This window comes from Rhodobacter sp. 24-YEA-8 (assembly GCF_900105075.1).
Lineage (GTDB): Bacteria > Pseudomonadota > Alphaproteobacteria > Rhodobacterales > Rhodobacteraceae > Pseudogemmobacter.
The window spans coordinates 1-57,258 of the sequence record NZ_FNSK01000002.1; the positions used below are offsets into that span (position 1 = coordinate 1).

At 63.6% G+C, this 57,258-nt stretch carries 50 protein-coding genes; 22 read left to right on the forward strand and 28 right to left on the reverse strand.

What is annotated here, in order from left to right:
• The 7 genes from BLW25_RS16525 to BLW25_RS16555 form a co-directional block, all read right to left on the reverse strand.
• Window positions 1-847 (reverse strand): iron-containing alcohol dehydrogenase (locus tag BLW25_RS16525; protein WP_143040538.1); only part of this gene is annotated, 847 nt, incomplete at its 3' end.
• Window positions 847-2,136, reverse strand: a complete 1,290-nt coding sequence (locus tag BLW25_RS16530) for a glutamine synthetase family protein (protein ID WP_092902208.1) — start codon at window positions 2,134-2,136, stop codon at window positions 847-849. The genes BLW25_RS16525 and BLW25_RS16530, both read right to left, overlap by 1 nt.
• Window positions 2,137-2,181: 45 nt before the next feature.
• Window positions 2,182-2,889 (reverse strand): ABC transporter ATP-binding protein, encoded by a 708-nt coding sequence (locus tag BLW25_RS16535; protein WP_092902210.1) that lies wholly within the window; start codon window positions 2,887-2,889, stop codon window positions 2,182-2,184.
• The gene (locus BLW25_RS16540) at window positions 2,879-3,649 is read right to left on the reverse strand and encodes an ABC transporter ATP-binding protein (RefSeq protein WP_092902211.1); all 771 of its coding nucleotides are present in this window, start codon (window positions 3,647-3,649) and stop codon (window positions 2,879-2,881) included. Before BLW25_RS16540 ends, BLW25_RS16535 begins: the two co-directional genes overlap by 11 nt.
• 10 nt (window positions 3,650-3,659) lie before the next feature.
• Window positions 3,660-4,640, reverse strand: a complete 981-nt coding sequence (locus tag BLW25_RS16545) for a branched-chain amino acid ABC transporter permease (RefSeq protein WP_092902213.1) — start codon at window positions 4,638-4,640, stop codon at window positions 3,660-3,662.
• Between the two features lie 10 nt (window positions 4,641-4,650).
• Window positions 4,651-5,514 (reverse strand): branched-chain amino acid ABC transporter permease, encoded by an 864-nt coding sequence (locus BLW25_RS16550; RefSeq protein ID WP_092902215.1) that lies wholly within the window; start codon window positions 5,512-5,514, stop codon window positions 4,651-4,653.
• Between the two features lie 101 nt (window positions 5,515-5,615).
• Window positions 5,616-6,839, reverse strand: a complete 1,224-nt coding sequence (locus BLW25_RS16555) for an ABC transporter substrate-binding protein (RefSeq protein WP_092902217.1) — start codon at window positions 6,837-6,839, stop codon at window positions 5,616-5,618.
• Window positions 6,840-7,043: 204 nt separating this feature from the next.
• On the opposite strand from BLW25_RS16555, the gene BLW25_RS16560 reads away from it, so the two are divergent.
• The 6 genes from BLW25_RS16560 to BLW25_RS16585 all read left to right on the forward strand — a co-directional run bounded on the left by BLW25_RS16560 (window position 7,044) and on the right by BLW25_RS16585 (window position 15,175).
• On the forward strand, window positions 7,044-8,606 hold the full coding sequence (locus BLW25_RS16560; RefSeq protein ID WP_092902219.1) for a D-aminopeptidase: 1,563 nt from the start codon (window positions 7,044-7,046) through the stop codon (window positions 8,604-8,606).
• A 50-nt stretch (window positions 8,607-8,656) separates the two neighbouring features.
• Window positions 8,657-9,565, forward strand: coding sequence for a proline iminopeptidase-family hydrolase (locus BLW25_RS16565; RefSeq protein ID WP_092902221.1), 909 nt, complete (start codon window positions 8,657-8,659; stop codon window positions 9,563-9,565).
• 78 nt (window positions 9,566-9,643) lie between these two features.
• Window positions 9,644-11,323, forward strand: coding sequence for an ABC transporter substrate-binding protein (locus BLW25_RS16570; RefSeq protein WP_216279398.1), 1,680 nt, complete (start codon window positions 9,644-9,646; stop codon window positions 11,321-11,323).
• Between the two features lie 9 nt (window positions 11,324-11,332).
• Window positions 11,333-12,373, forward strand: coding sequence for an ABC transporter permease (locus tag BLW25_RS16575; RefSeq protein WP_092902223.1), 1,041 nt, complete (start codon window positions 11,333-11,335; stop codon window positions 12,371-12,373).
• Window position 12,374: 1 nt separating this feature from the next.
• Window positions 12,375-13,346 carry an ABC transporter permease gene (locus BLW25_RS16580; RefSeq protein WP_092902225.1) on the forward strand — a complete coding sequence of 324 codons (972 nt, stop codon included), beginning with the start codon at window positions 12,375-12,377 and terminating at the stop codon, window positions 13,344-13,346.
• Window positions 13,343-15,175, forward strand: coding sequence for an ABC transporter ATP-binding protein (locus BLW25_RS16585; RefSeq protein WP_092902227.1), 1,833 nt, complete (start codon window positions 13,343-13,345; stop codon window positions 15,173-15,175). The genes BLW25_RS16580 and BLW25_RS16585 overlap by 4 nt, the downstream gene beginning before the upstream one ends.
• Before the next feature lie 92 nt (window positions 15,176-15,267).
• Here the strand turns inward: BLW25_RS16585 and BLW25_RS16590 are convergent, their stop codons facing one another.
• Window positions 15,268-16,764, reverse strand: a complete 1,497-nt coding sequence (locus BLW25_RS16590; protein WP_092902229.1) for a leucyl aminopeptidase — start codon at window positions 16,762-16,764, stop codon at window positions 15,268-15,270.
• Window positions 16,765-17,019: 255 nt separating this feature from the next.
• On the opposite strand from BLW25_RS16590, the gene BLW25_RS16595 reads away from it, so the two are divergent.
• The 5 genes from BLW25_RS16595 to BLW25_RS16615 are packed head-to-tail and all read left to right on the forward strand — an operon-like array spanning window position 17,020 to window position 20,241.
• Window positions 17,020-17,529 (forward strand): PPC domain-containing DNA-binding protein, encoded by a 510-nt coding sequence (locus tag BLW25_RS16595; RefSeq protein ID WP_171909613.1) that lies wholly within the window; start codon window positions 17,020-17,022, stop codon window positions 17,527-17,529.
• On the forward strand, window positions 17,526-18,107 hold the full coding sequence (locus BLW25_RS16600; RefSeq protein ID WP_092902233.1) for an ECF transporter S component: 582 nt from the start codon (window positions 17,526-17,528) through the stop codon (window positions 18,105-18,107). Before BLW25_RS16595 ends, BLW25_RS16600 begins: the two co-directional genes overlap by 4 nt.
• A 12-nt stretch (window positions 18,108-18,119) precedes the next feature.
• On the forward strand, window positions 18,120-18,872 hold the full coding sequence (locus tag BLW25_RS16605; protein ID WP_092902235.1) for an energy-coupling factor transporter transmembrane component T: 753 nt from the start codon (window positions 18,120-18,122) through the stop codon (window positions 18,870-18,872).
• 41 nt (window positions 18,873-18,913) lie between these two features.
• A complete protein-coding gene (locus BLW25_RS16610; protein WP_171909614.1) occupies window positions 18,914-19,585 on the forward strand; it encodes an energy-coupling factor ABC transporter ATP-binding protein in 672 nt (223 codons plus the stop codon).
• Window positions 19,582-20,241 (forward strand): ABC transporter ATP-binding protein, encoded by a 660-nt coding sequence (locus tag BLW25_RS16615; RefSeq protein WP_092902239.1) that lies wholly within the window; start codon window positions 19,582-19,584, stop codon window positions 20,239-20,241. The genes BLW25_RS16610 and BLW25_RS16615 overlap by 4 nt, the downstream gene beginning before the upstream one ends.
• Here BLW25_RS16615 and BLW25_RS16620 read toward each other — a convergent pair.
• Window positions 20,234-21,871 carry a phosphoethanolamine transferase gene (locus BLW25_RS16620; protein WP_092902241.1) on the reverse strand — a complete coding sequence of 546 codons (1,638 nt, stop codon included), beginning with the start codon at window positions 21,869-21,871 and terminating at the stop codon, window positions 20,234-20,236. The two genes, BLW25_RS16615 and BLW25_RS16620, sit on opposite strands and share 8 nt — an antisense overlap.
• A gap of 197 nt (window positions 21,872-22,068) precedes the next feature.
• Here BLW25_RS16620 and BLW25_RS16625 point away from each other — a divergent pair, with 197 nt between their 5' ends.
• Window positions 22,069-22,722 carry a response regulator transcription factor gene (locus BLW25_RS16625; RefSeq protein WP_092903058.1) on the forward strand — a complete coding sequence of 218 codons (654 nt, stop codon included), beginning with the start codon at window positions 22,069-22,071 and terminating at the stop codon, window positions 22,720-22,722.
• Window positions 22,719-23,999, forward strand: a complete 1,281-nt coding sequence (locus BLW25_RS16630) for a sensor histidine kinase (RefSeq protein WP_092902243.1) — start codon at window positions 22,719-22,721, stop codon at window positions 23,997-23,999. The genes BLW25_RS16625 and BLW25_RS16630 overlap by 4 nt, the downstream gene beginning before the upstream one ends.
• Here the strand turns inward: BLW25_RS16630 and BLW25_RS16635 are convergent.
• From BLW25_RS16635 to BLW25_RS16650, 4 genes are all read right to left on the reverse strand, one after another.
• On the reverse strand, window positions 23,984-25,024 hold the full coding sequence (locus BLW25_RS16635; protein WP_092902245.1) for an alpha/beta hydrolase: 1,041 nt from the start codon (window positions 25,022-25,024) through the stop codon (window positions 23,984-23,986). The genes BLW25_RS16630 and BLW25_RS16635 overlap by 16 nt on opposite strands.
• Before the next feature lie 113 nt (window positions 25,025-25,137).
• Window positions 25,138-26,511: an efflux transporter outer membrane subunit gene (locus BLW25_RS16640; protein WP_092902247.1), complete on the reverse strand. Its 1,374-nt coding sequence runs from the start codon at window positions 26,509-26,511 to the stop codon at window positions 25,138-25,140.
• An 81-nt stretch (window positions 26,512-26,592) separates the two neighbouring features.
• Window positions 26,593-29,751 carry a multidrug efflux RND transporter permease subunit gene (locus BLW25_RS16645; protein WP_092902249.1) on the reverse strand — a complete coding sequence of 1,053 codons (3,159 nt, stop codon included), beginning with the start codon at window positions 29,749-29,751 and terminating at the stop codon, window positions 26,593-26,595.
• 3 nt (window positions 29,752-29,754) lie between these two features.
• On the reverse strand, window positions 29,755-30,957 hold the full coding sequence (locus tag BLW25_RS16650; RefSeq protein WP_092902250.1) for an efflux RND transporter periplasmic adaptor subunit: 1,203 nt from the start codon (window positions 30,955-30,957) through the stop codon (window positions 29,755-29,757).
• Window positions 30,958-31,098: 141 nt separating this feature from the next.
• Here BLW25_RS16650 and BLW25_RS16655 point away from each other — a divergent pair, with 141 nt between their 5' ends.
• Window positions 31,099-31,689: a TetR family transcriptional regulator gene (locus BLW25_RS16655; protein ID WP_092902252.1), complete on the forward strand. Its 591-nt coding sequence runs from the start codon at window positions 31,099-31,101 to the stop codon at window positions 31,687-31,689.
• Here BLW25_RS16655 and BLW25_RS16660 read toward each other — a convergent pair whose 3' ends face one another.
• The 4 genes from BLW25_RS16660 to BLW25_RS16675 all read right to left on the reverse strand — a co-directional run bounded on the left by BLW25_RS16660 (window position 31,690) and on the right by BLW25_RS16675 (window position 35,966).
• Window positions 31,690-32,790, reverse strand: coding sequence for a sn-glycerol-3-phosphate import ATP-binding protein UgpC (locus BLW25_RS16660; protein ID WP_092902254.1), 1,101 nt, complete (start codon window positions 32,788-32,790; stop codon window positions 31,690-31,692).
• Window positions 32,790-33,632: an ABC transporter permease subunit gene (locus BLW25_RS16665; protein WP_092903060.1), complete on the reverse strand. Its 843-nt coding sequence runs from the start codon at window positions 33,630-33,632 to the stop codon at window positions 32,790-32,792. Before BLW25_RS16665 ends, BLW25_RS16660 begins: the two co-directional genes overlap by 1 nt.
• Window positions 33,633-33,636: 4 nt before the next feature.
• A complete protein-coding gene (locus BLW25_RS16670; RefSeq protein WP_092902256.1) occupies window positions 33,637-34,599 on the reverse strand; it encodes a carbohydrate ABC transporter permease in 963 nt (320 codons plus the stop codon).
• A gap of 71 nt (window positions 34,600-34,670) precedes the next feature.
• Complete coding sequence (locus BLW25_RS16675) at window positions 34,671-35,966, reverse strand: extracellular solute-binding protein (protein ID WP_092902258.1); 1,296 nt, start codon at window positions 35,964-35,966, stop codon at window positions 34,671-34,673.
• Window positions 35,967-36,157: 191 nt separating this feature from the next.
• On the opposite strand from BLW25_RS16675, the gene BLW25_RS16680 reads away from it, so the two are divergent.
• From BLW25_RS16680 to BLW25_RS16690, 3 genes are all read left to right on the forward strand, one after another.
• Window positions 36,158-37,048 (forward strand): DMT family transporter, encoded by an 891-nt coding sequence (locus tag BLW25_RS16680; protein ID WP_092902260.1) that lies wholly within the window; start codon window positions 36,158-36,160, stop codon window positions 37,046-37,048.
• Between the two features lie 63 nt (window positions 37,049-37,111).
• A complete protein-coding gene (locus BLW25_RS16685; RefSeq protein WP_092902262.1) occupies window positions 37,112-37,831 on the forward strand; it encodes a L,D-transpeptidase in 720 nt (239 codons plus the stop codon).
• 111 nt (window positions 37,832-37,942) lie between these two features.
• Entirely contained in the window at window positions 37,943-38,518 is a 576-nt protein-coding gene (locus tag BLW25_RS16690; RefSeq protein ID WP_092902264.1) for a L,D-transpeptidase, read from the forward strand.
• A gap of 26 nt (window positions 38,519-38,544) precedes the next feature.
• Here the strand turns inward: BLW25_RS16690 and BLW25_RS16695 are convergent, their stop codons facing one another.
• The 3 genes from BLW25_RS16695 to BLW25_RS16705 form a co-directional block, all read right to left on the reverse strand.
• Window positions 38,545-39,900 (reverse strand): ATP-binding protein, encoded by a 1,356-nt coding sequence (locus BLW25_RS16695; protein ID WP_092903062.1) that lies wholly within the window; start codon window positions 39,898-39,900, stop codon window positions 38,545-38,547.
• Window positions 39,900-40,568, reverse strand: coding sequence for a response regulator (locus tag BLW25_RS16700; RefSeq protein ID WP_092902266.1), 669 nt, complete (start codon window positions 40,566-40,568; stop codon window positions 39,900-39,902). The genes BLW25_RS16695 and BLW25_RS16700 overlap by 1 nt, the downstream gene beginning before the upstream one ends.
• Before the next feature lie 129 nt (window positions 40,569-40,697).
• Window positions 40,698-42,650: a potassium transporter Kup gene (locus BLW25_RS16705; RefSeq protein ID WP_216279399.1), complete on the reverse strand. Its 1,953-nt coding sequence runs from the start codon at window positions 42,648-42,650 to the stop codon at window positions 40,698-40,700.
• A 157-nt stretch (window positions 42,651-42,807) separates the two neighbouring features.
• On the opposite strand from BLW25_RS16705, the gene BLW25_RS16710 reads away from it, so the two are divergent.
• The 5 genes from BLW25_RS16710 (at window position 42,808) to BLW25_RS16730 (ending at window position 47,683) form a co-directional block, all read left to right on the forward strand.
• Window positions 42,808-44,325, forward strand: a complete 1,518-nt coding sequence (locus BLW25_RS16710) for a sensor histidine kinase (RefSeq protein ID WP_092902270.1) — start codon at window positions 42,808-42,810, stop codon at window positions 44,323-44,325.
• Window positions 44,322-45,026: a response regulator transcription factor gene (locus BLW25_RS16715; protein ID WP_092902272.1), complete on the forward strand. Its 705-nt coding sequence runs from the start codon at window positions 44,322-44,324 to the stop codon at window positions 45,024-45,026. Before BLW25_RS16710 ends, BLW25_RS16715 begins: the two co-directional genes overlap by 4 nt.
• 121 nt (window positions 45,027-45,147) lie before the next feature.
• Window positions 45,148-45,444 (forward strand): ribbon-helix-helix domain-containing protein, encoded by a 297-nt coding sequence (locus BLW25_RS16720; RefSeq protein ID WP_092902274.1) that lies wholly within the window; start codon window positions 45,148-45,150, stop codon window positions 45,442-45,444.
• Window positions 45,445-45,558: 114 nt separating this feature from the next.
• Complete coding sequence (gene dld, locus BLW25_RS16725; protein ID WP_092902276.1) at window positions 45,559-47,268, forward strand: D-lactate dehydrogenase; 1,710 nt, start codon at window positions 45,559-45,561, stop codon at window positions 47,266-47,268.
• A 37-nt stretch (window positions 47,269-47,305) separates the two neighbouring features.
• Window positions 47,306-47,683: a c-type cytochrome gene (locus tag BLW25_RS16730; protein ID WP_249496878.1), complete on the forward strand. Its 378-nt coding sequence runs from the start codon at window positions 47,306-47,308 to the stop codon at window positions 47,681-47,683.
• Window positions 47,684-47,719: 36 nt separating this feature from the next.
• Here the strand turns inward: BLW25_RS16730 and BLW25_RS16735 are convergent, their stop codons facing one another.
• The 8 genes from BLW25_RS16735 to BLW25_RS16770 all read right to left on the reverse strand — a co-directional run bounded on the left by BLW25_RS16735 (window position 47,720) and on the right by BLW25_RS16770 (window position 57,073).
• On the reverse strand, window positions 47,720-49,291 hold the full coding sequence (locus BLW25_RS16735) for a GMC family oxidoreductase (RefSeq protein WP_092902278.1): 1,572 nt from the start codon (window positions 49,289-49,291) through the stop codon (window positions 47,720-47,722).
• 13 nt (window positions 49,292-49,304) lie between these two features.
• Window positions 49,305-49,844 (reverse strand): Twin-arginine translocation pathway signal, encoded by a 540-nt coding sequence (locus BLW25_RS16740; protein WP_092902280.1) that lies wholly within the window; start codon window positions 49,842-49,844, stop codon window positions 49,305-49,307.
• Between the two features lie 76 nt (window positions 49,845-49,920).
• Window positions 49,921-50,316, reverse strand: coding sequence for a VOC family protein (locus BLW25_RS16745; protein ID WP_092902282.1), 396 nt, complete (start codon window positions 50,314-50,316; stop codon window positions 49,921-49,923).
• Window positions 50,317-50,477: 161 nt separating this feature from the next.
• Window positions 50,478-51,635 carry a YncE family protein gene (locus tag BLW25_RS16750; protein ID WP_092902284.1) on the reverse strand — a complete coding sequence of 386 codons (1,158 nt, stop codon included), beginning with the start codon at window positions 51,633-51,635 and terminating at the stop codon, window positions 50,478-50,480.
• Between the two features lie 61 nt (window positions 51,636-51,696).
• A complete protein-coding gene (locus BLW25_RS16755; protein ID WP_171909616.1) occupies window positions 51,697-54,165 on the reverse strand; it encodes a TonB-dependent siderophore receptor in 2,469 nt (822 codons plus the stop codon).
• Between the two features lie 176 nt (window positions 54,166-54,341).
• Window positions 54,342-55,298, reverse strand: coding sequence for a FecR family protein (locus BLW25_RS16760; protein ID WP_092902288.1), 957 nt, complete (start codon window positions 55,296-55,298; stop codon window positions 54,342-54,344).
• 68 nt (window positions 55,299-55,366) lie between these two features.
• Window positions 55,367-55,882: an RNA polymerase sigma factor gene (locus tag BLW25_RS16765; protein ID WP_092902290.1), complete on the reverse strand. Its 516-nt coding sequence runs from the start codon at window positions 55,880-55,882 to the stop codon at window positions 55,367-55,369.
• Between the two features lie 120 nt (window positions 55,883-56,002).
• A complete protein-coding gene (locus BLW25_RS16770; protein WP_092902292.1) occupies window positions 56,003-57,073 on the reverse strand; it encodes a LacI family DNA-binding transcriptional regulator in 1,071 nt (356 codons plus the stop codon).
• Window positions 57,074-57,258 lie beyond the last annotated feature (185 nt).

Below are 57,258 nucleotides of genomic sequence, written 5' to 3' on the forward strand. Positions count from 1 at the left end.
GGATGTCATGGATCGCGCCGAGCGGATGCGCCAGAGAATGCACCGCGCCGAGACCCTTCTGGAACGCCACGCCCCCCATCATCGCGGCAGCAAACATCATCGTCCGCGCCTCGAGATCCTGGCCGTTCTTCACCGCGCGCGGCAGGGCGTCGCGGATGATCCTCAGGCCTTCCAGCGCAATACCATCCGCCATCGGATGAAAGCTCTCGACGCAAAAGGTCTCGAAACAATGGGTGAAAGCGTCCATGCCCGTTGCCGCCGTCAGCGCGGGCGGCAGGCCGAGCGCCAGTTCCGGGTCGCCGATCACCAGGACCGGCAGCATTTTCGGGTGGAAGATGATCTTCTTGGTATGGTCGGTCGTGTTGGTGAGAACCGCTGCCCGCCCGACCTCGGACCCTGTCCCGGCGGTGGTCGGCACCGCGATGATCGGATGGATGCGGTCGGCATCGGCGCGGGTCCACCAGTCGCCGATATCTTCGAGATCCCAGACCGGAATGGTCTGCCCCTCCATCAGCGCAACCAGCTTGCCGACATCCATCGCCGAACCGCCGCCGATCACGATCACCCCGTCATGCGCGCCTTTGCGGAAGGCTTCGATCCCGGCGGTGAGGTTCAGATCGGTCGGGTTGCCCTGCACATCGGAAAACAGCGCTGGCGTAAGGCCGGCCGCTGTCAGCGCCGCCAGCGCGGCAGTGATAAAGGGCAGATGCGCAAGGCCCTTATCGGTGACAACCAGCGGACGCCGGATGCCGGCCGCGATGGTATGGGCGCCAATACCGGCGATCTTGCCGGCTCCGGCATGGATGGTGGTCGGGTAGCTCCAGCGGGCGGTCAGGGGGTAAGTCATCAGATCATCTCGAAGTAACGGTTCAGTTCCCAGTCCGAGACCCAGGCGCGTTGTGCCGCGACCTCTGCCTCGCGTGAGGTGGCGAAATGGTCGGTAAAGGCGTCGCCAAACCAGGCGCGCGCCATATCCGATCCACGCAATCGGGCGGCGGCTTCGGCGAGAGAGGCCGGAAAGCGGCGTTCGGGCGGCAGGTCTGCCTCATAGCCATTGCCTTTGACCGCCGGGCCGGGGTCGAGGCCCTCGCGGATGCCCTGAAGGCCCGAGGCAAGGGCTGCGGCCAGCACCAGATAGGGGTTTGCATCCGCTGCCGGAGGCCGCATCTCGACCCGGATCGACTTCGCGCTGTCGCCGACGACGCGCAGGCTGCAGGTGCGGTTGTCAAAGCCCCAGGTCGCACCGGTCGGCGCCCAGAACCCGGGCGCAAGACGGGTGAAAGAATTGATCGTGGGGGCATAAAGCGCGAGGAGTTCGGGCATGTATTTCAGCTGGCCCGCGATGAAATGGCGCGCGGTCTGCGACAGGCCACCTTCGCCGTCAGGGTCATAGAAGGCCGACTGCTCCCCTTGCCACAGGGACAGATGCGTATGGCCACCGCAGCCGGGCAAGCCGTTCAGCGGTTTCGCCATATAGCACAGGCTCAGCCCGTTCTGATTGCCCCAGGCCCTTGAGAAAGCCTTGAAAATCGCGGCCCGATCGGCGCCTTCCAGCGGTTCTGACGGGGTGAAGGCGAATTCCATCGCGCCTTCACCGGCCTCGGGATGGATCGCCTCCAGCGGCGTTTCCAGCTGACGCGCCAGCGCCATCAGCCCCGAGAAGAAGCCGTCTTCGACCGCCATCCGCTGCACCGAATAGCCGCCGGTTGTCGGGTTCAGGGGGGTAAGGCCGCGATAGCCCTTGGCCAGAGCCGAGGCGGGTGTCTCGCGGAAAACGTAGAACTCATATTCAAACCCGGCCAGGGCGGTGAACGCCATGGCGCGGGTCTCGTCCAGCACCCGCCCTGCCAGCCTGCGCGGGCAAAGGGCCGCGCCCGGCCCATCGGCATATTCGACGAGGTGAAAGCGCCGCCCGTCGCCTGGCATCACCCGGCCCGGCCCCGGCACCACCCGGATCGGGTCATCATGATAGCCGGTATGCCAGCCGGTATGCCGGTTCTGATACAGCGCGTCGCGGCTGTCCCAGCCCAGCACCACCGAGCAAAAGGCACCACCCTTTTCCTGCCAGGATTTAAGCTTTGCACTTGTCGCGTATTTGCCCCGGATCAGCCCGTCGAGGTCGACATAGCCGAGCATCGCGAAATCGTCGCCGGGGGGGGAATATCATTCATCGTCTTTTCCTCAGGCGCCGAGATAGGCGCGGGCGACTTCGGGGTCGGTCAGCAGATCGGCGGACCGGCCCTGCAGCGCAATCGCCCCGGTTTCCAGCACATAGCCATGATCGGAAAGCTGCAGCGCGAGGCTCGCATTCTGTTCGACCAGCACGATAGACAGGCCCGAGGCGCGCAGTTCCCGGATCAGCGCCGCGATCTCGTCGATCATCACCGGCGAAAGGCCCAGCGACGGCTCGTCCATCAGAAGAACCTTCGGCCTTGCCATCAGCGCGCGGCCGATTGCGACCATCTGCTGTTGCCCGCCCGAAAGCTTTCCCGCCGGCTGGTTCTGTTTCTCGCGCAGGATGGGAAAGCGGTCGAACACCTCTTCGATCCCCTTTGCGATCCGCGCGCGGTCGCGGTCGAGATAGGCGCCGATACGCAGATTTTCCTTCACCGTCATCAGCTTGAAGAGCTTGCGCCCTTCGGGGACATTGACAATGCCAAGGCCGACGATCTCATGAGCGGGACGCCCGGTGATCACCTGGCCATTGAAACGCACCTCGCCGCGCGACGGTTTTTCCAGCCCCGAAACCGCCTTCAGGATCGAGCTTTTTCCCGCGCCATTCGCCCCGATCAGGGTGATGACGCCGCCTTCTTCCAGCGCCATCGAGACGCCTTTGACCGCCTCGACCTTGCCGTAATGGACCCACAGATCGCGTATCTCAAGCAACATGGGCCTGGCTCCCCAGATAGGCTTCGCGCACCTGCGCATTGGCGCGCACTGCTTCGGGCGTGCCGTCGGCGATCTCATTGCCGAAGTTCAGGACCGTGATGCGGTCGCAGAGCCCCATCACCACCTTCATGTCATGTTCGATCAGCATGATGGTGATGCCGGTCTCGCGGATACGGCGGACGAGATGAATCATCTCGCGGCTCTCATCGCTGTTCATGCCGGCACAAGGCTCGTCGAGAAGCAGCATTTTCGGTTCTGCCGCGAGCGCGATGGCGATGCCGAGCATCTTCTGATGCCCATGTGCCAGGGTCGAGGCCTGTTGATCGACCAGCCCTCCGAGGCCCACGAAATCCAGGATTTCACGCGCGCGGGCGACCGATCCGGCCTCGGCCTCGCGCGTCTTGCGGGTTCTGAGCAGCGATCCCCAATAGGAATGGCGCGCATGAAGGTAATTCCCGGCGACCACGTTTTTCAGCACGGAAAACTGTTTGAACAGAGTGACATGCTGGAAGGTTCTGACCAGCCCCTCTGCCGCGATCTGATGCGGCTTCATACCGCTGATCCTCTGGCCCCGGTATCGGATTTCCCCTGCCGTCACCGGATAGCGCCCGGAACAGGCGTTGAAAAACGTGGTCTTGCCGGCGCCGTTCGGGCCGATCAGCCCGCGGATCTCACCTTCCTCGACCGTCAGATCGAGGCCGGCAATCGCGGTGACACCGCCGAATTTCATCTGAAGGCCGCGCGCCTCTAATTCATGCATGACACGGGCCTCACTTCTGCGAATTGCGGTTGAAGAGCTTGCGGATACGGGCAGGGACCGTTTCAAGCCCGCCCGGGAGCAGCAGGACCGAGGCGATCAGCACCACTCCGAAGAAAATGGTGCGGAAATAGCCGGTGGCGCGCAAAGCCTCATCGACCATGGTCAGTGAGATCGCGCCCGCGACCGGTCCGCCAACTGTGGTCAGCCCACCTACGATCAGATGCACCAGCGCGAATTCCGACTTCCAGATGTCGAAACTTTTGGGGCTGATATAGGTCTGGTAATGCGCGTAAAGCGCGCCGGTCACGCCGACGAGGGTGCAGGCGATGGTGAAACAGACGACTTTCTGGCGGAAGACATTGATGCCGGTATGTTGCGCCAGCAGTTCATTTTCATGGATCGCCCACCAGATCGTGCCGGTGCGCGACGCATTCATGCGGTAGATGATCCAGACCGTCAGCGAGACGAAGAACAGCGCCAGATAGTAATAGGCGATGCGGTTCGCAAAGTCGATTTGCAGGAAGCCAAGGTCAAGGACCGGCGGTTTGATATCGAAGATCCCGTCCCAGCCGCCGAAGAAGCCTTTGAAATAGGCGAAGTTGCGTTTGATCACCTCGCCCACCGCCCAGGAGGCCATGAAGAAATACACTGCCCGGGTCCGCATCAGGGGCACCGCGATCAGCATGGCGAAAAGGGCAGAGACCGCGGCGCCGATCCACAGGCCATACCACATCGAAAGCCCCAGTTTCGTCAGCACCAGAGCCGAGGCATAGGCGCCGATCCCCATGAAACCGGCATGGGCGAAAGAGATCACGCCAAGAGACCAGATCATCCAGAGGCTCGTGGCAAGGGCCACGTTGAAGCTGATCGTGATGCCGACATGGATCATGTAGAGGTCGAAGCCGACCAGCGCCGGTGCGGCGAGGGCCAGGGCGAGGAGCCCGCCCCAGACAAGGCGGTTCGGGCTGGCGATGATGTCAGATTTATCCATGATCGCCCCCTCAGTCCCAGTTCTGGCCAAAGAGACCCGAGGGCCGGAAGACAAGGATCAGGAAGATCACCACGAAGCTCAGGATGATCGCGATATCGCCGGAGATGGTGGTGGTGATCACCGAGTCGATCATCCCGAGGATCAGGCCTCCGACCAGGGCCCCGATCACCGATCCCAGCCCCCCCATGATCACGATCATGAAGGCCTTGATCGTAGCCAGAAAGCCCATGGTCGGCACGATCGACAGAAGCGTGCCCATCATACAGCCGGCAATCGCCGCCATGGCCGAACCGATGCCAAAGGCGATCCAATGGACACGGTCGGTGCGGATCCCCTGCAATGCGGCGGTCTGCGGGTCTTCGGCCACGGCGCGGATGGCAAAGCCGGTGACCGAGTGGCGCAGGAAGGCCCAGAGCGCGATGATCAGCCCGATGGAGACCGCCGAGATCACGATCCGCTCATAGGACAGATAGGCGCCGCCGATCAGCATGCCACCCGAAACAGCGGAAGGGATGCCCTTGGTCGTGGTCCCGAACAGGAGCTGACCCGAACCCGAGATAATCAGAACCAATCCCAGAGAGACCGCGAGCGAGTAGAGAATGTTCTTACCCTGCAAGGGCTTGAACAGCACCACCTGCAAGACCGCGCCAAGGCAGAAGATCAGCCCGGCCGAAAAGGCCACCCCGGCCCAATAGGGCAGGCCCAGCTCTGCATGCCAGTAATACAGGGCAAAGGCGCCCAGCATGAACATCTCGCCATGCGCATATTGGATGATGCGCATCACCCCGAAAATCAGCGTCAACCCGATCGCGATCAGCGCATACATCAGGCCGAGGCTCAGGCCGGTCAGGCCCATTTGCAGAAAGTCGCTCATGCGTGGAATACTCCGGAGGCCGCACAGATTACAGACGACAGACCGCGCCTGCCGCCTTTACCGGCCCGGATCACCCCGGGCCGGCAGCATTGCCTGAATGATCAGTAATCGTCGGGAAGGGCGGGGAAACGCACGTCTTCGACCTGGGCCACAGCTTTGTCGATGGTGGTGGTGTAACAGTCGTAAATGCCCTGGCGCGCCACGCCGAAAGACTTCTCGCCGCCCCATTTCACATGGCCGACATAGGTGTCATCCAGCTGTACCTGCGCCAGCGCCTCGGCCACCGCTTTGGTGTCTTCGGCGGTGCCCGCCATCTCCCAGGCCGCTTTCAGCGAATAGATCCACCAGGAATAGTTGCCTGCCAGCGCGTTGAAGGTCCCGAAGCGGTCCATAAAGCGCTTCTCGATGGCTTTCTGTGTGTCGGTCGAAGGCGAGACATTGGTTACCGGCAGGATGACACCATCGGCATGTTCGCCCGCAACCTCAAGGATCGTCGTGGTTTCGGACGCGGCCGGTGACGAGATCGGGCCGGTATAGCCCAGCTCGCGCGCCGCCTTGACGATCGAGGCGGTGATGCCGGGGGGCGAGGGCGAGGTCACGATGAAATCGGGCCGGTCGGAAATGGTCTTCGCAACGATGGGATAGAAATCGGTGTCTTCCCAATTGTAGAATTCGGCCGATTTCTGGGTGATGCCGTAATAATCCATCAGCCGCTTGTAGGAGGCATGGCAATCGGTGCCATCCTGGTCATTCGGGCCAATGAAAGCGGCCGTCTTCAGCGCGTCCTTGCCGTATTTTTCCTGCATGAAGGGAAGATAGGCAAAGCCCTGTTCATAATCCGACATCTCGGCGCGGAAATGCAGCGGGTAGTCCTTGCCGAAAAGCTCAAGATAGCCCCAGCAGGCGACAATCGACAAAACGCCGGCGGGTTCGGTCACCTGCAACATGCCAACGGTCGAGGCCGCAGCCTGGCTGTAGACATATTTCACCTTGTCCTGCTCGACGAGGCGCAGGGTGGCGGCGCGGCTGTCGGCGACCTCGCCCTTGGTGTCATAGTCGATGACCTCAAGCATATGCGGCTCGCCATTGATCATGACGCCGCCGGCGGCATTGATCACGGCGGCCCCGTCGGTAAAGCCCTGGGCGGTCGAGTGGCCCCAATAGGCAACCGGACCGGAAAGCGGCACCGCACCGCCGATTTTTATGGTCTTATGGGTCTGGCTGAAGGCGCTGCGCGGCAGAATCGCCGGTGCAGCCAGTGCAACGGCGCCGGTGGTCAGCAGGCGGCGGCGATTCATCAGCAGTGGCGGAGAGGTTTTCCTCATGGTGATGTTTCCCTGTTGGATGCGAGTTTTTTTGATTTTGATCCGGCCACTATTCGCGTCTCCTCCGGGTCTGACTATCCAATTTCGGCAATGGCAGATTTCTCCCTGATCGCGGGTGGGCACGTAACCGTCTCTTCGGGCGTCGGGAGGACGGCAGTCATCCCCCTTGAACTCTGCCGGTATCCGGCAATAGATGCGCGGATCATGACCAGCACCTCTCCCCTCCCGCTTGCAAAAGCCCTCGATCTGCTGCCGCGCCGTTTTGCCGGGCCGGGAGGCATTGCGGTTGTGTTGCAGGACGGGCGCGAGGTGGCCGCGCGGGCCTGGGGATATGCCAGCCTGGAACGCCATCAGCCGATGACGCGGGCGACACGCCTGCCGATCTGTTCGATCTCGAAACAGTTTACCTGCGGCGCGATGCTCGCGGAATTCGGGGCGCCCGAGGCGCTCGATGCCTTGCTGCCTGACCTGCTGCCAGCGCTGGAAGGCCCGCGCCCGCTGGTCCGCCAGATGTGTCACAACCAGTCGGGGCTGCGCGATTACTGGGCGATGACGGTGGTCGAGGGCGCGACTGCCGAGCAGGTCTTCCCGGAAACCGAGGCAGTGCCGATGGTCGCCGCGATCCGCCAGGGCCATTTCGCGCCCGGCACAGGCTATTCCTATTGCAACTGCAATTTCCGCCTCTTGCCCGATCTGATCCGCAAGGCGAATGGCCGCGCGCTGATCGATCTTTACCACCAGCATATCTGGGGGCCGGCGGGGATGAAGACCGCGACGCTGACCTCTGACACGAGGCAGCCCGAAGACGGTGTCACCGGCTATGAAGGCACTGATTCGACCGGTTTTTTCCCTGCGGATAACGGAATTTTCTGGGTGGGGGATGCCGGGATCTCGGCTTCGCTTGACGATATGCTGGCCTATGAGGCCTGGATCGACGCCACGCGCGACGACGAAAACGGCATCTATCGCCGCCTTTCGGCGCCGGTCGCGTTCAGCGATGGCAATCCGGCGCTTTACAGCTTTGGCCTTGTGCATGAGACGCTTGGCGGCGTGGCGCTGACCGGTCATGGCGGTGCGCTCCGGGGCTTTCGGGCACAGCGCTTCCATGCGGCTGAGGCGCGGATCTCGGTGGTGGTGATGTTCAACCACGAGGCCTCGGCCCATGATGCGGCGCTCTTTCTGATGCGTGCGGCGCTTGGCCAGGCAGAACCTGCGCCGCTGCCGGTTGAGCCCGGCTGGGAGAGCCAGTGGCTTTGCCCCGAGACCGGGCTGATCGCGCGGCTGGAACCTGCGGATACGGCTGTTAAGCTGCATTTCGCCACCGGACCCGAGACCCTGTACCAGGCCGCGCCAGGCGTTCTTGCCTCGGATGAGGTGCGGCTGGAACGTCGGGGCGACCGGCTGCATATGCGCCGCCTGCGCGACAATATCGACACTCTGCTGGTGCCGCTTGCGCCGTGTGAAACGGCCGATGGTGCCGCGATTGCCGGTCTTTATCATTGCGCCGAGACCGGCAGCGCGCTGCGGCTCGAGGCGCAGGACGGGGCAGTCTTTGCCCTCTTTTCCGGAAGGCTTGGCGCGGGGCGGATGGAGCCGGTTCTGGCCGCCGGCCCCGATACCTGGCTTATCCGCACTAGGCGCGCGATGGATGCGCCGGCGCCGGGCGACTGGACGCTTCAGGTCAGGCGCGACGCTACGGGTCGGGTGACGGGCCTTGGCCTTGGCTGCTGGCTGGCGCGGGGGCTCGATTATGTCCGCCATGACTGAATTTGGCAGGGCTGAAGGGGATTTTCCGGGATAACCGGAGGGGAACTGGCATGTATACAAGCGCAAAAATCACCGAAGGCTTCGCTGCTTTCGGGCCCTGTAAAACCTGGTATCGCATCGCCGGTGACCTTGGGTCAGACCTGCCGCCGCTGATCGTGGCGCATGGCGGACCGGGCTGTACCTGGGATTATGTCGAAAGCTTTGCAGCGATCGCCGAAACCGGGCGCGCGGTCATCCATTATGACCAGATCGGCAATGGCAATTCGACGCGGCTGCCGGAAAAAGGCGCCGATTTCTGGACGGTCGATCTGTTCCTGGATGAACTGAGAAACCTGATCGCCCATCTCGGGCTTTCGCGCTATCACCTGCTTGGCCAGTCCTGGGGCGGGATGCTGGGCGCCGAATTTGGCGTGACGCAGCCCCCTGGCCTTGTGTCGCTGATCCTTGCCGACAGCCCGGCCTCGATGCCCATTTGGATCAGCGAGACCGCCCGGCTGCGTGCGGATCTGCCGGCTGATATCCGGGCGGTTCTTGACCTGCACGAGGCCGCAGGCACCACCGATCACGCCGATTATGCCCGGGCGACAAAAGCCTTCAACGCCCGCCATGTCTGTCGTCTCGACCCCGCGCCTGATGAGGTGCAGCGCACCAATCGCGCGATGGAGGCAGATGCGCATGTCTATAATCTGATGATCGGCCCGAACGAATTCCACATCACCGGCACCCTGAAAGACTGGGATGTCAGCGACCGGGTCCACAGGATCACCGTGCCGGTGCTTCTCATTTCCGGGGCATATGACGAGGCCACCCCGGCGACGATTCAACCCTTCGCCGAGAATATTCCCGATACCCGCTGGCATATCTTCCCGAATGCGAGCCATATGCCGCATGTCGAGGAATTCGACGCCTGTATAACTCTGGTCGCTGCCTTCCTTACCGAATGCGACGCCGCCCGCTGAACCTGTTAAACTCTGGCCTCAAGGCCGGTCCATCACGGCGGCAATGACCGCCATCTCACCCCGAGGGAGTCTCGTACCATGAGTGAATCGCTGTCTCTGATGTCGCGGATGCGCGGACGGATTTTGTGTGGCACGGCGGCGCTGGCGCTTGGCGCTGCGATGCCGGCTTTCGCCGATGAGAGCCATTACGGTGGCACGCTCAAGCTTCTCGGCGTTTCGTCCGAGGGCACCCTTGACCCGATGATCAACTATACCGCGCGCTACTGGCCGCTGTTCATCTGGACCCATGATGGTCTGATGGCGTTCAAAAAGGTCAACGGGCCGGAAAGCGCCGAAGTGGTGCCGGATCTGGCCGAGGACATGCCGGTGCTGTCGAATGACGGCAAGACCTACACGTTCAAGCTGCGCCAGGGGATCAAATTCTCGAATGGCAAAGATCTGACGGTCGAAGACGTCGTGGCCTCGTTCCAGCGTATCTTCAAGGTTTCAAGCCCGACCTCGGGCAGCTTCTATAATGGCATCGTCGGCGCCGATAAATGTCTGGCCGAGGCTGCGACCTGTACGCTGGAAGGCGGCGTGATCGGGGATGCTGCGACCAACACCATCACCATCAATCTCGTCGCCCCGGATGCCGAGTTCCTTTACAAGATCGCCGTGCCGCATGCCTCGATCGTGCCCGCCGACACGATCATGAAAGATGCCGGCAATGAGCCGATCCCCGGCACCGGTTCTTATGCGTTCGAAAGCTATGACCCGAACGCCTCGCTGATCATGGTGCGCAATCCGCATTTCCAGGAATGGAGCAAAGAGGCCCAGCCCAAGGGCTATGTTGACCGGATCGAATATACGTTCGGCGGCACCGAAGAGGCTGCGGTCAACGCGATCCTGAACGGCCAGGCCGATTTCATGTATGAGCCGGTCCCGACCGACCGTCTGGCGGAACTCAGCGTGTCGCATCCCGATCAGCTGCGCGTCTCGCCGCTGGTGGCCTGGTGGTATGCGCCGCTGAACGTCAATATCGCGCCTTTCAACAGCCTCGAAGCCCGTCAGGCGATCAACTACGCCGTTGACCGCGATGCGCTGGTCTCGATCTTCGGCGGCCCGGCACTGGCGACCCCCGTCTGCACCATCCTGCCGCCGGATATGCCCGGCCATGTCGACCGCTGTGACTATACCGCCGATCCGGGCGAATTCTGGTCCGCCCCCGATATGGACAAAGCGCTTGAGCTGGTCGAGGCTTCGGGCACCAAGGGTCAGAAAGTCACCGTGGTGACCGACGATTCCGTGACCTCGCGCGGTGTTGGCACCTATCTGCAGACCGTGCTGACCGACCTTGGCTATGACGCCACCGTGCAGTCGATCTCGGGCGATATCCAGTTCACCTATATCCAGAACACCAATAACAACGTTCAGATCTCGGTGACGCAATGGTATCAGGATTACCCGGCGCCCTCGAACTTCCTGAATGTTCTCTTTGGCTGTGACAGCTTTACGCCGGGTTCGGACAGCTCGGTCAATATGTCGGGGATCTGCGACAAGGGCCTTGATGACCGTATGAAAGCGGCGATGGCGCTTGGTTCGACCGATCACGAGGCCGCTCTGAAGGAGTGGGGCGATATCGACTATGACTTCATGAAGCTCGCTCCGGCGATCCCGATGTTCACCCCGAAAGATGTCGACCTGATCTCGAGCCGCGTTGGCAATTACGAGTTCACCAGCCAGTTCCATTGGCTGGTCGGCACCGCCTGGGTTCAGTGACCTTTCGCGATGTTGCCTGAAACCGACAGTCACGCTCTTTCCCCGGCGGCATCCGCCGGGGAGGAGACGGGCGCAAGGCGCGGTCCCTGGAAGCGGGTCTTCCAGGGGCTGATCGCCAGCCCGACCGCCATGATTTCCGCGGGGCTCCTGATGCTGATCGTGGTCGCGACGCTGCTCGCGCCGGTCTATGCGAAACATGTCTCGGGGACGGATCCGTTCCGTTCGGGGCTTTCGGCCAAGATCAAGATCGACGGCAAGCCCACGCCTGTGATGCAACAATCCACCGAGGGCCTTGGCCTTGGCGTCACGCCCATCGGGCCGACCTGGGGGCCGCAATATATGTTGGGCGCCGATGGTCAGGGCCGCGATGTCGCGGCGAGGATGCTCTACGGTGGCCGCAATTCGCTGCTGATCGCTGGCGCCTCGACACTGATCTGCCTGTTCTTCGCCGCCATTATCGGCATCGCCGCCGGCTATTCGGGCGGCGTGGTTGACGGCGTTCTGTCGAACCTGATCGATATGATCTGGGCCTTTCCGGTCTATCTGCTGGCGATCTCGCTTTCCATCGTGATGATCGGCAAAAGTTTCGCGCTCGGGCCGTTCGAGATATCCTCGGGCAGTCTGATCGTGCCCATTCTGATCATTGGCCTCGTCTATGTGCCCTATGTCGCCCGCCCCATTCGCGGCCGCGTCATGGCGATCAACCAGTCCGAATTCATCATGGCGGCGCGTGGCCTCGGCATCCGCCGCTGGAAGATCCTGCTGCGCCATATCCTCCCCAATGTCTCGACGACGCTGATTGTATTCGCGCCGATGCTGATGGCGCTGAATATCGTGACCGAAAGCTCGCTGTCCTTCCTGTCCGTGGGGGTGCAGCCGCCGAATGCCAGCTGGGGGACGATCCTTCAGGACGGGCAGACGCTGTTGTATTCGCGCCCCTGGGTCTCGCTGGCGCCGGGCTTTGCGATCATGGTCACTGTGCTTCTTCTGAACCTCTTCGGGGATGTGCTCCGGGACGTGCTCGACCCGAAATCGGCAAGGGGGCGCTGAGATGATCGCAGCCATTCTCAAGCGGCTCCTGCGCATGGTCGTGGTGATGTTCGGGATCTCCGTCATCACCTTCCTGATCTTCTTCGCAACCCCCGCCTCGGACCCTGCCGCCCGTATCGCGGGCCGCAATGCCGCGCAGGAAACCATCGAGGCGGTGCGCAAAGACTTCGGCCTCGACCGCCCGCTTTACGTTCAATACGGCCTGATGATGGAGAAGCTCTTCATCACCCGGGACCTGACCTCTTTTGCCAACCGGGGCCAGAAGATCGTGCCGACGGTCATGGCGGCCGCACCTGCAACGCTGTCGCTGGTTTCGGGCGCAGCCATCCTGTGGATGCTCGGCGGTATCCTGACGGGGATCACGGCGGCGGCCTTCCGGGGGCGCTGGCCGGATAAGATCCTGATGGGGATCTCGATGATGGCGGTTGCCATGCCGGTCTTCTGGGTCGGCGAGATGGTCAATCTTGTCACACAAAACCGGCTGCATGACACTTGGGCGTTTTCCTGGGTGCCGGCGCTTGGCTATACGCCGTTCTCGCAGGACCCGGGCCTGTGGTTCCGGTCAATGGTCTTCCCCTGGCTCACGCTCGCCTTCCTGTATATCGGGCTTTATGGCCGGATGCTCAGGACCGGCATCATCGAGACCTATCAGGAGGATTTCATCCGCACTGCCCGCGCCAAGGGGCTCACCGGCCGCAAGGTGCTGCTGAAACATGCGACCCGTTCGGCGATCATCCCGATCGTGATCATGTTCGGCATGGATTTCGGTGTGCTGGTCGGGGGCGCGGCGGTTCTGACCGAGGTGGTCTTCGGCATCAATGGTGTCGGGCGGCTGACCTATCAGGCGCTGAAGGTGCTTGATCTGCCGATGATCATGGCGACCGTGCTTTACGCCTCTTTCTTCGTGGTGGTGGCCAATGCGGTGGTCGACCTCCTTTGCCTGCTGATCGACCCGAGGATGCGCCGCGCATGACCGTGACCAATGAAACCCCCGCGCCGATCCTTTCGATCCGCGACCTTTCGGTCTCATTCCTCGGCGCCCGCAAAAGCTGGAACCGGGTGATCGAGGGTCTTTCCTTCGACATCAGCCCCGGCGAGACCGTGGCGCTGGTCGGCGAATCCGGATCCGGCAAAAGCGTGACCTCGCTTTCGGTCATGGGCCTTCTGGACCCGGCAACCTCGCGCATCGAAGGCGAGATCAGCCTGGCCGGTCATGACGTACTGAAACTGGATGAGGCGGGGATGATCCGCCATATTCGCGGCCAGGCGGCGGCAATGATCTTCCAGGAACCGATGACCTCGCTGCACCCGATCTACCGGGTGGGAGACCAGATCACCGAGGCGCTGACCTCGCATCACCCGATGCCAAAGGCCGAGGCCCGCAAACAGGCGATTGCGCTCCTTGAACGGGTCCGCATCCCCAATGCGGCGCGGCGGATGGATGACTATCCGCATGCGTTTTCCGGCGGTATGCGGCAGCGCGTGATGATCGCGATGGCGCTGGCCTCGCGCCCGAAACTCCTGATCGCGGATGAGCCGACCACAGCGCTGGATGTGACGGTGCAGGGCGAGATCCTTGACCTGCTGAAGGATCTCCAGGCCGAATATGGTATGGCGATGCTGTTCATCACCCATGATATGGGGGTGGTGGCCGAGATGGCAGACCGCACCGTCGTCATGCTGCGCGGCCGTTCGGTCGAACAGGGGCCGACGGCCGAGATCTTCGCCACCCCGCGCGAGCCCTATACAAAGGCGCTGCTCGCATCGGTTCCGGTCCTGGGCAGCATGACGGGTGCGCCCGCGCCCCTGCGCTTTCCACTGGTCGATATGGCCAGTGGTGTCGCCGGTGCGGCGCTGCCTTTGCAAAGCAGCCCTGACATGCGGGCGCCGATCCTCGATGTCCAGGATCTCGTCACCCGGTTTGATGTGCGCGGCGGGTTGTTCAACCGCCGTGTGGCCCAGGTCCATGCGGTGGAAAACGTCTCTTTCCGCATCTTTCCGGGCGAGACGCTGTCGCTTGTGGGGGAATCCGGATGCGGCAAATCGACGACCGGCAAGTCGATCATCCGGCTGAACAACCGCTCCACCGGATCGGTGAAGATGGGCGGGGATGAGCTGTTCGCGCTGCGCCCCGAGGCAATGCGGCTGAAACGGCGCGAGATCCAGATGATCCCACAGGATCCTCTGGCAAGCATGAACCCACGTATGACAGTGGGCGATGCGCTGGTCGAACCCTTCACCGAACATCGGATGGGCACCGCCGCCGAAGGGCGCGCCAAAGCCGCGACCCTTATGGAACAGGTCGGCCTGACCCGCGCCATGCTGGAACGCTATCCGCATGAATTCTCGGGCGGCCAGCGCCAGCGCGTCTGTATCGCCCGGGCGCTGATGCTTGATCCGAAACTGATCATCGCGGATGAATCCGTCTCGGCGCTTGATGTCTCGGTCAAGGCCCAGGTGGTGAACCTGCTGCTTGATATCCAGGACCGTCTTGGCATCGCTTTCCTGTTCATCAGCCATGACATTGCCGTGGTCGAACGGGTCAGCCACCGGATCGCGGTGATGTATATGGGGGAAATCGTCGAAATCGGTCCCCGCGCCGAGATCATGGAACGCCCGCGTCACGCCTATACCCGGCAGCTGATCGGTGCGGTCACGGTGCCGGACCCGGCGCGCCGCCATCTGCGCCGCAACCAGCAGGTCAAAGAGCTGAAGACCCCGATCCGCCCGCTTGGGTTCAAACCACCAGAGCGGCGCTATGAAGAGGTCTCACCGGGCCATCTGGTGATGATCGAGGCCTGAAAAGGCCGCCCGGCAGGCCTTCCTGCTGACGAAAATACTCTCTGGCAAAGGTCCGGAGGGGTGCAGAACCCCTCCGGATATCTGGTTTAAGCTCAGCCAGAAGTGAACCGCGCTGCCGCGCCGGAAGAAATCCATTCCTCCAGCAATTGCACCCCGAACCCGGCCCCGCCGGCGCGGGCATGCAGACGGTCCTCGTCGATCAGCTCTTTGCCGGCGATGTCGAGATGGACATAGGGCACGCCTTCCGCGAAATGCTTCAGGAAGGCAGCTGCGACCGGCGCATCGCCATCCTCAAGATCACGGCCATGCTGGCGCAGATCTGCAATCGGTGAGACGAGGCTCTCATCATAGGCCGGGTCAAGAGGCAGCCGCCAGAACCGCTCGCCCACCGCCTCGCCGGCGGCCAGCAGCGGATCGGCCAATGCGTCATGGGTGGCAAAAAGCCCGGCAAAGACATGGCCAAGCCCGCGCATCACCGAATAGGTCAGCGTCGCGAGGTCGACGATGGCCGTCGGGCTGAACCGGGTCGCGGTGTAATGCAGCACATCGGCCAGCACCATCCGCCCTTCGCAATCGGTGTCAAACACCTCGACCGTGCGGCCCGACATGGTAGTGACCACATCGCCCGGTTTGTAAGACGTGCCCGAGAGCATATTCTCGGCCACGCCCAGCACGCCAACCACATGCACCGCCGCCTTCTGCCGCGCCAGCGCCAGCATCGTGCCGATCACGGCCGCCGCCCCGCCCATATCGCCTTTCATGGAGAACATCTGCGGCCCGGTTTTGATGCAAAGCCCACCCGCATCAAAACACATGCCCTTGCCCACCAGCGCGAGCGGCTGCCCTTCCGCGCCCGCCCATGTCAGCACGATCACCCGTGGCGGGCGGGCTGAACCATTGCCGACCGCCAGCACCGCGCCCATGCCAAGCCGCTCCAGATCGGCCTGTTCCAGCACTTCAACCCCGATCCCGGCCTCGCGCAGCGGGTCGAGGAAATCGGCGAAATTGTCCGGGTTCAGATGGCTCGCCGGGTAATTCACCAGGGTGCGGGCCAGACACACGCCTTCGGCCTGAGCCGTACTGCGGGTCAGCGCAGGGCTGTCCGCGGCCTCGACGGTCAGCGCCAGATCAAAGGGCTTTTCCGTCTTTGCCATCAGTTCAAAGCGGTAATTCCGAAGCCGCATCCCCAGCAGGATCTGCGCCAGAACCCCGGCATCGTCCAGGGTAGCGGGTGCCGTTTCAAACAGCATCAGCGCTGCGGTCTCTGCCTCGGTCTCGAGATGTTTCGCAAGCGCCGAGCCCGCGCGGCTGGCGACCAGCCCCGTAAGCTCCGCGGCCGGCCCGAGATCCAACACCACCACCCGGCGCGCTTTCAGCCCCTGCGGCGCCAGAAGGTCAATGCAGTCCCCGGCCTTGCCGGTAAAGCGCGGCGCCAGCGCCGCCCGGCTGATCGCCCCGCCGGTCGCGGCATCGAGCGCGGCCGCTTTCGGGCCCAGAGCACCCTTGCCATTGCGCAAAAGCACAATCACCCCGTCATATTGCGACGGTTCACTGCTGCCGGGCTGAGCCAGCGCGAGACTGATAGACATAGGCCGATCCTGTTATTTGATCATATCGGCGCGATACTAGCCCCCGGGCGCGGCAATGCAATGGGTCACAACTGCTGCCACAAGCCCCGTCCATAGAATATTCCTGTTGAATTGCAGAATGTTAGAAGAATTGACAGATTTGTTATCTTCGATCAGCATCACAGCCGTAAGGCCGCATACCCGCCTTATCAGGGCAAGGCCCGGAATATCGATATCACGCCGGCCGGACCGCAGCAGGCATCTTCAGGAGCGATTTTGACCAGTCATTCTTCACGGCCGGCATCTGCCGCTGATTTCCCTTACACATCCGGGATCTCGCGGGGCCGCTTTGGCGTGTTCCGCCTGCCGCCCGGGGCCGATCTCATCGCGGCGCTGCATGCCTTTCAGCGCCACAGCGGTGCCCCCGCCATTTCGGTTGTCACCTGCGTCGGCAGTCTGACCCGGGTGCTGATTCGCCATGCGAACACACCCGGCGGCACGCTTTACGAGGGGCATTTCGAGATCACCTCGCTGACCGGGACCATCGCCCCCGAAGGCGAGCATCTGCATCTGACCATAACCGATGGTGAGGGCCGCGCTTATGGCGGCCATCTGCTGGCGGAGTCGGCGGTCTATACCACCGCCGAAATCACCGTCCTTCTGCTTGATGACCTGGTTTTCACCCGCGAACCCTGCGCCCTGTCCGGTTATGACGAACTCGTCATTCACCCCGCGACCGACGGGCCCCATGCGCACCGCCCCAACCCCGAGGAGCAATCCCAATGACATCCGGACTTTTCTCTACCCGCAACCTGGTGCTTGCCGCCATCGGTATCGCGCTGAACATCGCGCTTGGCCAGACGGCCTCGTTTCTGAAGCTGCCGATCTTCCTCGACTCGATCGGGACCGTGCTGGCGGCCGTGCTGGCCGGGCCGGTGATCGGCGGGCTGACGGGGCTTCTGACCAATCTGCTCTGGGGTCTGATCCAGGGGCCGACGGTCGCCTTCTTTGCCCCGGTCGCGCTGGTGATCGGTGTGGTGGCCGGCCTCCTGGCGCGTGCGGGCTTTTTCCGTGAAATCTGGCAGGCGGCACTTTCCGGCGTGGTCATCACCATCGCGCTTGCTTTTGTCGCTGTGCCGATCCGGATCTACCTCTTCGGCGGTGTCACCGGCTCTGGCGCCGATTTCCTGACCGCTTATCTGCTCAAGCTGGGCCAGGATCTGTTCCCCTCGGTGCTGACCACCGTTCTGGGCTGGAATATCGCCGACAAGGTACTGACGGCGGTGCTGGTCTGGGGGATCGTGCGTGGCCTGCCCGGGCGCGCGACTTCGGACTGGCCCTTCCTCGCTCATAGCCGGGCCTGAGCGGCTTTTGTCATGTACAGGCCTGGCCCTGATAATTCCTGGCGGCGCGCCAGCCCTCTGACGCGGCTCGCGGTGCTGGCGGTGGTGGCAGCGATGCTGCCTCTCTGGCCGGCGCCGGTGCTGCTGGGGGCGCTGTGTCTTGCGCTGGCAGGGGGGGCAGGGCTTGGTTTTGGCCGTGTCCTGGGGCTGCGGCTGCTGGTGCTGATGTTGCCGGTCGGGCTCGCGCTTGGCCTCGTGCATGGGTTCCTGATCGCGCGGGGTCCGCCCGGCATATGCGGCCCCTTTGCCTGCTACCCCGAGGGGCTGCGCTATGCGCTGCTGGTCTTTTCGCGGCTCGCGCTTTTGCTGTCGGTAAGCCTGATTTTCGTGATGACCACGCGCCCTTCAGATCTGGCGCGGGCGCTGGACGGGGCAGGGGTCAGGCCCTCGGTCTCCTATCTGCTGACGGCGCCGCTGTCGCTGGTGGAAAGCGTCGGCCAGGAGGCCCGGCAGATCCGCGACAGTCTGCAGATGCGCGGCCTCTCGGCGCGCGGCCCTCTGCGCGAGCGGTTCCGGATGCTGGTTGGCATGGTCAATCCGCTGGTGCGCGGGCTGATCACCGAAGCCCCTGTCCGGGCCGAGGCGCTGGAGATGCGCGGCTTTCGCGCCAGCCCGAAGCGCGGGCTGATCGACCCGGTCGAAGACACAGCGCGCGAGATCTGGCTGCGCCGGGGCCTTTTGGCGCTTGCGCTGCTGCAACTGGGGCTTTTGCTGCTATGGCGTTGATTGCGCAGGATCTCTCTTTCTCTTGGCCGGGAAAACCGCCTTTGTTCAGCGGGGTGTCTTTCACCCTGGCGCCGGGAGAGCGGCTCTCGATCCTCGCCGGGAACGGCATGGGCAAGACCACGCTGGCGCGCGGCCTTGCGGGGTTCCTTAAAACAGAGGGCAGGCTCGACTGGCAGGGCGAGGCGCTGCATTCGATGTCGCGTGCGGACCATGCGCGGCTCGTGCAGGTCGTGGGGCAGCGGCCGCATCTGCAGCTCAGCGGGCGCGGCTACAGCCTGCGTGAAGAAGTGGCATTCGGGCCGGAAAATCTTGGCCTGCCGGTGGCCGAGATCCGCGCGCGCACGGCAGAAGCCCTGCATTTCCTGAACCTGACCCATCTCGCAGAGCGCGATTGCCGTCGGCTCTCGGGGGGGGAAACACAGCGCGCGGCGCTGGCCGGTGCGCTTGCGATGCGGCCGCGCCTGCTGATCCTGGACGAGCCGATGACCGATCTCGATGCCGAAAGCCGCGACGCTTTGGCCGGTCATCTGCGCAGCCTGCCCTGGGAAATGGCGGTGATATTCCTCGATATCGGCTGGCAATCCTGGATGGCGGGGCTGGTGGATCACCATTTGCTGCTGGATCAGGGTGAGATGAGCGACCCGCTGACGACAGAGGCGCTGTTCGCAACGCCGCTGCCCGAGCGTATTTTTCTGGCGGGACAACCGGCATGACGCGCGAAGACACGGTGATCGCAGACGATCTGAGCTTCGGCTATCCCGGCCAGGCCCGGCTTTTTGAGCGGCTTTCGCTGCGATTTGCCCCGGGGGCGGTGGTGGCGGTGCTTGGCCCCAACGGCCGTGGCAAAAGCAGCCTCTTGCGGCTTTTCGCGGGGCTGGAAAAGCCGCTTGCGGGCAGGATCTCGGTCGCGGGCGTTGATCCGGCAGGGCCGGAAGCCCGCGATCTCGCCCGGGTTGCGGGCATGGTCGCGCAATCCTCGGACCGCCATTTTCTGCGCACGAAAGTTCAGGACGAGGTGGCGCTGACTGCCCGCAATCTCGACCTTCCCGCCCCCGCCGCGCTGGCCGCTCAGGCGCTGGAACGGCTCGGGATTGCGGATCTCGCGGCGCAGCATCCGCTTGACCTTGATGCCGGCGAGAAACGTCTGGTCGCGCTGGCTTCGGCCATCGCGCATGGGCCGCGCCTTTTGCTGCTTGATGAGATCCAGCGCGGGCTGGACCGGATCAACCGGCAAAAGGTGATAAGGCTGATCGGCGCGGAGGCGGCGCAGGGCACGACCATCCTCGCCGTGACCCATGACCGCGATTTCGCGGAGGCCATTGCCGGGGCCGAACTGGTCTTCGGCGATGAGGGCATCCGCCTCACATAAGCCCGGGGTTGCGGCAGGGTGTGGTCAGATCCAGCGCGGCGTCACGGGCCGAGGTTCTGACATCCATCAGACCCAGCACGGTATGAAAGAAATTGTCATGGCTGACCGGCTGCGTCGCCTCCTGCGCGAGGCAGGTGGCATCGAGCCCCATCGCGCTTGAGAAGCGCGGATCCAGCCAGAGGACGAAGGGCACTTGCGTCTGTTCGGCGGGCGCCATGAACGAGGGGGCGGCATGCAGGTAGAGGCCGTTTTCTCCCAGTGATTCACCATGGTCCGACATAAACACCATGGCCGGGATCACATTCTGAGCTGCGGCAAGCATGTCGATGGTGCTGGCCAGAACGTGATCGGTCTCGAGGATCGAATTGTCATAGGCGTTGACGATTTCTTCTGCGGTGCAATCCGAGAATTGCGCGCTTTCGCAGGCGGGGGCAAAACCCGCGCGCTCCGGCCCGTAGCGCAGGTAATAGGCAGGACCATGGCTGCCGATCATATGCAGTACCAGCACCGTATCGCGGTCGATCTTTGCCAGCCGGTCACGGATCGCCGGCAAAAGCGCCTCATCCGTGCATTCGACCGCGCAGGCTTCCGGCGCAAGGCTGGCATCGACCCGCGCCCAGCCGGTACGGCTGGCCACATTCTGATCGCCGGTATTATTGTCGACCCAGAGCGGGGTGATCCCGGCATGTCCGAGGATATCCATCAGGTTCTCGCGGCCAAGTGCGCCCTCGCGGCTGTAGCTGGCCTTGCCGAGACCCGAGAACATGCAGGGCACCGACACGGCGGTTGATGTGCCGCAGGAAGAGGCATCGGTAAAGGCGATCACATCGCGCTTTGCGAGATCCGGTGTGGTGTTGCGCGCATAGCCGTTCAGGCCGAAATTCTGTGCCCGCGCGGTCTCTCCGACAAAGACGACCAGCAAGACGGGCTTGTCTGCGCGCGCCAGCGCCTCGCCAGGTTTCGCATCCCGGCCATAAGGCGCGGCGGTGGGGTCGGCGGTCTTCCACTGCTCGCGGGCATAGCGAATGCCGGCGGTCAGGCTGGCGCCGGGCTGATAGGACCCCATCAGGTCATGGCGCTCGCGCAGCATGGCCGAGTAATCCTTGTAATGGCTGAACAAAGCGCCGGTCATCAGCGCAAAACTCAGCGCCACGCCCAGAGGCCAGCGCCAGAGCTGATGCACCAGCCTGACCCGGTTGACACGCGGCCAGAAGACCAGCGCTGCCGGCAGAACGCCGGTCACAAAGATCCCGGCGACCATCCGCAGCGTGATCAGATGGCGCGATTCCGTCACCGTGGTCTCAAAGATATTGCGCACCATCTCGCGGTCGATCAGCACGCCGAAATTGCGCTCATAATAGCTTGCAGTGGCTGCGAGGAGGAGCAGCACAGCTGCCACCGGCTTTTGCAGTCGCCCCGGGCCGAGCAATTCAAGGGTCAGCAGCGTCAGCGCCCAGACACCGAAGCCAAACATCGCCACCCGGCCGGGCGAGGCAGGAAATTCCGCGAGCAGCCGCGTCCAGAACCCGTGATTGAGCGCCAGCATCACAAAGGAGGCCACCGCGACATTCAGCACGAGATGCGGGATAACAGGGCGCGGAAGACGCCGGAGTGATTCAAAAAGCGACATATGCCTGTCTTTCTTGCGCCGGCCTGGACCGGGTCGGGATGAAAACTGGCCGCTTGCGGGCCATTTATCCCTGGCTTGTCGCCTCTGAACCTTGCGCCAGGCTTGCAGCGATGCCTGCCTGGCTGTTTTTCTGCCCAGACGGTCCGGGCCGCCGCAATTTCCTCGCCTCAGTCGCAACCGCAGGCTATGCAGCCTTTATGCGCCTGCTTCTTGTCGAGGATTCCCCTGATCTCGCCGGTTCCGTGCTGCGTCATCTGAGCGCTGCGGGCCATGCGGTTGATCATGCGTCTGATGCTGCGGGCGCGCTGGCCGCGATGGCGGTCGGGGATTATGCCTGCGTGATCCTCGATCTGGGCCTGCCCGATGGCTCTGGCCTCTCGGTCCTGCGCGAGCGCCGCAGGGCGGGGGACCGGACGCCGGTGATCATCGCGACCGCGCTCGACCAGATCAGCGACCGCATCGCGGGGCTTGATGCCGGTGCCGATGATTATGTCGTTAAACCCTTTGATCTGGCCGAGCTGTCGGCACGCATCCGCGCCCATGCGCGACGCGGCCAGTTCCTGCCGGAAACCCGGTTGCAGATCGGCGGGATCGAGGTCGACCGCGCGGCAGCACGCCTCTGGCGCGGGGCTGACGAGATCCGCCTGACCTCGCGCGAATGGGCGCTGTTTGATGCGCTTCTGGGCGCGCGGGGGCGGGTGCTGGGGAAATCCGCGCTGGAAGAGGCGCTCTATAATTTCGACGCTACCATCGAGGGCAATGCGGTCGAGGTCTATATCTCGCGGCTCAGGCAAAAGATCGGTGCCGGGATGATCGAGACCCGGCGCGGCCTTGGATATGTGCTGACATGAGCGGTGAAAGCCGCAGATCCTGGTCGATCCGTCGCCGTCTGACCCGGCGCGTGCTGTGGCTTGTGCTTTTGGCCTGGCTGGGCGCGATCGCGCTGGCGACGCTGTTTCTGGATCATGAAATCAACGAGATGCTGGATGAAGAGCTCCAGGCCATGGCGGAAACCACGGTGCTTTACATCGAGGCGAGCCCCGGTCAGGTGATCCCCCGCAATATCGGCATCGATCCAGGAAATGGCGAGCGGGTGCTGCGCATCCTGCGGGCGGGTGATCCGGTGCCGACAGAGCCCTGGCCCGCACTTGCCAGCGATGGTTTCCATAATGCGAATGGCTGGCGCGTTTTACGGGTGAGTGCGGAAAACGCCGTGATCGAGGTCGCCCATAATGAGGCCTGGCGGCGCGAGGAAATGTTCGAGGCGGCCTCGGCCTTTCTGGTGCTGATCCTGCCGATGGTGCTTCTGCTGGTCTGGGGGCTGCGTCAGAGCCTGGCAAAGGGGTTTGCACCGCTGGAAGATCTGACTGCGGGGATTGCAGGCCGTCCGCCCGCCGATCTTTCGCCGGTGCCCGAGGCCGGGCTGCCTGATGAACTGCATCCGCTGGCCCATGGGCTGAACCAGTATATTGCGCGCGTCAGTGCGCTGCGCGACGCCGAACGCGCCTTCATCGCCAACGCCTCGCATGAATTGCGCACGCCGGTCGCCGCGATCCGCGCCCGGCTTGATCTGTCGCAGGATGCCGATGCCCGCGCGACGCTGCCGATGCTTGATGCGCTGACGCGACGGGTGGAGCGGCTCTTGCAGCTCTCGCGATCCGAGGCGGGTCTGGGGCTCGGGCGCGGACCGGCGGATCTGATTCGGATTACCCGGCTTTTGCTGCGCGAAACCGGGGGCGCGCAGATCCGGTTCGATGATGGCGATCTTGAGGAGGTTCAGGTTGCCGCCGATCCTGATGCGCTCGCGATCCTGTTGCGCAATCTGATCGAGAATGCGGTGGAGCATGGCAGCGGCCAGGTATTGCTGCGGATCCGCGAAGCGCCCGGTGCCGGAGCTGAGGTGCTGATCGAGAACCCGACCAGTGGCACGGAATTCCATGAACAGGCTTTTGCCAAACGGCCGGGATCAACCGGAACCGGGCTGGGTCTGACCATCAGTGCCGAACTGGCCTCGGCCATGGGGGCGAAAATCACCCGCCGGATCGCGGATGGCATGGCGCGGGTTGAAATCTCGCTGCCCGGGGCCAGCCTCCCTGCGGCAGGGCCGGGCGATCAGAGCCCCAGCTGATCCAGGGCATAGGCCCCGGCCTGGCGCAGCCCCTGGAACACATTGGTCACCGCGTTTTCCCCGGCTCCGGACAAAAGGCTGACATAGCGGCTATGGGCCGGGTCATCGCTGGGCAGATCGGTGATATCAATGATACGGATCCCCATCCGCCGCGCGAGTTCGCGGATCGCGGGATCCTTGACATCGACCGTTCCGAGCCGCTCGCGCCGTGCCGCCAGGCGGGCGGAAAAGGCCAGTGCCTTGTCATCGGATGAGACCAGCACCGTCAGCGGATGCTTCAATTGCCCGATCACGGCCATCTGTTCGCGAAACATATCCAGATCGATATCGGGCGCGGCCAGGATCACCTCCAGCCGGTCCAGCACATCGCTGCGGCCTTCAAGCTTCAGCTGCCGCAACGCCTCCATCGTCAGGCGTCCGCCCATGGAATGGCCAAGCACCATCACCGGTTCTGCGGTTCTGCGCCCCCGGCTCAGATCCGAGAGGAGGCCCGCCAGCGCCGAGCGCGAGTAATCCGCCCCGTCACGGTCTGCGATATAGCCCGCGACATGAGCCTGAGACGGCCAGGAGAACAGGACCGGATTGCCGGGGACATGCGCATCCGCCGAGAGCTGCGCGAGGCGATAAAGCGCCTCCTGGAATGACGTATTGAAACCATGGACATAGACGCCGGTCTGCTCATGGCCCAGATCCTGCAGAAAGGCGCGGGGGGCCAGGCTGACCTGGCCGAGCGTGACGAAATCAGTCGCGGGATCGGGGCGCCCTTTCGGCCATTCAATCGCGCCGGGCTTATGGTCGGGTGGCACCGAGATGTCGAAATAGCCATAGTCAGGTGACGGCGCGCGGCCTGATCCGAAACTCCAGGCACTGACCGGGTCGCGGGCGCGGGTGGTGACCATCCAGACGCGTTTGGTCGTGGCGTCGGGCACCGTTCCGTCAGCCACGGGCAAAAGCACATCTGCACCGGGGCGCGGAGCACAGGCCAGCACCGCCAGCACAAGCACAAGGAGCAGGGCAGGGCGCATTGAGGGGCACTCCGCTGGTCATCAGGGGCCGGTGCCGGCCGGAAATGCGGGCCTGAACCGAGGTTATGAAACCATAACCCCAGTTACAGCTGTATGAAAACCCGGATCCCGTCTCACTTCATCGGAGCGGCAGCCGCGATCGAGACCGCAACATAGGCCGCCGCCTGATCCCGCACGGCGCCCGCCAGTGCGGTGCGCGCGGAAAGCGCGGTGCGTTCGGCATCCAGCACGGTGAAGAAATCGGTCTGCCCCGCCTGCCAGGCATCGCGGGCCAGTGTCACGGTTTCCTGCGCGGTCGAGACCAGCTTGCGCTGTGCTGCCACGTTGGTGCCGCCGCGCCGCCAGGCGGAAAGGCCATTCTCGACCTCTTCCACCGCGTCGAGCACTTCGGCCTGCCAGCGGATATGGGCCTGGACCGCACGCGATTCTGCGGCTTTCAGATTGGCCCGGTTGGCGCCGCCGGTGAAGATCGGCAGGTTGATCGCAGGTCCGAAGGACCAGGAGGTCGGGTTGCCGCCGCCCCTGACATTCATCGGGCGGATTGATCCCGAAAGGCTGACCGAAGGCCAGAACTCTGCCTCGGCCACACCGATCCGTGCGACGGCGGCAGCAAGACCGCGCTCGGCGATCTGCACATCGGGACGGGCGCGGATCACGTCGGCCGGCAAGCCGACCGAGGGGTTCGAGCGCGCGGAGGGCTGCGCGCCGCCTTTTTGCAGCTGCGGGCGCAGAATGGCAGTGCGCGAGGCCGTCAGCGTCGCAAGCCGGTTCACCGCCTGATCGAAACCGGTCTCCAGGACGGGCAGGCTCGCTTCGGCCTGGGCCACGGCCTGTTCAGCCTGGAGCACATCAAGGCGGCTGGCCTGGCCGACTTCCAGCATGTCCTGGGTCAGGCGCAGCGTCTCGCGCCGGCTGCTGATGCTTTGCCGGGTCAAAGCGATGCTTTGCTGATAGTAGCGCAGGTCGATATAGGTCGTGGCCACGGCGGCGGTGACGGCACGGCGCGCGGCCTCTTCGGAAAGCTTAGAGGCTTCGAGTTCGGCAATGGCCGCGGCGCGGGCCGAGCGGTTGCCACCGAAAATGTCGAACATCCACGAGGTCGAAAGCGTCGCAGAGGTGCTTTCCGTGATCGCGCCGGATCCCTGGCTGTCGCCCCGCGTCGCGCCGGCGCCGGCATTGGCCTGAGGCAGAGCGGCGGCGCGGGCGGCAGCTACGCCGGCCCCGGCCTCGTCAATCGCTGCGACCGCCTCATGGATCGAAAGGTTGCGCGCCAGTGCCGTGGTGACCAGCCCGTCCATGGTCTTGTCCTGGAAGCTGAGCCACCAGGCACCATTGGCGCTGCGGGCAGGGGCACTGGTTGCGAAAGTGGCGGCGGTATCTGCGCTCGGGGCGGTATATTCCGTCGTGACACAGGCCGAAAGCGCCAGTGTCAGCGGCAGGATCGTAAGGTAACGCCCGAGACGGGGCCGGAATTGGGTGCTGCTCATGGATGCGGTCTTTTTGTTATGGGGCCGGAGAGGGAAGCAAAGAAAGTGACGGGGGCATGCTCTGCCATGCCCCCGTCAGGGTTATTCCGCCGGATGGACAGATCCTTGGGCGTCACTGGCGGAACCCGTTTTTTTGAGACGCTTATGCGTCCCGAAGAGTTTCATCACGAAGACGAAGAAGACCGGCGCGAAGAGTACACCGAGGACTGTGGCCGCGATCATACCACCGACCACATTGATCCCGATGGCATTCTGGCTGGCTGCCGAAGGGCCGGTCGCCACCGCCATAGGCACCACGCCCATGGTGAAGGCAAGCGAGGTCATCAGGATCGGGCGGAAGCGCAGACGGCAGGCCTCGACCGTGGCCGCCATCAGCTCCTGACCTTCGGCGATCAGGTCTTTGGCGACCTCGACGATCAGAATGGCGTTCTTGGCCGAGAGACCGACAATTGTGATCAGGCCCACGGTGAAGAAGACGTCATTCGACAGCCCCGCCCACATTACCGCCGCGACCGAACCGATAGCGCCCATCGGCACGATCAGCATGACCGAGAGCGGGATCGACCAGCTGCCGTAAAGACCGGCAAGGCAGAGGAAGACGAAGAGGATCGACAGACCGATCAGCATGGGCGCCTGGCTGCCGCTTTCGATCTCCTGCTTCGACTGACCGGTCCATTCATAGGCGAAACCGGTGGGAAGCTCGCCGGCAAGACGCTCCATCTCGGCGATGGCCTCGCCTGACGAATAGCCCGGTGCCGCCTCGCCATTGATCCTCAGCGCGGGGTAGCCATTATAGCCGACGATCTGCGTCGGGCCGTAGCCCCATTCGGCGGTGGCAAAGGACGACAGCGGCACCATGCCACCCTGCACATTGCGGACGTTGATCTTCATCACGTCTTCGATGTTCATCCGGCTCGACGCTTCGGCCTGGACCATGACGCGCTGCATTTTTCCGTCATTCGGGAAGTCGTTCACATAGCCTGACCCAAGCGCGACCGAGATGGTGCGGTTGATCTCGCCAAAGGTCACGCCGAAAGCATTGGCCTTTTCGCGGTCGACACGCAGGCTCAGCTGCGGGCCGGCGGGCAGACCCTCGACATACATCTGGCCAAGGATCGGGCTGTCGGCTGCGCCGGCAAGGATCTGGTTCGCCGCAGCCTGCAATGCCGCATTGCCCATATTGGCACGGTCCTGCAGACGGAAGGCAAAGCCCGAGCTTGTCCCCAGGCCCTGGATCGGGGGCGGCGACAGCGCGAAGGCGATGGAATCGCGGATCGAGAACAGCATTCCCGAAAGCTGACCCGCAAGGCCCGGCGCCGAGAGTTCCGGCGTGGTGCGTTGTGCCCAGTCTTTCAGCGTCACGAAGGCGAGGCCCGAATTCGGCCCCTGACCGAAGAAGGAATAACCCTGGATCACCACGATGGAATCGACGCCGTCCATGCCAAGGGCAAAGCCTTCGGCCTGTTTGGTGACTTCGCGCAGACGGTAGGTGGTGGCGCCGGGCGGGGCCTGGAGGTTGGCGATCAGGAAGCCCTGATCCTCATCGGGCAGGAAGGCCGACGGGATTTTGACATAGAACCAGCCAAGGCCAGCCACCAGGGCGACATAGATGATCATCATCCGCCCCGCGCGCCGCGTCAGCCCGCCAACCGCGCCGGTATAGCCCTTGGTGGCGCGGTCGAAATTGCGGTTGAACCAGCCAAAGAGGCCGCGTTTCGCATGACCATGCCCTTTCGGGATCGGCTTGAGGAAGGTCGCACAAAGCGCCGGTGTCAGCGACAGGGCAAGGAAGGCCGAGAAGGCAATCGAGACCACCATGGTCAGCGAGAATTGCTGATAGATGATGCCGACCGAGCCAGGGAAGAAGGCCAGCGGAATGAACACCGCCATCAGCGCCAGCGTGATCCCGACAATCGCGCCGGAAATCTGCCCCATCGCCTTTTTCGAGGCCTCTTTCGGCGAGAGCCCCTCTTCGGACATGATCCGCTCGACGTTTTCGACCACCACGATGGCGTCATCGACCAGAATGCCGATGGCAAGGATCATCGCGAACATGGTCAGCACGTTGATCGAGAACCCCGCCGCGAGCATGACCGCCAGCGTCCCCGCAAGCGCGATCGGAACGACGAGGGTCGGGATCACAGTATAGCGGAAATTCTGCAGGAAGACGAACATCACCACGAAGACAAGGCCCACGGCTTCCAGCAGCGTCATCACCACTTTGTGGATCGAAGCCGAGACGAAGGGTGTCGTGTCATAGGGGATTTCATAGCCGATCCCCTCGGGGAACATCGGCTCGAGGCGTTCCATCACACCGCGCACGCCCGAGGAGGTGTCCAGCGCGTTACCGGTCGGCGACAGCTGGATGCCGATGGCGGCGGTTTCCTGACCGTTGAGGAAGGTCTTGAACGCATACATCTCGGCATCGATCTCGATGCGCGCAACGTCTTTCAACTGTACCAGACCGCCACCCTCGGCCGAGCGCAGCACGATATTGCCGAATTGCTCGGGGTTGGAAAGCTGGCCGGTGACCAGCAGCGTTGCCTGGACCTGGGTGCCCTCGGGCGCGGGTTCGGCGCCAATCGAGCCTGCCGCGACCTGGGCATTCTGCTCGGCAATCGCCGAGGTGATGTCGGTCACGGAAAGATCCAGACCGACCAGTTTCGCCGGGTCGATCCAGACGCGCAGCGCCCGTTCGGTCGCAAAGACCTGGGCACGGCCCACGCCGGGCACGCGGCGCAATTCATTGACGATATTGCGCGAAATATAGTCACCAAGCGCCACGGCATCGAGACCCGATTCCGGTGTCGCGGTCAGCGCCACCATCATCAGAAAGCCCGCGCCGGCCTCTTCGACCAGGACGCCCTGTTGCTGTACCTGTTGCGGCAGGGAGGATTCGACCCGGCGCAGACGGTTCTGCGTGTCGACCACGGCCTGGGCCACTTCGGTCCCGGCCTCGAAGGTGACGTCGATGGTCACCGCCCCGGTCGATTCCGACGTACTCTGGAAATAGAGCATCCCGGGAATACCGTTCAGCTCTTCCTCGATAGGCTGGGTGACCTGCCGATACAGATCTTCGGGCGAAGCGCCTGCGAAACGGGTCGAGATCGAGACCTGCGGCGGCGCAACATCAGGATATTGCGACACCGGCAGCAACGGCAGCGACAGCGCCCCTGCCAGTGTTATGAAGATCGCGATGACCCAGGCAAGGACCGGGTTGTCGATAAAAAACTTTGCCATGGATCAGGTCTCAGTTCGTGCCGGCTTCTGCCGGGGCAGCGAGCGCTTTTGCGCAGACATCGGGGGGGTATCACCGGTCGAGGGATCTGCCCAGCAGACCGGAGAAACCGGCGCGCCGGGGCCCATTTTCTGGAAGCCGTCAACGATCAGCATTTCGCCTGCCGCCAGGCCATCATGCACGGTGACACGGTTGCCGACCGACCGGCCAAGGCCGACCGTGCGCAGCTCGGCGGCGCCCTTGGTCACAACATAGACCATGGCCTTGCCCGACGCATCACGCTGCACCGCCTGGCCCGGAATGGCGAATGCCGCCGCTTCGGTGGCCTGTTCGACCGAGACACGAACATACATGCCCGGCAGAAGGATGCCGTCCGGATTGGGGAATTCAGCCCGCAGCGTCACCTGGCCCGAAGACCGCTCGACCGAGGCTTCGGCGAAGAGAAGCTTGCCGGGATGGGCATATTGTGAGCCGTCATCCAGCAAAAGAACCACCCGGGCGGCGCCCGGCTCGACCTGGGTCAGCTCGCCCGAATCCAGCGCCTGGCGCAGACGCAGGAGTTCAGAGACCGGCTGCTGCATATCAGCATAGACCGGGTCGAGCTGCTGGATCGTGGTCAGCACCTCGCCCTGCGCCGAAACCAGCGCGCCTTCGGTCACCTGGGCGCGACCGATGCGGCCCGAAATCGGTGCCCTGACCTCGGTATAGCTCAGGTTGATCTCGGCGGCGCGCAGCTGGGCTTTGGCCTCTGCCAGCGCGGCGGCGGCCTGAAGGCGCGTTGCGGTCGCTGTCTCGAATTCGGCCTGGCTGGTGATATTGCGCTCATTGAGCGAGGCATAGCGACGCTCTGTCGCCTCGGCCTCGGCCAGCACGGCCTCGGCGCGGGCGACAGAGGCCTTTGCGGCTTCGACCGCGATTTCATAGCTGGCGCTGTCAAGGCGGAACAGTACATCTCCCGCCGTCACGAGGCTGCCCTGTTCGAACACGCGGGTCTCGATGATGCCCCCCACACGCGGGCGCACATCGGCCACCTGCGTGGCCGAGACGCGGCCCGGAAGCTCGGACGTTACGGGGATGCTTTCGGGCTGGATCATCACCACACCGACCGAGGCGGGCGGCATGCCGCCCTCCTGCGCCAGGAGGGACGTGGTCGACAACAGGGAAATGCCGGCGCCAATGGCCAGGGCACGGAAAATCGAAACGGGCATAGGGTGTCCTGAAAAGCAGGGAGGAGGAGTCAGGTTTGTTCTGGGCATATGTCCAACTTGAACACATGTCCAGCTTGTTTTTGTGTCATGACCTGCTAAAAAGAACGAAATGCTGAAATCGGAGGCAATGATTTGGCCTATATGTCGCGCGAAGCACGGCGTGAGCAGATCATGAATGCTGTGGTCGAACTGGTTGCGCAGGAAGGGCTTGCGGCGGCCACGGTGCGGCGTATCGCCTGCCAGCTGCAATGTTCGCCCGGTCAGATTCACCATCATTTCGATTCGGCCGAAGCCCTGCGCGCCGAGGCCGTGCGCGAGGTCTGGCGCCGGCTGGAGCCGCTGTTGGTTGCCGCATTGCGCAAGTTATCACCGCGGGAAAGGCTGATCACAGTGCTTTCGGGCTGCAAGACGCAGATCCTGGGCGAGGATGATCCGCTGCTGCGGGTCGCCGAACGGCTCTGGAGCGAGGCTTGGGAGACGCGCCGCGATTCCGCAGTTCGGGCGGCGATTGTCGATGGCGTCTGCAAAATGCGCGATGAAGTCTGCGCCAGCCTGGCAGAAGGGGTGGCGGCAGAAGATTTCCCCGAAGATCTCGACGTGAACCGGATGTCGCTTTTGCTGATCGCCGCCTCACAGGGCTTTGACTTCCTGGAAGAGGTCGGGATCGAGCAAGAGCTTGGTATCGATAAGCGCGCCTATATGATTGAGGTGATGCGCCGCGAGGGTCTCTGATCAGACCGGCTTTGTTAACGCCGTCTGGGATACCGCAAGCCCGGTGCGGGCGGCTGTGGCGATGCGTTTTCCTGTGCTGGTCTCGAAAAGATGCAGCTTTGCTGCTGCCACCGAAAGCCGCATCTCGCTGCCGATCTGCGCGGTGGGATCCAGCGTCAGAACCAGCGGCTGGCCGTCGATATGGCCATGCACCAGCCGCTGCGCGCCCAACTCTTCGACGAAATCAGTGCGAAAGGGCAGGCCGATGGCCGATGGAACCAGATCCTCGGCGCGGATCCCCAGCGTCACGGCACCTTTTGCGCCCGGCAGATGCCCCAGCCCGATCTCTGACGTGCCAAGGCGAAGCCGTGCGCCGTCCAGTTCTGCATCGAGCAGATTCATCGCCGGTGCGCCGATGAACGAGGCCACAAAGGTCGAGGCCGGACGCAGATAGATATCCAGTGGCGCGCCGACCTGTTCGATCCGCCCCGCATTCAGCACGACAAGGCGGTCGGCCAGTGTCATTGCCTCCAGCTGGTCATGGGTGACGTAAAGCGAGGTGGTGCCAAGCCGCTTTTGCAGCCGCCGGATCTCGCCGCGCATTGTCACCCGGAGCTTCGCATCGAGGTTCGAAAGCGGCTCGTCAAAAAGGAAGGCCGAGGGCTGGCGCACCACGGCGCGGCCCATCGCCACCCGCTGGCGCTGCCCGCCCGAAAGCGCGCGGGGCTTGCGGTCGAGATAGGGGCCAAGCTCAAGCATCCGCGCGGCCTCTGCCACCCGGGCCTCAATCTCGGACTTTGGCGTGCGGCGGTTCTTCAACCCGTAAGCCATATTCTCGCGCACCGTCATATGCGGGTAGAGGGCATAATTCTGGAACACCATTGCGATATCGCGGTCGGCAGGGTCGACGCGGTTCACCACGCGGTCCCCGATCTTAACCTCGCCGCCCGAGATGTCTTCCAGCCCCGCCACCATGCGCAGCAAAGTGGATTTGCCGCAGCCCGAAGGCCCGACCAGCACGATGAACTCGCCATCCCGGATGTCGAGACTGATCCCCGTGACCGAGGGTGCGGCGGCCCCCGGATAGGTTTTCGACAGATCGGAGATTGTGATCGAGGCCATTATTTATCGCTTTCCGTCAGGCCCTTGATGAACCAGCGCTGGAACACCACCACCACGATCACGGGCGGCAGCAGGGCCAGAACGGCAAGGGCGAAGGCTTCGTTGTAATCGGGGATCTGGGAGCCGATCCACACCTGCAGGATCTGCTTGATGCCGCGCATCAGGGTGAAGAACCGTTCTTCCGTCGTCATCAGCATCGGCCAGAGATACTGGTTCCAGCCATAGACGAACATGATGATGAAGATCGCCGCCATCATGGTTTTTGACAGCGGGATCAGCACGTCGATCAGGAATTTCCACGGGCCTGCGCCGTCGATGCGCGCGGCCTCCAAAAGCTCATCCGGGACGGATTTGAAGAACTGGCGGAAATAGAACGTGCCTGTGGCCGAGGCCAGCAGCGGCACGATCAGGCCGGTATAGCTGTTCAGAAGGCCAAGGTTTGACATGACCTGATAAGAGGGCATGATCCTGACTTCCAGCGGCAGGAGCAGCGTCGTGAAGATGATCCAGAACAGGAAAGTCGCAAATCGAAAGCGGAAATAGACCAGTGCATAGGCCGCCGCCATCGACAGCACGATCTTGCCCACCGCAAAGCCGATCCCGAGGATCAGCGAATTCGTCAGCATGGTCAGGCCGGTGACCTGGCCGGTAAAGCCACCCTGACGGGTCAGCACGGTCTGGTAGGTTTCCAGCCCCTGATCACCCGGCGTCAGGTAAAGCCCGTTCATATGGATATCGACCGCCGAATGGGTCGAGGTCATCACCGCGACCAGCACCGGCACACACATGAAAAGCGTGCCGAGGATCAGGATGAGATGATCGAAAGGTCGGATCCGGTTCATCATCTCACCCGTAATGCACGCGGCGTTCCAGCCAGCGGAACTGGATCAGCGTCAGGACCAGTACGATCACCATCAGGATCACCGATTGCGCCGCCGATCCGCCGATATCATTGCCGCGGAAGCCGTCATTGTAGACTTTGTAGACCAGCGTCAGCGGGTTGTTCGCGGGCTTGTCCTTCACCATGACATCGATCACCGCGAAGGTATCAAAGAGCGCATAGGTGATGTTGATGATCAAAAGGAAAAACGCCGTCGGGGCCAGCAGCGGCAGGATCGCGGTGCGGAACCGGGTAAAGCCATTGCGGCAATCGATCACCGAGGCTTCGCGCACGCTGGCCGGGATGCTCTGCAGCCCCGAGAGGAAGAAGATGAAATTGTAAGGCACCTGTTTCCAGACGGAAACAAGGATCATCGCGAAGGCGGTATCCCAGTAATTGATGCCCACTTTCATGTCATAGCCGAACCAGGCGGCAAGCTGTACGAAGGGGCCGATATGCTGGTCGAACAGCATCATGCCCATCAGCCCCGCAACCGGCGGCGCGATGGCATAGACCGCAATCAGCGCGGTGCGGTAGCTGGTGCGGCCGCGGATCACCTTATCGGCCTTGACCGCGAAGAGAAGCCCGAGGCCCAGCGAGAATACCGTCACCAATACGGTGAAGAGGGCGGTGAAACCGGCGATCCGCTGATATTCACGCGAGCCGAGCGCGTCCCTGTAATTGTCGATGCCGACAAAGGTCGAACCGAACCCGAAAGGGTCTTCGATATAGAAGGACGAGGTGATCGCCTGGACCGAGGGCCAGTAGAAAAACACGAAAATCACCGCGAGCTGCGGCGCGAGGAACAGCCAGGGCAAAAGCGGCTGATCAAACTGCACCCGTTTCGCGGGTTCGGGCGCGGCACCGGGGCGGCTCAGCCAGCGCCGGATCGCTCCGGCAGGCTTTGCGGGATGGAGAACGTCACTCATCAGGATCCGACCTGCGCGAACACGAAAACCGGGCCCGCATCACGCAGGCCCGGCCAGAGGGAACGGGTGTTTCAGCCCGAGGTCTTCGCGAAGCGGGCGAGAAGCTCATTGCCCTCGGTCTCGATGGCTTTGAACGCGTCTTCGACGGTTGTGTCGCCCGAGAAGATCTTGTTGAACTCGCGCTCTTCGATCACGCGGATCTGCGGGTAAAAGCCAAGCCGGTAGCCTTTCGACCATTCGCCCTGCGGCTCAAGAAGTTGCAGGATGCCGACCTCGGCAACCGGGTTCGCCTCATACCAGCCATCAGCTTTCGATTTCTCATAGGCTGCTTTGGTGATCGGCACATAGCCGGTGGCCTGATGGTAGAAGGCCTGCACATCGGTCGAGGTCAGGAAGTTGAAGAAATCAGCCGAGCATTTGTTCTGATCGTCAGGCTTGCCGGCCATCGCAAAGAGGGCAGCACCACCGATGAAGGTCGATTTGTTGCCGTCAGCGATGGTTTCATCATAGGGCATGAACGTGGCCGAGAAGGGCATGGTCGCGGTTTTCGACAACCCGCCGAACGACCCCGAAGACCCGATCCACATCGCAACCTTGCCTTCTTCGAACGGCTTCTGGTTGTCGGCCCAGCCGGCGCCGTAGAAGCCGAAGAGGCCGTCTTTGTGCCAGGCGGCAAGGCGGGTCCAGAAGGCGATCATCTCGGGCGCGGTGGCGCGCAGCTCGGTGCCGTCGAAGCCGTCATAGCCATTCTGGTTCGTGGCCATCTGGACGTTGTTGCGCGAGTAGAAATTCTCAAACAGCTGCCAGGTCAGCTGGCTGGCGGTCAGCGGGATATAGCCGGCCTCTTTCAGCTTCGGCGCGACCGCTTCGAATTCGGCCCAGGTCTTCGGAGCCTCGACACCGGCTTTCGCGAAAGCCTCGGTGTTCAGATACATAATCGGCGCCGAAGAATTGAACGGCATCCCGATGAACTTGCCGGTCGCATCGGCGTAGAAATAGCGGATGCCGTCGATGAAGGCGTCGCGATCAAAGCTGTGGCCATTCTGGATCAGCAGGTCTTCGGCCGGGATGGTGGCGCCTTTGGCATTGATGATGGTGGCGGCACCGGCGTCAAACACCTGGAGAATGTTCGGCTGCTCTCCCGAGCGGAAAGCCGCAATCCCGGACGCGAGGGCTTCTTCATAAGTGCCTTTCGAGACCGGCGTGATTGCGCAGGCGGATTGCGCCTCGTTGAATTTCCCGGCGATCTGATTGATCACCTGCTCATTGGCGCCGCCCATACCGTGCCACCAAGTGATCTGGACCGGATTGGCGAAAGCTGCGGTGCTGGTTGCCAGCAGCGCCAGCGCGGGGAGGAGTTTTTTCATGACCGGATGCCTCATCGGAAAGATGGGCGGAACCTGACCGGGTTTTGTAACAGGGGTGCAGCACCGGGACAGCAGTTTCACGACAATCGGCCCGGCGGTCCTTTCCGGCAAGCGGGCTTGTCTTCGCCCGCGCGGCGGGAGAGAAAGCACCCAGCGGTGCTGACGGAGCGCCGGATCCGGACCCTTTCGCCATGCAAATCCCCACCAGCCCGAACCGCTTTGCCCTGCCGGGGCTGTTACTTGGCGGGGTGATGATCGGCTGTTCGCCGATCTGGGTGCGGTTGTCCGAGGTCGGCTCGGTCTCGACCGCCTTCTGGCGGCTGGCACTGGCGCTGATCCCGCTTGCGCTTATGGCGGGCGGCGGCCGGTCAGGCGGTGCCGTGCAGCCGAAAACCCTGCGCGACCGGATCGAGATCAGCCTGCCCGGCGTAATCCTTGGGGTCGAACTGGTGGCCTGGCATATCTCGCTGCACCTGACTTCGGTTGCGAATTCGACGCTGCTGGTAAATATGGCGCCGGTTTTCGTGGCGCTTTTCGCCTGGATCGTGCTGAAAAGACCACCGGGGCGGCTGTTTGTGCTGGCGCTGGCTGTAACGATTATCGGGGTCGTCGTGCTCAAGGGCGGACCGGCGGCCTTGCGCGACGGCGATCTCAGGGGCGACGGTATCGCGATTTTCGCCGCCATGCTTTACGCGGCCTATATCCTGATGCTGGGCCGGGCCCGCCAACGGTTCGCGACCGGCGTGATCATGCTCTGGAGCACCGCCGCCGCCGCGATCGCGGTCTTTCCTTTTGCGCTGATGACCGACCCGAGCCTGATCCCCCTGACCCTTGCCGGATGGGGCGTGCTGATCGGGCTTTCATGGATCAGCCAGGCCGGCGGCCAGAGCCTGATCGCCTGGGCACTGGCCTTCCTGCCGGCAACCTTTTCCTCGCTGACGCTCCTGTTGCAGCCGGTTATTGCCGCGCTGCTGGCCTGGGCGGTGCTGGACGAGGCCCTGACGCTGACCCAGGCCCTAGGCGGTGTGATCGTGCTTTGTGGCATATGGATCGCACGTGCCGCCCAGATGCGGCAGGCCTGAGGCATTTAAGTTCTGCTTAAGCTATGCAGGCAAGATCCGCGCGAAATCCACCGGAGTAGTCCCATGCCGAACCTGTCCAGCGCCACCCTGCTTGCGCTGTCGCTTTTTGCCTTTGCCGCCTGCGTGCCGGTGGAGCAGGTCCCTGTCGATCCCGTTGCCGCAGCTGCCGCCGCCGAAGCAAAGGCCGAAGCCGAACGGGTCGAGGCGCAAAAGCGCATCGCCTTTGCGCCGGTCAGCGGTGATGTTGCCGCGATGTATGCCGCGCGCGAAGATGGCGGCCAGATCATCGCCGGCATCGACCCGGCAAAGATGAACCCGGACCATGTCCGCCGCGTGGTCGAATTCCAGACCAGCGAGGTGCCTGGCACCATCATCGTCGATCAGGGCGCGCGCGCGCTCTACTTCGTGATGCCCGAGGGCAAGGCACTGCGCTATGCCGTCGGCGTCGGTCCTGACGCGATGCGGTTTGACGGCGGTGATGCGGTGATCGACCGCAAACAGGCCTGGCCGCGCTGGATCCCGACCGCGGATATGGTGAAGCGCAATCCGGGCCGTTACCTGCAATATAAGGACGGGGTGCCCGGCGGGATTTCGAACCCGCTCGGCGCGCGGGCGCTTTATATGCAAAAGGACGGGCGCGACACCTATTACCGGGTGCATGGCACCAATGATCCGACCTCGGTCGGGCGCGCGGTTTCGGCCGGCTGCATCCGGATGCTGAACCAGGATGTCATCGATCTTCACGCCAGAGTGACCATCGGTGCCAAAATCGTGGTGCGCTGAGGCGGCAGGCTTAAGCTTCGGTTAAGCGCGGCGGGTGATCCGGGCGACAATGGGCCGAAAGCCTGTGTCTGACACCAGTTCATGCCCAATTGCATGCCAAGGAGACCCGAGATGAGCACCAACCCCACCCGCCGCCGCGCTTTGCTGACTGCCGCTGCCGGGCTGACCGCCCTGGCGGCGCCCGGGCTTTTGCGCGCTGAAACCCAGGCCTTGCCGGCCTATCCGCGGCACAATTCCTCGGGCTTTCAGATGCAGGACTGGCGTGACCATTTCGACAGTCTCGGCTCGGGTGTCATCGTTGCGGATTTCGGCTCGCGTGCGCTGCATTACTGGTCGGGGAATGGGCAGGATTACCGGCTGTTCCCGACTTCGGTGCCGCTGACCGAAGAGCTGACCAAGCGCGGCTATACCGAGGTCGTGCGCAAACGTGTCGGGCCGGACTGGACGCCGACCGCCGACATGCGCCGCCGCGATCCCTCGCTGCCGGCCTATCTGCCGCCGGGCAAGGATAATCCGCTGGGCACCCATGCGATGTATCTGAGCTGGCCCGCCTATCTGATCCATGGCACCCATGACACCCGCAAGATCGGGCGGCCGTCCTCTTCGGGCTGCGTCGGGCTGTACAATGAGCATATCGAACAGCTCTTTGCCGTGGTGCCTGTTGGCACCCGCGTGCGGATCATCTGATCAGAGCAGCCCGCCAACCGGGCCGGTCAGGCGGGCAGGATCAACTCTGCCCGCTCGCCGCCGCCCTCCCTGGGCGAGAGACATAATCTGCCGCTCATCCGCTCCATCACCGCCGCGACGATGGCAAGACCGAGCCCGCTGCCCTGGCCCGAGGGGCTGGACGCGCCGCGCCAGAACCGCTCCGTCACATGGGCGCGGTCGGCCTCGGGGATGCCGGGGCCACGATCCAGCACGGTGAAGCGAACCTCATTTGCCGCGCGCGTAAGATCTGCCTCGACCACGCCACCCGCAGGTGAGGCGAGGATCGCATTCTCGACCAGATTGCGCAAAGCGGGCGCCAGCAGCATCGCATGGGCCGTATGCCAGAGCCCGGTTGCGCCCCGGATCTCAAGCGTCACGCTGCGTTGGGCCGCCAGCCCCTGCAGGCCCTCGGCCAGATCGGCAAGGAGCCGCGCGCCGTCCTGTTCCGGTCCGCTGCCATCGGCATTCTCTGCGGCGGTCATGTCGAGAAGCTGGCGCACCATGCGGTCGGTTCTGGCCACCCCGGTCGAGATCTGCGCCAGCGCGCGGTTGCGTGTCGCCTCATCAGGGGCAATTACTGCGACCTGGGCCTGGGTCTTCAGCCCGGCAAGCGGCGTCTTCAGCTCATGTGCGGCAAAGGCGGTAAAGCTGCGCTCATGTTCGCGCGCGGCCTCGACCCGGCGAAAGAGCCCGTTCAGGGCGGTGACCATCGGGCGCAATTCGCGCGGACCAGGGGCGGGGTCAATGGCCGAGAGATCGGTCGCCGGGCGCAGGGTCAGCCCCCGCGCCAGCCGGTCAAGCGGCGCAAGGCCACGCCCGACCGCGAACCAGATCAGCGCCGCCAGCACCGGCAGAATGGCCAGAGCCGGCACCAGAAGGCCAAGGATCACCCCACGCACCAGCCGCTCGCGCATCGACAGCGCATCGCCGACCATGACGCGGACGCCCATCTCTGTATCGATATGGGAATAGACGCGCCAGGTCTCGCCATCGACCTCGCGTTCAGAGAACCCAGCCGCATCATCGGCAAGCCGGGTCTTCGGTGCGCCATCGGATTCGCTCTTCAGCCGGCCGTCAAAGCCCCAGACCTGGCAGATCAGCTCATGTGAATAGCCTTCGGGGCCATCATCGGGCAGAATATGCGGACGCGGATGGGCCAGCATTTCCACCGCCTCTCCCACGACGCCGCCATTCCGCGCGATCAGCGAGGCCACCATATGCGCCGATTCCTGAAGGCGCCGGTCCAGCACATGATTGACCTCGGTGCGGGTGGTATATTGGATCCAGACCACCGCCGAGAGCCAGACCGCTCCGGTCGCCGCGAGCAGGATCAGGAAGAGCCGCATCCGGATCGACGACATCATGCCTCGCCCTCGGGGGCCAGCCGGTATCCCGCGCCCCGTACTGTCTCGATGAAATCGGCGCCAAGTTTGGTGCGGAGTTTATGGATATGCACTTCGACCGTGTTCGAGCCGACCTCTTCCTGCCAGCCATAAAGCCTGTCTTCGAGAAAGGATTTCCCAAGGATCGCGCCGGGGCGTTCCATCAATGCCTGGATCAGGGTGAATTCGCGATTGGGAAAGATCACCTCGCGCCCGGCGATGATGCCGCGCATCCGGGCCGGGTCAAGCACAAACCCGTTCCAGCTGAGATGGCTTTCCGCCCGGCCCTGGCGGCGCCTCAGGATCGCGCGCAGCCGCGCCGCAAGCTCGTCCAGCTCGAACGGTTTGCCAAGGTAATCATCGGCGCCGGCATCAAGGCCCGCGACCTTATCCTCCAGCCGGTCGCGCGCGGTCAGCAAAAGGACCGGCAGATCGCTTTCCGTCGCGCGCATTTCGCGCAGCAATTCGAGACCAGAGCCATCCGGCAGCATCAGATCCAGCACCATCGCTTCGAAATTTCCTGCCGTCAGCGCCGCCCTGGCATCTGACACCGACCCCACGGCATCGGGCGAGAACCCGGCCAGCCGCAACCCGACGCTGAGCCCGTCGCGCAAAAGGTCGTCATCCTCGACAATCAACAGCCGCATTGCATCCCCATTTTTCCGGTGGAACATCTTTCCGCCGGACCGGGGCGGGCCATGCCACGCCCGGCTTAAGCCAGACTTAAGCCGGGCGCGGGCGCGGCGCCAGTGAGAGACTGATCACAGAGGCCGACGTCAGAGGCTCACCTGGGTGCCGATCTCGACCACACGCCCGGCGGGAATGCGGAAATAATCCTGGGCGCTGGCGGCATTGCGCGACATCCAGATGAAAAGCCGGGCCTGCCACATCGGCATCCGGGGCCGCACAGACGGGCGCAGGCTGCGGCGCGACAGGATGAAGGAGGTCGACATGATGTCGAATTTCAGCCCCTTTTGTCGCGCCAGCATCAGGGCGCGCGGCACATCCGGGTCTTCGGCATAGCCATATTGCAGGATGATGCGGCGAAAGCCGGGTGCGATCTCTTCATATTTCAGTCTGGTCTCATCGCTCAGCCGGGGCAGATCGCGGGTGACGATCGAGAGGATGATATTCTGCTCATGCAGCGCCCGGAAGTGCTTCAGGCTGTGCAAAAGCGCAACCGGCGCGTTTTCGGGCGAGGCGGTCAGGAAGACGGCGGTGCCCGGAACCTTCGCGATGCGGTCACTGCCCAGCTTGGTCACCAGCGCCGCCAGCGGCAACTGCCCCTCGGCATCTTTCGCCTGCACAATGGCAGTGCCGCGCCGCCAGATCAGCATCACGACCAGCAAGGCTCCGGCCAGCGCCAGCGGTACATAGCCGCCATCTGCCACCTTCATCAGGTTCGACCCCAGGAAGACCACTTCCAGCGCAACCAGCGGGCCCATCACGGCGAGGATCGCGATCACCGGCCAGCGCCAGTGCCAGCGCACCACCACCACGGCCAGAAGCGAGGTCACCAGCATCGCCCCCGAGACCGAGATCCCGTAAGCCGCCGCCAGCGCCGAGGAACTGCCAAAGGTCAGCACCAGTGCCAGCACCCCGAACATCAAAAGCCCGTTGATCAGCGGCAGGTAGATCTGGCCCTGCTGTTCCTCGGAGGTCTGGCGGATCTTCAGCCGTGGCAAAAGCCTGAGCTGGATCGCCTGTTGCGCCAGGGAAAACGCGCCGGTGATCACCGCTTGCGAGGCGATCACCGTGGCAAGCATCGCCAGCACCACCATCGGCACCAGCAGCTGTGGCGGGAACATAAGGTAGAACGGGCTTTCCAGTGCTTCGGGGCGGGTCAGAAGTTCGGCCCCCTGGCCGAGGTAATTCAGCACCAAAGCCGGGAAGGTGAGGTAAAACCAGCCGATCCGGATGGGTCTGGCGCCGAAATGGCCCATATCGGCGTAAAGCGCCTCGGCCCCGGTGACGGCCAGAAAGACCGACCCCAGCACCGCCAGCGCCACGCCCTGATGCGTCAGCAGGAACTGTAAGGCGTGATGCGGCGACAGGGCCGAGAGAACCTCAGGCGCCTCGCAAAGCCGCCAGAGCCCGCCCGCCGCCAGCACCAGAAACCACAAAAGCATGACGGGGCCGAAAAAGCGCGACACAAAATCGGTGCCGTGTTTTTGCACCCAGAACAGCAGGACGATCACCGCCATGGCGACCGGCTCGACAAAGGGCGCCGTGCCCGGTGCGATCAGCTTCAGCCCCTCGACGGCAGACAGGACCGAGACCGCCGGCGTGATCACGGCATCGCCGGAAAAAAGTGCTGCGCCGAGAATACCGAGCACCACCAGAACCAGCGCCCTGCGGCCCCGCATCTGCCCGAGCGCGCGCTGCGCAAGCGCCAGCAGCGAAAGCGTGCCACCCTCGCCGTCATTATCGGCGCGCAGAAGGATCCCCACATATTTCACCGACACGATCAGCGTCAGCGTCCAGATGATCAGCGAGATCACCCCGAAGATGTTCTCAGCCGGCACATGGCCCTTTGTGGCGCCGCTCGCCACCATCGCCTCGCGCAGCGCATAAAGCGGCGAGGTGCCGATATCGCCATAAACCACGCCCAGCACCCCAAGGGTAAGCGCCGCCATTGCCGGTTTGCGGGCGCTGTGCCCGTCACCGGGTGTTTCATGCGGTGTGTCCTGCGGTTCTTCCGGCGGGGCGGTCAGCGCAATATTCTGCATTGTCATTCTCCTGCCCGTCAGGGCTGTGGCAGAAGCCTCCTGACGGTATCACAGATCTGTGCTTCGGCGTGTAAGGAAGCGATGGGGAAAGCGCCGGGCGGCATAAGGATCGCATAAAGATTGTGGACAAATCCCGTGGCCAGGGTTTGATCAGTGCATGGAGCCTGTGTTTGTCGATCCTCCCGTTTCCGGTCCGCGTCCGGCCGGTCCCCTGTCGAAACGTCCGCAGCAGATCCTGGCGGCGGTGCTGGTGCTCGTCGTGGTGACGGCGATTGTGGTGCCGTCGCGCGGCTGGATGAGCGAGATCGTCGCGCTTTTGCTTTTGCTGATGGCGGTCCTGGTCAATGCCGCCGCCTTTGGCTTCTGGCCCGGGCTCGGGTCGGCGCTGGTGGCGCTGGCGGTGTTCAATTTCTTTTTCGTCGAGCCACATCTCAGTCTGATGGCGGCGCAGCCCCAGGATATGGTCGTATTGCTGGCATTCCTTACGGCGGCGGGGCTGACCGGGTTTCTCGCCGGGCGGATGCGCGAACAGGTCGACAGCGCGCGGGACCGGGCGGTGGTACTCGAGGTTCTGTCCTCGGCCAGTGGTGCGCTTGGTCGGGCAGCAAGTGAGGAACAGATCCTCGATACCGTGATCCGCCATGTGACCACCCTTTCTGACGCACCGGTTGCGCTGCTGAGCCGCAGTGCAGCCGGGCTGATCCCGGCGCCCGGAAGCCTGAAGCCGCGCGAGGCCGATCTGCAGGCGGCGGAACAGGCGCTGATCCGGGGCCGGGTCGAGATGGCGATTGCCGATGGCTGGACCGGGTCGCATCTGACCTTCCACCCGCTGCCTTTGGGTGCGGCGGCGCGCCATGCGGTCGGGCACCGGCTGCCCGAGGCGGTCGATCGTGATACCGGCTACCGCGAACAGGCCATCGACAATGTGTTGCGCCAGGCCGGCGCCGCGCTGGAGCGGCTGGAACTGGGCCGCAAGGCCAGTGAAGAGCGCGAGATCTCTGACCGTCAGGCACTGCGCGCCGCGCTGCTTTCATCGCTGTCGCATGATCTGCGCACGCCGCTTGCGACCATTCTCGGATCTGTCACCACTTTGCGCGATCTGCGGGACAGCCTGCCCCCCGAGGCGCAGGAAGATCTGCTGAGTGCCACATCCGAAGAGGCCACGCGGCTGGCGCGCTATGTCGAAAACCTGTTGCAGATGACGCGGCTTCTGACGGGCGCTTCGGTCGCGCTGCATCCGGTTGAACCGGCGGATTGCGCCCGGGCCGCCGCCAGTCGCGCGCAGCGCGCCTTTCCGGGCGCCGCGATCACTGCCGATCTTCCCGATCTGCCGCTTGTGATGGCCGAGGCGGGGCTGGTCGAACAGGTGGTGTTCAGCCTGATCGAAAACGCGAAAGCCTATGCGCCGGGGCCGGTTCTGGTCACCGGTGCAACGGATGGCCCCGATGTAAGGCTGGAGGTCCAGGACCAGGGGCCAGGCCTGCCTGAGGCGGTGCTGGCCTGGCTCGCCACCCCCGACCTGACCCGGGGCGAAGAGAAAAGCGGCCTTGGCCTGCCGATCTGCAAGGGGATCGCGCAGCTCCTTGGCGGGCGGCTGGAGGCCCGGCCCGGCCCCGGCGCGCGGCTCGCACTGATCCTGCCGGCGGCATCTGCGGCTGGGGGCGGCCTGGCATGACCGCGCGCCAGCTCATCCTCGTGGTCGATGACGAACCGCAGATCCAGCGCTTCCTTGTCCATGCGCTGACGGCGTCCGGCTATGATACCACCCTTGCCGCGACCGGTGCCGGTGCGCTGGAGGCGGTCGTGCAGCACAAGCCCGATCTGATGGTGCTTGATCTCGGGCTGCCGGATATGAACGGCAAGACGGTGATCGAGCAGCTCCGGGCCAGCTCTGACCTGCCGGTGATCGTGCTTTCGGCCCATGATCAGGAGATGGAAAAGATCCTCGCGCTGGATCTTGGCGCCAATGATTTCGTGGCCAAACCCTTTGCCATTGGCGAGCTGCTGGCGCGGTTGCGGGCCACATTGCGGCCAAGGCGCGGCGCGGCGGGAGGGACAGGGGCGGCGGCAGCCTTGCTGCGCAGCGGCAACCTCGCGCTGTCGCGCGATCTGCGCGAGGTGACGGTGGCCGGCGCGGCGGTGAAACTGACGCCGAAGGAATTCGACCTGTTGCTCGCGCTTCTGGAACAGCCGGACCGGATCGTGACCCATCGCCAGCTTCTGCTCAGGGTCTGGGGGCCGGCGCATGTCGAGGATATCGTTTATCTGCGGGTCTTTATCGGGCAGCTGCGGCAAAAGCTCGACCTGGCCGGCTTTGATGCCAGTGCGATCCGCACCGAGGCCGGGATCGGTTACCGCTGGATCCATCCTGACTGAGTGCCGCGCCTGTACCCGATTGCGCAGGCCAGATTGCGGTTTTGCCGATTCCTGTGCTGGACGCCCCGCCCCGGGCGGGCATAGACTGAGGCAACATCAAACGGGAGGAGGACCGGATCAGATGTGTGAATTATTCGCCAGGCAGGATCCGGACCGTTATGTGCCGGTCACCCGCCGTATCCGCCTGAACGGGCAAAGCACTTCGGTGCGGCTTGAGGCTGCCTTCTGGACGATCCTGGACGAGATCGCCCGGGAACAGGGGGAATCGACCGGAGCGTTTCTCTCGACGCTGCATCGCGAGGTGCTGGAGTTCCACGGCGAGCCGGGGAATTTCGCCTCGCTTTTGCGCTGCACCTGTCTGGTGCGTATGGAAACCCGCCGCGCCGCCCAGATGCCGGTCAGCCGCGCCGTGGCCTGAATGGGCCTGTATTAGAACGTCCGACCACGAAAACGCTTTGCGGACAATATGATACTACCCGCTTCGCACCTGACGCGGCCATGATGGCGGCCGGGAACCGGGTGGGAGAGAGAGATGCGCGACAGGGGTGAGCTGCTGGCCGGGCTGCGTCAGCTGATCGGATCCGGTCATGTGCTGACCGGCGCGCGCGCCACGCGCCGTTTCACGCGCGGCATCCGCTATGGCGGCGGTCAGGTCGAGGCGGTGCTTTGCCCCGGATCGCTGGTCGAGATGTGGCGCGCCCTGAATGCAGTGATCGCGGCGGGTCGGGTGGTGATCTTCCAGGCGGCGAATACCGGCCTTACCGGCGGCTCGACCCCCTGGGGGGACGATTATGACCGGCCCGTGGTGCTGATCAGCGTCATGCGGCTGCCGGGGATCCATCTGATCGACGCCGGCAAACAGGTGGTCTGTCTGCCCGGATCGACGCTGGACGGGCTGGAACGCGCGCTGAAACCTCTGGGCCGCGAGCCGCATTCCGTGATCGGGTCAAGCTGTATCGGCGCCTCGGTGCTCGGGGGGATCTGCAACAATTCGGGCGGCGCGCTGATCCGGCGCGGTCCGGCCTATACTGAAATGGCGCTTTATGCCGAGGTGCGGGCGGATGGCACGGTCGCGCTGGTCAACCATCTGGGCTTTGACCTCGGCGATGACCCCGAAACGATCCTTGCAAGGGTTGAAGCCGGCGACCTGCCTGCGCCCCTGCCGGGCGAGGCCTGGGGGTCTGACCGGGACTATGCCGCCCATGTCCGCGATGTCGATGCGGAAACTCCGGCACGGTTCAATGCCGATCAGCGACGGTTGCATGAGGCGTCGGGATCGGCGGGCAGGCTCGCGGTCTTTGCGGTGCGGCTTGACACATTCGAGGCCGAAACCGAGACAACCGTATTCTGCATCGGCACCAATGACCCGGGTGAGCTGACCGCGATCCGCCGCGATATGCTGGCCGGGTTCAACAGCCTGCCGGTGGCCGGCGAATATATCCATGGCACCGCCTGGGATATTGCCGAACGTTACGGCAAGGATACGTTCCTTCTGATCCGCCGGCTTGGCACAGAGCGCATTTCCGGTGTCTTCGCGCTGAAATCAAAGATCGACGGCTGGACCGAACGGCTGGGCCTCGGCACCACGCTGTCGGACCGGATCGCGCAGGCCCTGTCGCGGCTTTTTCCGAAACATCTGCCGCCCCGGCTGCGCGATTTCCGCGCACGCTATGAACATCACCTCTTTTTGCGGATGGGTGGCCAGGGCATCGCGGAAGCCCGCGATTACCTTGCGCGCCGCTTCCCTTCCACCAGTGGCGATATGTTCGAGGCCACGGCCAGCGAGGGCGCGGCCGCCTTCCTGCACCGCTTTGCCGTGGCCGGGGCGGCCAACCGCTACCGCGCCGTGCATAAGCGCGAGGTCGAGGATATCGTCGCGCTCGACATCGCTTTGCGGCGCAATGACCGTGACTGGGTCGAAACCCTGCCGCCGGAGCTTGAGGCGCAGATCGCGCACAAGCTTTATTACGGGCATTTCTTTTGCCATGTCTTCCATCAGGATTATGTGGCGAAGAAGGGCACCGACTGCCTTGGCCTGGAACATGCGATGTGGAAGATCCTGGACCAGCGCGGCGCCCAATACCCGGCGGAACATAATGTCGGACATCTCTACAAGGCGCCGCCGCAGCTGGCCGGATTTTACCAGAGCCTCGATCCGACCAACAGCCTGAACCCAGGGCTTGGCCAGACCCCCACCGCCCGCAACTGGCAAGGCAGTTGCGGCTGCGGCCAGACCCACTGATCCCCGACTACCCAAGCTTTTGCCAGGAGTGCTGTCCGTGAAAACCCCCGTTTTGTCACTGTTGATGTCTTTGTCCCTCGCGCAGGCCGCCTTTGCCGGTGATGCGGAACAGGGCGAGAAAGTCGCGAAGAAATGCTTCGCCTGCCATGCCTTCGTTGCGGATGCGCCGCCGAAAGCCGGGCCGAACCTGGTCGGGATCATCGGGCGCAGGACGGCCTCGGTCGAAGGCTATGCCTATTCCAACGCGATGAAGGCCTGGGGTGAAGAGGGCCATATCTGGACAGCGGAAGAAATCGATGCCTTTATCGAGGCCCCGAAAACCGTGCTGCCGGGCAATAAGATGACCTTTGCCGGGCTGAAAAAGCCCGAGGAACGCGCGGATCTGCTGGCTTATCTCGCAACGCTGGGCGAGTAAGGAAAAGGGCGGAACCTCGGTTCCGCCCTTTCTCTTTCAGAGGTTCTGTTTCGACAGCTCGCCGGCGATGAACTCGGCCTGACGGATCGCAAGGGCGACGATGGTCAAAGTCGGGTTCTCGGCTGCTCCGGTCGTGAACTGGCTGCCATCCGAGACAAAAAGGTTCGGGATGTCATGGCTTTGGCCGTGTTTGTTCACCACGCCGTCCCGCGGTTTTTCCGACATCCGGTTGGTGCCGAGGTTATGCGTCGACGGATAGGGCGGCGTCGGCAAGGTTCGCGTGGCACCGGCGGCGCGATAGATCGCCTCGCCCCGGGCATAGGCATGGTTGCGCATCGCGATGTCATTGGGGTGATCATCGAAATGCACATTCGGGGCGGGCATCCCGAACTGATCGACCGCTGTTGCGGACAGCGTGATGCGGTTCGTTTCCTGCGGCATATCCTCGCCCACGATCCACATGCCCGCCATGTTCTCATAGCCATCCATCGCCGAGGTGAAGCTGCGCCCCCAGCCGCCCGGATCAAGGAAGGCGGCCATGAAGGGGATGCCAAGCGCCAGGGTCTCCAGCTCATAGCCACCGACGAAACCGCGTGACGGGTCAAGCCGTGCCTCGTCCTGGACGATCCCGGCCATTGTGGTGCCGCGCCACATCTTCACCGGCTTCTCGAACACGCCATAAACCGAGCCGGTGACATGGCGCAGATAGTTGCGTCCGACCTGGCCCGAGGAATTCGCCAGCCCGTCCGGGAACATGCTGGATGCCGAATTCAGCAGGATCCGGGGACTCTCGATCGAGTTCCCCGCGACGCAGACCACGCGCGCCTTCTGGAAATGCTGGTTCCCGTCTTTGTCGGCGTAAAGCACGCCGGTGACGCGGCCCTTGTCGTCATGCTCGATCTTCAGCGCGTGACAGCGGTCGCGGACTTCCAGGTTACCGGTCGCCTCGCCCTTCGGGATATCGGTATAGGCCGAGGACCATTTCGCGCCCCATTTGCAGCCCTGGAAACAGAACCCGGTCTGCTGGCAGGCGAGACGGTCATCGTAATCGACCGAATTGATCGCCATGCGACCGGTATGGACCTCTTTATAGCCAAGCGCCTTAGCGCCCTTTTCCAGCACCTTGTAATTGTTGTTGCCGGGCAGGCCGGGGCGGTCGCCGGTACGGGTCACGCCAAGTTTGGTCTCGGCCTTCTCATACCAGGGCGCCATTTCCGCGCCGTCAATCGGCCAGTCGAGCAGGTTCGCCCCGGTGACATGGCCATAATTGGTGCGCGCTTTCCATTCATGGTCCTGAAAGCGCAAGCTGGCCCCTGCCCAGTGGATCGAGGTGCCGCCCACGGCCTTGACGATCCAGGCGGGAAGGCCGGAAAAGTCTTTTGCCACCCGCCAGTCGCCCGATGTGGTGCGCGTGTCGGTCCAGGCCAGCTGTGCAAAGCTGTCCCATTCGTCGTTGATATAGTCTTCGGGCATATAGCGCCCGCCGGCCTCCAGCGAGACGACTTTGACGCCTTTTTGCGCCAGTTCATTCGCCAGTACACCGCCGCCCGAGCCTGTGCCGATGATCAGAACGACGGAATCGTCGTCCAGTTCAAATTTCGCAACCATTGATCCGCCCCCCTCAGAGCCAGCTGATATCGTCAAAACCGCGATGCAGATAACCGCCCTGGCTGAAGGACTCGCCTTCATAGCCAAAGATCGGCCAGACGGCCTTCTGGTTATAAAGACCGGTCACAAGGCCACCGCGGATCTCCTGGAAGAAGGCGGAGTTTTCCATGCCGCGCAGCAGCGCCACCCGGTCATCCTCCCACCCGATGGAGAGATAGTCGCTGTGCCCTGCGCCCTGCGCCGCCGCATTCAGCGCGGCGATCCCGGCTTCAATTCCGGGGGCGGCCTCGGCCGTGTCATAGCCTTTGACGGCAATGACATAGAATTCATCGGCGATGCGGTCATGGGGGTAGATGTCGCGCGCCATGCGCACCAGCGTGGCCATGGTCTCAGGCTTCAGCGTGGTCGCCTCATAGGCCCAGGCGGCATCGGGGGCGGCGATAAAGCCCGCGCCGATGATCATTCCCGCGCTTGCGGCAAAGCTGCGCGAGATCAGCTGGCGACGGGTGAGGGCGTTCGCCCTCAGTCCGCGATTTGCGGTCAGGGTCGTCATAGTCTCCTCCTTGCTTTCTCAGTCGGCTGGGAGTTCCCGGCGCGGCTCCTCTTCCGCGCAGGGATGCCGTTTCAGATTATTGGTAGCGCCCCGCGCGCTGCAGCACTTCGATCTGGTAACCGTCGGGATCGGCGATAAAGAAAAACCGGGCGATGACTTCGCCGCCGGGGGCGAAATCGACCAGTTTGCGCGGGGCAAGGCCGGCAGCTTCCAGGCGCGCATGTTCTGCATTCACATCAGCGACCGAGACCGCGAGATGGCCGTAGCCATCGCCGAGGTTATAGGGTTCAACACGGCCCTTGTTGACGGTCAGCTCCAGCTCGAACCCGGTTTCGGCATTGGCGAGATAGATCAGGGTGAAGGTCTCGAAATCGAGGCGTTCCACCACTTTCAGGCCGAAAGCCTGGTCATAGAATGCGAGCGAACGGGCTTCGTCCAGCACGCGGATCATGGTGTGAATCATCCGGGCCATAGTGTCTCCTTGCTTTGGTACAGCAAAGGACAGAACCGGATCATGGGGGTAGTATCATGCTACTGACGGGAAAATTGTTCTCCTGATGCGCTGAAATGACATGGCCCGCGCCAACGGCGCGGGCCAGAGAAAAGGGGGGCTGCGGGGGCCTCCGGTCGGGGTCAGGGGGCCTGCGCAGCCATCAGATCACCAAGGATTGTCAGATCCAGCCGGATCACCGATCCGATTGTGCCCTTTGCATGATCCGGATGCTGGTCATTTGACGGTTCCGAAACCGAGGCGAACAGGACCTGGCCGCTTTGGTCCAGCGAAAGGTTGCTCGGGAAGGTTTTGACCGCGAGATCACGGGTGACGCTGTAGTCTTTGGTATTGACCACGGTGATGCCGCCGGTGCCGTCGCGCAGCTGGCTGTTGATGCCATACCAGGTGACATAGGCCTCATCGCGCACCGCGTTCCAGATCACATCCAGCGCGCCGGCTCCAATCGGCACCTGCGCCAGAATACTGCCATCAGCGGTGTTGAAGACGTAGAGCCTGCCCTCATGGCTGTCGACCGCAAAGAGCCGCCCGCCCGCCGCATCCAGCGACAGGTTCACCATGAAATGCGCCGATTTATCGCCCTGGCCGGGCGCAGTGTCACCGGTCGAGAAGGCGGTGATTTTTTCGCCGGTTACCGCATCCAGAACGAGGATTTCCTCGGCCCCGCCACCCCCGACATAGAGACGGTCACGCCCGTCAAACGCCAGGCCCGCCGCCCAGATCACCGCATTATCGGTGCGCGAGGTAACCTCGCCGGTTGCGCCATCGATGATCCAGACGATGCCCTCATCGGTCGGGCCGGTGACAAAAACGCGGCCCGTCGCCTGATCGACCTCGATCATGCGGGTATGTTCCATCTTGCCATTGGCACCGGTTTTCCCGAGCTGGATCGTGCGCAGGAACAGGCCGCTGCGCGCATCAATCACCGACAGGGATCCGTCCTTGGTATTGCCGGCGTAAAGCAGGCCCCGCGCGTGATCGACCGCCAGCGCGAAGGGGCGGCGTTTGAGCTGAATGCGCCGGATCGGGGCGAGGGTGTCTGCGTCGAGCATATAGACATCGCCCGCCGCGCCATCGGTGAAATCCGGCACCGAGGCGGCAAACACCGCGCCGAGCTCGGGAACCGAGAGCACCTCATAGCCGCCGGGAATGGTGCTGGTGCGGGTGGCTGCGGGCGCGAATTCGGCCGGCTGCATCTGGGGCAGGCCATTGGCCAGCAGGGGCGATGTGGTGAAGAGCAGGGCTGCAAGGCTCAGGGCCCTGCGCGAGAAGACAGTCATGGGATTTCCGCCTTTGCGGTTGGTCTGAAGGCCCCGGCGGCGGTTCCGCCGGGGCATGGGATCAGAAGCGCGAGGTCAGGGTGAACATCGCATTGCGCGGCTCGCCATAGACGCCTGCGACGCTGGCGGAATGGTAATAGCTCTCATCGAACAGGTTGTTGATGTTCAGTTGCGCCGACCATTTTTCGTTGATGTCATAGCGCAGCATCGCATCGACCACCGTGAAGGCCGGTTGCGAATTATGGACCGGGCCGACCCCGGCCACGCCCAGCGTGTTCCAGCTTTCGCTCTGCCAGCGCGCGCCGCCGCCGATGGTCCATTGGCTGTTTTCGCCCGGCAGATTGTAGGTGGTGAAGATCTTCAGGGTGTTTTCCGGCAGGAAGCTGTTGGCCTGGCTGCCATCGGGATTGGTGGCCTTCATCTTCGCCGCGCCGAAGAAAAGGTTCCAGCCGGGCATGATCTCGCCCGAGACCTCGAGCTCGACGCCGCGGGTGGTCTGACCCATCGCGCCATAATAGGCCTGATCGGTGCTGCCAGGCACATAGATCGGATTGCCGCTGGCATCCTCCAGCCCGGTCGCGACATTGTCCTGATAGGTGCGGTAGTAAGACAGCGAGGCATTGAGCCGCCCCTCATACCATTCGCCCTTGATCCCGACCTCTTCGCTTTTGCCCTGAACCGGGTCGAGATAATTGCGATTGATGTCGCGATAGCTCTGCGGTTTGAAGATCTGGGTATAGCTTGCATAGACCGAGATATCCCCGGTCACGTCATAGACGAGGCCGAAATAGGGGGTAAAGACCTTGAAGTTACGGGTATCCGCACTCCAGTCGGTGTAGCGCAGGCCAAGGATCGCGGTCAGCGGATCGGCGAGGGACAGGCGGGCCGAGCCATAGGCGGAATATTCGGTGGCCTTTTTCTTCCACTCTCCGGCCTGGGGAAGGTAGAATTGCGGCCGGGGCAGGCTTCCGTCCCAGTCATAGACGCTGCCCATGCCGGGCTGGGCGCCAATGATCTGGTAATCGTCGGCCTTGCCCCAGTCACGCCCGGCATGGACGCCGAAATTCAGCGCATGGTCGCGACCGAACCAGTGCACCGGCCCCGAGACCGATGCATCCAGCGCAATCTGGCGCGCCCATTCCTCGGCCTTGCGGGCAAAGAGCGTCATGCCAAGGCCGGTGACCGGATCGGGGCGGCCATAGAAACGGGTATTTTCCGCCGAATAGCTGCGGGTGACGGCGCTCAGCGTCGCATTGCCGGTCCAGCCACCGCCGAAATCATGATCCGCGCGGATGGTCGCCATATCCTGCCTGCTCGACCAATAGGCCCAGTAAGGCGCGCTCGACCAGTTGCGCGGGAAAAGCGTCGGGCTGCCATCGGAGAAAAGCGTCGGGAAGGCGCTCCATTCCGAGCCCTTGGGATCATGGTTGCGATGTTCATAGCTGAAAGACAGCGTGGTCGCGTCATCAACATCCCAGGCCAGCGTGCCATAGACGGTTTGTTTGTCGACGCTGTAGCGGTCGCGGAAACTGTCGCCGCTATAAAGGTCCACGACGAGGCGCCCGCGCAGGCTGCCGGTCTCATTCAGCCTGTTCGAGACATCCAGCCCCAGGCCCATCCGGTCCCAGCTGCCGTAACGCGTCTCGATGCTGCCGGTCAGCTCGGTTGCGGTGGCCTTTTTGCGCTCCATCCGCACGGCGGCAGAAGGGTCGCCGGGGCCGGTCAGCAGGCCCGTCGCGCCGCGCAGCACTTCGGCATGGTCATAGGTCGAGGTCGAGGATTGCAGCCCCACACCGGACATGAACCCGATGCCGCCGTCGATCACCACACCATCCACGATATAGCTCGAGACCCATTGCCCCCTTGACCAGGTATTGTCGCGGTCGGTCTCGAAAATCGCCGAATGGACGCCGGTCGTGTAAGCCAGCATCTGCTGCGTTGTGCCGAGGTTCTGGTCTTTCAGCCGCTGACTGGTGACCACGCTCACCGATTGCGGCGTTTCCTTCAGGCTCATCGGCAGACCGGTCGATCCGGTCGCGGCACCCGTCGTATAGGAATTGCTGCCTTCTGTGGTGGTCGGGTCAGTGACCAGCAGGATCGTCCCGAGGTTCTGCGCGCCATCGACATTGCCGCCGACATCTGAGGCGTCAGAGGCACCGCCGAGAATGGTCACGGTCGCAGCGCCCGTAAAGCTGTAATTCAGCCCGGATCCTGCCAGAAGCCGCGACAGCGCCTGTTCCGCCGTCATCGTGCCGCTGATCGCCGGGGCCGTCGCGCCCGCCGCGACCGAGGTGCGATACGCGATCTGCAGCCCGGTCTGCCGCGCCAGATCCCGCAGGGCCTGACCCAGCGGTTTGGCCGCAATATCCAGCCGATGGGTCGCCGCATTTTGGGCCATGGCCATAGTCGCGGTCAGCGTCATCAGCGCCGGGCCACCCGCCAGCACACCAAGACTGAGCGCAGTCCCCGAGAAAAGAACCGTCAGGCGCCGCGCGGCCGCGCGCCGGAAATGGAGGAAACTGGCAGGCATCAGACCCGTACCCTTTCTGTCATTGCAACGAACCCCGGTCGCTGGGGCCGGTGAAGCGAAGAGTGTGGGTATTGGCCTGCCTGGACCCTTCATATCAGTGACGGGTGAGGCCGGGTTTTGCCTAAAGACAAAACTGAAATAAATTTTAGGGACCTGGCATTGAGGCCCATCACAACTCAGCTCAGCAAGATCATGACCTGCGGAATACGCCGGACAGACAGGTCCTGGGTCAGCGCCAGTGCCCCGATGGCCTCATGTGCGGCGCTGGTCGAAAAGACCGCGCTGACCGGCAGGGCGGCATCAACGCCGGGTCCGAGCACCACCTTTTCGGGCACATAACGCGCGAGTTCGCTCACCGCCTGGTCAAAGCGGCGGCCGTCAAAGATGATCCGGCCTTCGCGCCAGGCGAAGGCGATCTCGCGGTCGACCGGGCCGAGCGCGGCCACAGCCAGGCCCATGCCATAGACCGCCTGTTCCGATGCGCCAAGGTCGAGTGGCTGGCCCAGAGCCGGGCTGACCCGCACCTGGCCCTCAGACACCGTGACGCGCGCCTCGCGATCTGCAAGCCCGACCGAAAACACGCTGGCCTGCGCCTCGGTCACCCCATCCAGTGCCGTGACCCGCAGGGGGCTGGTTCCGGCCTGCACCCGGAACTCGGCCTCGCCACGCAGAAGCCTGACCTGTCGCTGCCCTTGCGTGAATTCCAGCGCCAGCGCGCTGTCGGTGTTCAGCGTTGCGATTGTGCCATCGGGCAGGGTCATCCCCGCCATCTCACCAAAGCCGGTATAAAGATCTGCGGTCCAGTCCTGCCAGCGATGCGGCAGATCCAGCGCCCATGCTCCGGCGCCGGCGGCGATGCCTCCGGCCAGAAAACCGCGCCGTCCGATCCGGGGCGCGGCAGGCTTTGCCACCGGCGGGACCGGCCTGGCCACTTCCTCAAGCCCGTCAAGCTGTTGCCAGAAACGGCGCTCCCCGGCAAAGGCGCGGGCATGGGCCTCTGACTGTGCCTTCCAGGCGCGGAACTGTTGAAGTTCTGCGGGAGCCACCTCGCCCGAGGCAAGGCGCACGACCCAGTCCCGCGCCTCACGGGCGAGCTTTGCATCGGCCTTGGTCCGGGGGGCGGCGTCACTCATTCCTGTGGCTCGGCGATAACCCGTTGGCGCCCCGACCCGCCGGAACAGACCGGCACGGGCAGGGCGGATCAATCGTTCATGGCGTCGCGCAGATGGGCAAGGTGCTCCAGCGCGCGGCGGATGTGATAATAGACAGCTTCGTCGCTCATTTCGAGACGTTCCGCAATCTTGCGATGCGGCACGCCTTCGATCCGGTTCATCAGGAAGATGCGGCGGGTCTTTTCCGGCAGCTCTTCCAGCGCCGCCTGCACCCGGGCCAGCATGTCCCGCCCCATCACCGCGCGCTCGGCCGAGACCTCGTCGGCTTGTTCCCACAACAGATCGCGCACCTCGGCATCGATTTCTGCGCGGCGCCGTTCCTTGCGGAAATGATCGCGGATGCCGTTTCTGGTGACCTGAGACACGAAGCCTGCGGCATTCGCGATGCTGCTGTCGCTTTGTGCCGTCTCCAGCCGGATCCAGGTGTCCTGGACCAGATCTTCGGCCAGCGCGCGGTTGCCCAGCCGCGCCTGGGCCATGGCGAGAAGCCGGGGCCGCAGCGTCATAAAGGCGCCAACGAGATCGCCGAGCCGCTTTTTTTCCAAGACTGATCACCCATGGCTGGTTGGACAGGGGCCTGTTCGCGGGCAAGCGGTAGCCGCGCCGGTATTTCCTGACAAGAGGCCCTGGGAATTATGGCGCGCCGGTGTTGCATGGCGGTCCGCTCAGTCGGCGCCCACTGTTGCGGCAGTGCCCGCAAAGGGCTGCGGCGCGAAATGGGTTGGGATCTCGCTGAGCCCCGGAACAGGGTCATCGGCGTCGATCAGGCGGAACAATGCCCCCAGCATCGCCGGAACATCCTGTTGCACCATAACGATATTTTCTGTCAGAACCGCCGCCAGCGGATCCCAGTCGAAACAGCCCACATGGGGCGCGACAGAGCCGAAATGCCCGCTGGAGCGTGTCCAGTGCAAAACACCTTCCAAGGCGATGGTCGAATTGACGAATATGGCGCGCGGCAGCTGGCCGCGCCTGGTGGCCAGGGCTTCCAGCGCTGTAATCGCCCGGTCCGGCGCGTAGCCGGTGGCGAGAATCATCGTCTCATCCACGGTGATCCCGGCCTCTGCATGGGCGGCACGAAAGCCCCGGATCCGCTCGGATGTGTTGTGATCGCTCGCCCTTCCGCCGATAAAGGGGATCGGCTCGCCGCGATGGCGCTGGCTGGCCGAGGCGGCAAGGATGCGCCGTGTCAGCGCCAGCGCGCCGCCAAAATTATCCGAGATCACCGAAGGCGCGCGGCTGCCGGGCAGATCGAGGTTGAGCGAGCGCACCCCCGCCGCTTCGCAGATTTTCGAGATCCGGTCGGGGTCGGTGGCTCCGGTCGCAATCAGGCAATCGACCTGATGCGAGATCATCTCGCGCGCCGCCTGTATTTCCAGCGCCGGGTCGCGCATCGTGCAGGTAATGATGGGGAAAAGGTCGCGTTCCCGCGCCATCGCCTCGAACCGTTCAACGATAGACCCAAAATAGCGGTTGTCGTATTTCGGCACGATCATCCCGATCAGCCGCGACTTTTCCCGCCGGAGCCCGCTGGCCTGAAGGTTCAGCGCATAGCCCTGTTCTTCGGCCGTGCGGGTGATGCGTTCGGCGAGCGAAGCAGAGATGCGGCGCTTTTTCCAGGTGCCGTTCAGCACGGCGCTGACCGCCGTCGGCGAGGCGCCCACCAGCACCGCCAGATCGTAAATCGTGGTGCGCCGCGCACGCGTCGGCGCAGGTTTTGGACGGGGTGTTGTCACGGTTTCCTCATTCCCTGGAAATGCAGCTTGACAGTTTCAGCGCGCTGACACAACCTCATGCTACATCGGTTGAGCAGGAGGGCTACACCGATGGAACACGTATAATCTGCGCCACCGGCCCGGTTTCGGGGGCCTGGGGAGGATGTCAGCAAAATCAGAAACTCGCCGGATCACCGGTGCTTTCT

Bases quoted from the DNA above. Each gene is read 5' to 3' on its own strand.
- BLW25_RS16530 (WP_092902208.1), bottom strand. From the start codon at position 2,136: ATGCTCGGCTATGTCGACCTCGACGGGCTGATCCGGGGCAAATACGCG.
- BLW25_RS16535 (WP_092902210.1), bottom strand. From the start codon at position 2,889: ATGTTGCTTGAGATACGCGATCTGTGGGTCCATTACGGCAAGGTCGAG.
- BLW25_RS16540 (WP_092902211.1), bottom strand. From the start codon at position 3,649: ATGCATGAATTAGAGGCGCGCGGCCTTCAGATGAAATTCGGCGGTGTC.
- BLW25_RS16545 (WP_092902213.1), bottom strand. From the start codon at position 4,640: ATGGATAAATCTGACATCATCGCCAGCCCGAACCGCCTTGTCTGGGGC.
- BLW25_RS16550 (WP_092902215.1), bottom strand. From the start codon at position 5,514: ATGAGCGACTTTCTGCAAATGGGCCTGACCGGCCTGAGCCTCGGCCTG.
- BLW25_RS16555 (WP_092902217.1), bottom strand. From the start codon at position 6,839: ATGAGGAAAACCTCTCCGCCACTGCTGATGAATCGCCGCCGCCTGCTG.
- BLW25_RS16560 (WP_092902219.1), top strand. From the start codon at position 7,044: ATGACCAGCACCTCTCCCCTCCCGCTTGCAAAAGCCCTCGATCTGCTG.
- BLW25_RS16565 (WP_092902221.1), top strand. From the start codon at position 8,657: ATGTATACAAGCGCAAAAATCACCGAAGGCTTCGCTGCTTTCGGGCCC.
- BLW25_RS16570 (WP_216279398.1), top strand. From the start codon at position 9,644: ATGAGTGAATCGCTGTCTCTGATGTCGCGGATGCGCGGACGGATTTTG.
- BLW25_RS16575 (WP_092902223.1), top strand. From the start codon at position 11,333: ATGTTGCCTGAAACCGACAGTCACGCTCTTTCCCCGGCGGCATCCGCC.
- BLW25_RS16580 (WP_092902225.1), top strand. From the start codon at position 12,375: ATGATCGCAGCCATTCTCAAGCGGCTCCTGCGCATGGTCGTGGTGATG.
- BLW25_RS16585 (WP_092902227.1), top strand. From the start codon at position 13,343: ATGACCGTGACCAATGAAACCCCCGCGCCGATCCTTTCGATCCGCGAC.
- BLW25_RS16590 (WP_092902229.1), bottom strand. From the start codon at position 16,764: ATGTCTATCAGTCTCGCGCTGGCTCAGCCCGGCAGCAGTGAACCGTCG.
- BLW25_RS16600 (WP_092902233.1), top strand. From the start codon at position 17,526: ATGACATCCGGACTTTTCTCTACCCGCAACCTGGTGCTTGCCGCCATC.
- BLW25_RS16605 (WP_092902235.1), top strand. From the start codon at position 18,120: ATGTACAGGCCTGGCCCTGATAATTCCTGGCGGCGCGCCAGCCCTCTG.
- BLW25_RS16615 (WP_092902239.1), top strand. From the start codon at position 19,582: ATGACGCGCGAAGACACGGTGATCGCAGACGATCTGAGCTTCGGCTAT.
- BLW25_RS16620 (WP_092902241.1), bottom strand. From the start codon at position 21,871: ATGTCGCTTTTTGAATCACTCCGGCGTCTTCCGCGCCCTGTTATCCCG.
- BLW25_RS16625 (WP_092903058.1), top strand. From the start codon at position 22,069: ATGCGCCTGCTTCTTGTCGAGGATTCCCCTGATCTCGCCGGTTCCGTG.
- BLW25_RS16630 (WP_092902243.1), top strand. From the start codon at position 22,719: ATGAGCGGTGAAAGCCGCAGATCCTGGTCGATCCGTCGCCGTCTGACC.
- BLW25_RS16635 (WP_092902245.1), bottom strand. From the start codon at position 25,024: ATGCGCCCTGCCCTGCTCCTTGTGCTTGTGCTGGCGGTGCTGGCCTGT.
- BLW25_RS16640 (WP_092902247.1), bottom strand. From the start codon at position 26,511: ATGAGCAGCACCCAATTCCGGCCCCGTCTCGGGCGTTACCTTACGATC.
- BLW25_RS16645 (WP_092902249.1), bottom strand. From the start codon at position 29,751: ATGGCAAAGTTTTTTATCGACAACCCGGTCCTTGCCTGGGTCATCGCG.
- BLW25_RS16650 (WP_092902250.1), bottom strand. From the start codon at position 30,957: ATGCCCGTTTCGATTTTCCGTGCCCTGGCCATTGGCGCCGGCATTTCC.
- BLW25_RS16655 (WP_092902252.1), top strand. From the start codon at position 31,099: ATGTCGCGCGAAGCACGGCGTGAGCAGATCATGAATGCTGTGGTCGAA.
- BLW25_RS16660 (WP_092902254.1), bottom strand. From the start codon at position 32,790: ATGGCCTCGATCACAATCTCCGATCTGTCGAAAACCTATCCGGGGGCC.
- BLW25_RS16665 (WP_092903060.1), bottom strand. From the start codon at position 33,632: ATGAACCGGATCCGACCTTTCGATCATCTCATCCTGATCCTCGGCACG.
- BLW25_RS16670 (WP_092902256.1), bottom strand. From the start codon at position 34,599: ATGAGTGACGTTCTCCATCCCGCAAAGCCTGCCGGAGCGATCCGGCGC.
- BLW25_RS16675 (WP_092902258.1), bottom strand. From the start codon at position 35,966: ATGAAAAAACTCCTCCCCGCGCTGGCGCTGCTGGCAACCAGCACCGCA.
- BLW25_RS16680 (WP_092902260.1), top strand. From the start codon at position 36,158: ATGCAAATCCCCACCAGCCCGAACCGCTTTGCCCTGCCGGGGCTGTTA.
- BLW25_RS16685 (WP_092902262.1), top strand. From the start codon at position 37,112: ATGCCGAACCTGTCCAGCGCCACCCTGCTTGCGCTGTCGCTTTTTGCC.
- BLW25_RS16690 (WP_092902264.1), top strand. From the start codon at position 37,943: ATGAGCACCAACCCCACCCGCCGCCGCGCTTTGCTGACTGCCGCTGCC.
- BLW25_RS16695 (WP_092903062.1), bottom strand. From the start codon at position 39,900: ATGTCGTCGATCCGGATGCGGCTCTTCCTGATCCTGCTCGCGGCGACC.
- BLW25_RS16700 (WP_092902266.1), bottom strand. From the start codon at position 40,568: ATGCGGCTGTTGATTGTCGAGGATGACGACCTTTTGCGCGACGGGCTC.
- BLW25_RS16705 (WP_216279399.1), bottom strand. From the start codon at position 42,650: ATGCAGAATATTGCGCTGACCGCCCCGCCGGAAGAACCGCAGGACACA.
- BLW25_RS16710 (WP_092902270.1), top strand. From the start codon at position 42,808: ATGGAGCCTGTGTTTGTCGATCCTCCCGTTTCCGGTCCGCGTCCGGCC.
- BLW25_RS16715 (WP_092902272.1), top strand. From the start codon at position 44,322: ATGACCGCGCGCCAGCTCATCCTCGTGGTCGATGACGAACCGCAGATC.
- BLW25_RS16720 (WP_092902274.1), top strand. From the start codon at position 45,148: ATGTGTGAATTATTCGCCAGGCAGGATCCGGACCGTTATGTGCCGGTC.
- dld (WP_092902276.1), top strand. From the start codon at position 45,559: ATGCGCGACAGGGGTGAGCTGCTGGCCGGGCTGCGTCAGCTGATCGGA.
- BLW25_RS16735 (WP_092902278.1), bottom strand. From the start codon at position 49,291: ATGGTTGCGAAATTTGAACTGGACGACGATTCCGTCGTTCTGATCATC.
- BLW25_RS16740 (WP_092902280.1), bottom strand. From the start codon at position 49,844: ATGACGACCCTGACCGCAAATCGCGGACTGAGGGCGAACGCCCTCACC.
- BLW25_RS16745 (WP_092902282.1), bottom strand. From the start codon at position 50,316: ATGGCCCGGATGATTCACACCATGATCCGCGTGCTGGACGAAGCCCGT.
- BLW25_RS16750 (WP_092902284.1), bottom strand. From the start codon at position 51,635: ATGACTGTCTTCTCGCGCAGGGCCCTGAGCCTTGCAGCCCTGCTCTTC.
- BLW25_RS16755 (WP_171909616.1), bottom strand. From the start codon at position 54,165: ATGCCTGCCAGTTTCCTCCATTTCCGGCGCGCGGCCGCGCGGCGCCTG.
- BLW25_RS16760 (WP_092902288.1), bottom strand. From the start codon at position 55,298: ATGAGTGACGCCGCCCCCCGGACCAAGGCCGATGCAAAGCTCGCCCGT.